Below are 46006 nucleotides of genomic sequence, written 5' to 3'. Positions count from 1 at the left end.
TTGAAGTTTTTTGCGAGAAACTCGTTTAGCTTCAAACACTTGACTCGCTGCGATCTCTCGTAGCGGGAGGCGAATAATACAGCGTTTAAAACCGCTGTCAACCTTCATCTCAACCGCTATCGATCATTTGATCGAAGCCCTTCCAGTTACCTCTTAACAACCTAACTCGTTGAATTTCAAGGAGTTTGTCGTTCCGATGTCGCTGGAAGTGGGGCGCATTATAAGGGGATTCGAAAGGCCGTCAACCTTTAATTTCAAGAAATTGAAATATAGGAAGAGAAGACCGTGTCAGGGCCACCAGGTGCTTGCCGCAACGCATTCAGCGCCTGTGGCGGACACCTCTCAAAAGCAACCAATCTCAACCCGGCCCCCTTGCACCCCACCCAAGCAATTGCGCACTATATTGCACAACCCCGCATGCCTCCCAAGGATAGCCGCGCAGAAATGAACACCCAGCCCCGCAGCCTGGCCGCCACTCTCTTCCCGATCGGCCTGCTGCTGATCGCCATGGCCTCGATCCAGTCCGGCGCCTCATTGGCCAAAAGCATGTTCCCCCTCATCGGCGCTCAAGGTACCACCACCCTGCGTCTGATCTTCGCCAGCATCATCATGCTGCTGATCCTGCGACCATGGCGGGTGCGCATGACCGCCAACACCCTGCGCAACGTCGTCATCTACGGCATGTCGCTAGGCGGCATGAATTTCCTCTTCTATATGTCCCTGCAGACTACACCGCTGGGCATCGCCGTCGCCCTGGAGTTCACCGGCCCGCTGGCCGTGGCGCTGTTCGCCTCGCGCCGGGCGCTGGACTTCGCGTGGATTGCCCTGGCAGTTACCGGCCTGTTGTTGCTGCTACCCGTCGGGCACGGTGGCCAGCCGCTCGATCTGCTGGGTGCAGCCTATGCGCTGGGCGCGGGCGTGTGCTGGGCACTGTACATTCTGTTTGGCCAACGTGCCGGCGCCGAGCACGGCATCCAGAGCGCCGCCCTCGGCGTGGTGGTCGCAGCCTTGTTTGTCGCGCCTATCGGCATCGTGCATGCCGGCAGTGCACTGCTCACCCCTGCCCTGATCCCGATGGCACTGGGTGTGGCCGTGCTTTCAACCGCCCTGCCCTATAGCCTGGAAATGGTCGCTTTGACCCGCATGCCAGCCCGTACCTTCGGCACGCTGATGAGTATCGAACCGGCGATTGGCGCACTGTCGGGCCTGCTGTTCCTCGGCGAAGTACTGAGCACCACGCAGTGGCTGGCAATTCTTGCCATCATCGCAGCCTCGGTCGGCGCCACACTGTCCATGCGCCGAGAGGCGAATCCTGCACTGGCAGCAGACTGATCTGAGAAGTATTTTCATTGAGACAAGATTAGCCATTGTCCCCATTCGCCTTGCTGATTAAGCTGTCACAAAATCATAATCTTTTCGCTATCTACTTGTGCGGACACGGATGCCGAGGACGATTCAGGAAGAACCGATGCGATTACGTCAGGGTCAGACCGCTGGTCGGCCCTGCATTTAAGGACAGGAATGAAACGTATTTTGCTCATCCTGGCCATCTTGGCCATTGCCGGTTGCGCCGCAACGACCAAGACTGAGGTCAAGAAGGGGAAAAAGGGCCTGCATATCAATTGCTCAGGCCTCTCCTCCTCATGGGACAAGTGTTACAGCAAGGCGGCCAGCTCCTGTAGCTCACGCGGTTACAAGGTGATCGCCCGCTCCGGAGACAGCGACGAAGAACCCGGGGATTACCTGTTCGGTATCAACCCCGCCGGCTACACCAGCCGCAGCATGATCGTCATCTGTAAATAAAGAAGGGCAGCCCACGGGCTGCCCTTCTTTCATCTACCGACTGCCAGCTCAATCACACCGGCACAGTACGCGCCTCCAGCCAAGCCAGTGCAGCCCCTTGCAGCAGCGGAGAAAGACGCTCGCGCACCGTTGCGTGATAACGATTGAACCATTCCCGCTCATCCCTGGTCAGCAGCTCCACAAGCAAGCAACGGGTATCGATAGGGCACAGCGTCAGGGTCTCGAAGCACAGGAACTCACCGAATGCACTCTTGCCCGCGTCGCGGTTCGCCACCAGGTTCTCGATACGCACACCCCAGGCGCCAGGCCGGTAGGTACCTGGCTCGATCGAGCTGATCATGCCCACCTGCATTGCCGTCTGCGGCGTGGTTGCCGCCTGGTAGGCAATCACCTGGGGGCCTTCGTGCACGTTCATGAAGTAGCCAACGCCATGCCCGGTACCATGACCGTAGTCGACCTGGTCTGCCCAGATCGGCGCCCGTGCAATGGCATCGAGCAACGGTGACAGGATGCCGCGCGGGAAGCTGGCACGCGACAAGGCAATCATGCCCTTGAGCACGCGGGTGCAGTCCTGCTTCTGCTCCAGGGTCGGATTACCCACCGGGACCATCCGCGTGATGTCGGTAGTACCGCCCAGATACTGCCCTCCGGAATCGATCAACAGCAGGCCATCACCTTCGATGACCGCATGGGACTCTTCGGTAGCGCGGTAATGCGGCATCGCGCCATTGCCGTTGAACGCCGCAATGGTCGAAAAGCTCAGCGAGACGAAGCCCGGCCGACGGGCACGCGCAGCGCTCAACTGCTCATCGACCGTCAATTCGGTGATGGTCTGCTGGCCCTGATGCGCCTCAAACCAGGCGAAGAATTCGCACAAGGCGGCGCCATCCTGCTCCATGGCCTGGCGTATGTGCACCAGCTCCTCTTCACCTTTGCGTGATTTGCTCAGTGTGGTCGGATTCAGCCCTTCGACCAACCGAACCTGGGCATCCAGGTGCTTCAGCAAGCCACAGGTCACGCGAGCCGGGTCGACCAGCACCCGGCTATGCGGAGCCAGTTCAGCCAATGCCTGCTGAACTTCCGTGTAATCGCGCACTTCGATGCCGTCGACCGCAAGTACATGGCGCAAGTGCTCATCGAGTTTGCCGGCACCGACAAACAGGATCGCCTGGTCCTTGCCGATCAGTGCAAAGGCTACGAAAACCGGATTGTAGGACACATCACTGCCGCGCAGGTTGAACAGCCAGGCGATGTCGTCCAAGGTTGCGATGAAGTGCCAATCGGCCCCCTTTTCCTGCAGCGTCGCCCGCAGCTGGCCAAGCTTCTCGGCCCGGCTGACCGTGGCGTGGGGTGGCAGGTGCTGATAGATCGGGTTACCTGGCAGCGCCGGGCGGCCCTCCCATACCTCGGCGAGCAAATCCCGATCAGTTACCAGGCGCGCCTCGCGGGCCCGGAGCCGCTCCTCGAGCTGGCGCGCCGAAGCCAGCGCCATGACCGCGCCATCCACGGCCACAGCGCCGTGCAGCCGAACATTGTCACCCAGCCATTCCAGCGCTCCCGGCTTGCCTGGCAACAGCTTCATCAAGACGATACCGCTGCCGGCCAGTTCCTTCTCGGCTTGCTCCCAGTAACGGCTATCAACCCATACACCGGCAAAGTCCGCGGTAACCACCAGCGTGCCTACCGAACCATCAAAGCCCGACAGCCACCGACGCCCCTGCCAATAGCCCGGCAAGTACTCGGAAAGATGCGGATCGGCTGACGGCACCAGCAGGGCATCGATGCCCTCCCGGGCCATGACTGCGCGCACGCGCGCCAGGCGCTCCGGCACACTTTGCTCAATCGTGGTCTGAACGTTCATGCGCACTCCTGCGGACACATCGTGGTTATTCCAGGTTGAGAATAATGGAACAGCTGCCACGGTGCCGCAATCGTGGCGGCCGACTCACGGCACGCTATGCCCATCCCGCCCCCAGCAAAGAAGACGCTTCCTACAACCGGGCCGCGACCATCAGTCACTTCCAGCTGAACTTACCGCTGACAGGGGCTTCACAACCTGTACATTCATTGCGCAGAGGCAGACGCCCATGCCCAGTGTCCGCGATCAGAAGACTGCCGTGGTATTGCTCGACACCCGCGAGCACACCCCGGAACACGAACATGCCGTGCACCTGAAGCTTGCCGACCGACTGGCCCGGCTGCTGGGTTGCCATGCCGTACTGCCCGACGTGCCAGCAAAAGAAGACCCACACTACTATTACTTGCCTACCGAGACCCTGGTCGGCGCCGAGCGTTATGCCGCCATGGGCATTCGCAGCGAGCAAGACCTGTTCGGAGGCCTGGTCAGCCACCCTTACATGGCCACCAAAGCCATTTCCCACCCGCTGCCGGCCGAGGCCGAATTTCCACCGGGCTGGACCGATGCCTTCGCCCGCCAGGCGAGCGACGCCCTGCTCTGCGGCTACACCGTTTTCAGCAAAGCCGATGCCCGGCGTGCCGCCCAATTACTGCTGCTCGATGGCCCATTGCGCATCAAGCCGGTGCTGGCTTGCGCGGGCCGTGGCCAGCACGTCATCAACCAGGCAGATCAACTGGAACCGCTGCTGGCCAACATTGATGAACGGGACCTGGCCCTGTGGGGCCTGGTGCTGGAAGAAGACCTGAGCAATGTCGAGACCTTCAGCGTTGGCCAGGTCCGCGTCGGGGGCCTGACCTGCAGCTATCACGGCACCCAGCAACTGACGCGGGACCACCAAGGCACCGAAGTCTACGGCGGCTCCGAGCTGGTCGTGGTGCGGGGCGACTACCAGGCCCTGCTGCAGCTGCCTCTGGAAGGTCATCTGCGCCTGGCGATCAACCAGGCCATGGCCTATGAACACGCCGCCGAGCAGCACTTCCCAGGCTTCATCGCATCGCGCCGTAACTACGACATCGCCCGCGGCACCACCGCCGATGGCCATTTGCGCAGCGGCGTACTCGAACAATCCTGGCGCTTGGGGGGAGCCAGCAGCGCAGAGCTGCTGGCATTGCAGGCATTCGCCGACGACCCGGCACTGCAGCAGGTATGCGCCTCCACCCATGAAGTATTTGGCACCCCTGACCTGCCCACTGACGCCACCCTCTTCTATCAAGGAAACGACAGTGAACTCGGACAACTCAGCAAATACGCGCGGATTCGCCAGCATGAGCATTCAGAGTGAAACCGTGGAACTGCAGGTCGAAGATGACAGCATCGTCGGCACCCTGGTCAGCCCCGGCAGCAAGATGCCCGGCATTCTCTTCGTCCACGGCTGGGGCGGCAGCCAACAGCGCGACCTGGCGCGCGCCCGGCTCATCACCGGCCTGGGCTGTGTGTGCATGACGTTCGACCTGCGCGGCCACGAGAAAACCGAAAGCCAGCGCCTGACCGTAACCCGCGAGCAGAACCTCAAGGACCTGCTGGCCGCCTACGACCGGCTGGTCAGCCACCCGGCGGTGGACAGCAGCGCCATCGCCATCATCGGCAGCAGCTACGGTGGCTACCTGGCCACCTTGCTGACCTTGCAGCGGCCGGTGAAATGGCTGGCCCTGCGCGTGCCAGCGATGTACTGGGATGACGAGTGGAACATGCCCAAGCAAGCCCTTGATCGCCAGCGCCTGAACGATTACCGCTTGCGCCTGCTCGGCCCTTCCGACAACCGCGCATTGGCTGCCTGCGCCGAGTTTGCGGGCGATGTGTTGCTGGTCGAATCGGAGCAGGATGACTACGTGCCCCACGCCACACTGATGAGCTACCGCTCGGCATTCGTCAGCGCTCATTCGCTGACCCATCGCATTGTCGACGGTGCCGATCACGCGCTATCCAGCGAGCAAAGCCAGAAGGCCTACAGTTCGATCCTGGCCGCCTGGGTCAGCGAGATGGTGGTCGGCGCACGCCTGGACCGCTACCCGCACTACGCCCCTTGGTATGCCTGAGGGTCGCCGACCTGGCAATGCAGCCCACCATCAGCCCCGCGCACCAGGCTGCGCAGCGTCTGGTACGCGGCGAAGTTGACACCACGCGCCTGATGGCGGCTGAGCAGGTCGAAGAATGGCTCTTCGGCAAAACACTCCGCCGCCTCCACCCAGGCCAGGCGTGATTGCCATTGCAGGTACTGCAAGACCCGGCTGCCATCGTCACTGGCCTGAATGCTGACACTTTGCAAACCCTGGCAACGCGTAGCCAACTCCTCACTGCGCGTGACCAATGCCGCAGCCAGCGCTGCCTGGCGCGAAGCGGGCACTTCATATTCGATCATCTGGGTGAACCACAGGGAACGCGGGGCCGCCGTCATGGCATGTCTCCTTGCTGCAACCACTTGCTTGGGAATGGACAGCAGGGTAAAACCTCCAGTTAACTCAAGGTCAAGCGTTTTTCCCATGCCCAACAAAGTACCTGCTGCCACGGAAAAGCTGCTCAGCGTCGGCCAATTGGCTGCTCGCAGCGGCGTGGCGGTGACTGCGCTGCACTTCTATGAAACCAAGGGCCTGATCCAGAGCACCCGCAATGCGGGGAACCAGCGGCGCTACCCAAGGGCAATGCTGCGCCGGGTCGCAGTGATCAAGATGGCCCAGCGCCTGGGCATTGCGCTGGCCGAGATCGCCTCGGCCCTGGCCGCACTGCCCAACGACCACACTCCGACCGCCGAAGACTGGCGGCACCTCTCAGCGCGCTGGCGCGAGGACCTGAACCACAGGATCGACGAAATGGTCAGGCTGCGCGACCAGCTCGATGGCTGCATCGGCTGCGGTTGCATGTCACTCAAGGAATGCCCGCTGCGCAATCGCCAGGACCATCTGGCTGGTGAGGGGCCGGGGCCGCATCTACCCTGAGCCGGGCAAGGCCAGGCGCTGCCGGTACTCGCTAGGTGTCAGCCCAGTGATGCGTTGAAACACCTTGCGAAACGCCCCCGGGTCCTGATACCCCACGCCCCAGGCAATCTGCTCGACCGTGCGCCGGGTGAACTCCAGCATCCGGCAGGCGCGCCCCACCCTCACCTGCTGGCAGTACTCGGTGGGCTTCAGGCCGGTGGCTGCGCGGAAGCGCCTGAGGAAGGTGCGTGCCTCCAGCCCGGCACAGATTGCCATGCCGGCGAGGTCGACATCTTGCGCACCCGCTGCCTGCAACCAGTGCTGAACCCTCAGCACCGCCTCGTCGCCATGATCAAGGCGCGGACTGAACAGCGCCCCCGGCACAGGCCTGCTGACCGGCTCGACGGACATGTAGCGGGCAGTCTCCCAGGCCACCGATGTACCAAGATAGCGCTCCAGCAGGCGCAACCCCAGTTCGGTCCAGGCCATCAGGCCAGCGGAAGTCACGATGTCACCATCATCCAGCAGCGGCTGGTTGGCCTGCACATGGACCTTGGGGTAACGCTCGGCAAGGGTTTGCGCGTAGTTCCAGTGAGTACTGGCCGCCCGGCCATCGAGCAGGCCACTGGCGGCGATGAAGAACACGCCGATGCACACCGATGCCAGCACCGTGCCCTGGCCATGCCACTGGCACAAGGGCTGGCGGTAGCGTTCGAGCAGACCTGCCGACGGGGTCGACTCCAGGCTCGGTGGAATGATCAGCACACGTAGCGGTTGGCACCCTGCGCCAAGGCTATCCTCAATGAGCTGCAATTGCCCTGCCTCGTCAACCTGCCAGTGGCTGACGCGGATCTGCGGCAACCCGGCGGCGCCCAGCTCGGTGGCCACGCGATTGGCCACGCTGAACAGGTCGCTCAGACCATGCAACGCCGCACGTTGCGCGCCCGGGTAGTGCAGCAGGCCGATCGCCAGGCTGCCGGGGCTGTCAGTTTTTGCCGTCATTGTGTCGATCGCGCCAATCCTCAAGTCGATGCCCACAGCCTATAACTATCGTCATCCAACGACTACTGCCACAGGAGGCAGCATGAGCAAGCAGGCCCTGATCATCATCGACATCCAGAACGACTACTTCCCGGGCGGCAAATGGACCCTTGACGGTGCCGACAAGGCAGCTGACAACGCCGCACGCCTGCTCGCTGCGGCACGCGACAAGGGCGACCTGGTGGTTCATGTGAAGCATGAGTTCGAGAGTGCCGATGCCCCCTTCTTCGCGCCGGGCTCCCCGGGCGCGGCCATCCATGAGAAGGTCGCGCCTGCGGCGGGCGAGCCGGTAGTGCTCAAGCATAAGGTCAACGCGTTTCTCGGTACTGACTTGAAGCAGACGCTGGACCAGCATCAGGTCAAGGCCGTGACCATCGTCGGCAGCATGAGCCACATGTGCATCGACGCCGCTTCGCGCGCCGCTGCCGACTTCGGCTTCGACGTCACCGTGGCACACGATGCCTGCGCCACCTTGCCGCTGGAGTTCGATGGCAAGCAGGTACCGGCCGCCCATGTGCACGACTCGGCCATGGCTGCATTGGCGTTCGCCTATGCCAAGGTGGTAAAGACCGACGAACTGCTCAAGGGCTGACCCTGAAAACTGTCAGATCACCACATTACGCACGAAGCGCACGGGCACTGCCCCATCATTGCGGTAGGCATAGCGGCAGTTGCTGGGGAACACATGGAACTGCCCGACCTGCAGGCAGTGCTCGGCGCCTTCGATAATCAGCGTCAACTGGCCTTCGGCCACGTAGATCTGCTCGCTCCAGCCCTCGGCATCGGCTTCGCTGGTGTAGCACTCGCCAGGCGCGAGGGTCCACTCCCAGATTTCCACTTCGCGCCGGGCACTGCTGCTGGCCAGCAGCACAGCCTTGCTCTGCGGGTGCTCGCCGGTCCAGGCAAGCTCGTCGATGCGGCTGGGGTCGCGCTGATCCGGGGCCTGGATCAGGGTGCTGAACGCGACCCCGAGCGCTTCGGCAATCAGGTCGAGGGTGGTCAGGCTGACATTCTTCTCGCCTGCCTCGATCGCCACCAGCATCCTCCGGCTGACCCCGGAGCGTTCGGCCAGTGCGCTCTGGCTCAACCCGGCCGCGTTGCGCAAGCTGCGGACATTGAGGCTGACATGCTGCAGCACCGATGCACGGTGCGCGGAATCTTTGTGCACTATATTGCTCACTTGTACGGATTGCGCAGTATACTGCCCACTTTGCGGCAATTGTGCGCCGCCCCCTCCGAGTGCGCAAGACCATGAACCAACCGACCAGCAGCCCACAGACCGCGGTAACTTTTCGCCTGAGCAAGGCGGAAATGGTGCTGGTGTTCATCACCATGCTGTGGGGCGGTACCTTCCTGCTGGTACACAACGTCATGACCGTAAGCGGCCCGATGTTCTTCGTCGGCCTGCGCTTCGCCGCGGCGGCGCTGTTCGTCGGCATGGCTTCGGCGCGTGCATTGCCCGGCCTGACCTTCACCGAACTGAAAGCCGGCGTGCTGATCGGCGTGTCGATCATGCTGGGCTACGGCCTGCAGACCATGGGCCTGCAAACCATCAGCAGCAGCCAGTCGGCATTCATCACGGCGCTGTATGTCCCGTTCGTACCATTGCTGCAGTGGCTGGTGCTGGGCCGTCGCCCAGGGCTGATGCCGAGCATCGGCATTTGCCTGGCGTTCGTCGGCCTGATGCTGCTGGCCGGCCCCGAAGGCGGCGTATTGCATTTCAGCGAAGGTGAAGTGGTCACCCTGGTGAGTGCCGTGGCCATCGCCGCCGAGATCATCCTGATCAGCCGCTTCGCCGGCCAGGTCGATGTGCGCCGGGTCACCGTGGTGCAGTTGGCGACCGCTTCGCTGCTGGCGTTCCTGATGATCGTGCCGACCCAGGAGCGTCTCCCGGATTTTTCCTGGTTGCTGTTGCTCAGCGCGCTGGGGCTGGGCGCCATGAGCGCGGTGATCCAGGTGGCGATGAACTGGGCGCAGAAGTCGGTTTCCCCCACCCGCGCCACGCTGATCTACGCGGGCGAGCCGGTATGGGCCGGCGTCGTCGGGCGCATTGCCGGCGAGCGCCTGCCAGGCATCGCACTGATCGGCGCGTTGCTGATCGTCATCGCCGTGGTGGTCAGCGAGCTGAAGATCCGGCGCAACCGTGAAACCAGCGAAATGCTCGAAGCGCCAGCCCCCCGCAAAACCGAAGCCGGCCTGTAAAGTGCCCGGCAGCGTCTATGCTCTGTAAAAAACTGTTATAAAAAAACAGCTTGTCACAGCGCTTTTGTAGGATTCTGCGACAGCTTGCGTGTTGGTGATCAACGGCCCGGCACGTATGATCCTTGCAAACCTTTCCAGAATAGAACGCTATGTCATTGATAGTGCTACTGCTTCTGCCGTTCGTGGGCAGTTGCCTGGCAGCTGCGCTGCCGCACAACGCACGTAATGCCGAGTCCATCCTTGCCGGGCTCGTGGCCCTGGTCGGCACCGTTCAGGTAGCACTGCTGTACCCACAGATTGCCAATGGCGGCGTGATCCGCGAAGAACTGCTGTGGCTGCCCAGCCTGGGCCTGAACCTGGTCCTGCGTATGGACGGTTTCGCCTGGCTGTTCTCATTGCTGGTTCTGGGCATCGGCACCCTGGTGTCACTGTATGCGCGCTATTACATGTCGCCGCAGGACCCGGTACCGCGCTTCTTCGCCTTCTTCCTGGCGTTCATGGGCGCCATGCTCGGGCTGGTGATCTCCGGCAACCTGATCCAGCTGGTGTTCTTCTGGGAACTGACCAGCCTGTTCTCGTTCTTGCTGATCGGTTACTGGCATCACCGCGCCGACGCCCGCCGCGGCGCCTACATGGCCTTGATGGTCACGGGGGCCGGGGGCTTATGCCTGCTGGTCGGGGCCCTGCTGCTCGGCCATGTGGTCGGCAGCTACGACCTGGACAAGGTCCTGGCTGCCGGCGAAACCATCCGCCAGCACGCCCTGTACCCGGTGCTGCTGCCCCTTATCCTGATCGGCGCATTGAGCAAGAGTGCGCAATTCCCCTTCCAGTTCTGGCTGCCCCATGCCATGGCGGCACCCACTCCGGTTTCCGCCTACCTGCACTCGGCGACCATGGTCAAGGCCGGCGTGTTCCTGCTGGCGCGCCTCTGGCCGGTGCTATCGGGCAGTGAAGAGTGGTTCTGGATCGTTGGCGGCGCGGGTGCCATCACCCTGTTGCTGGGCGCCTTCGCCGCGATGTTCCAGAACGACCTCAAGGGCCTGCTGGCCTATTCGACCATCAGCCATCTGGGCCTGATCACCCTGCTGCTGGGCCTCAACAGCCCGCTGGCCGCAGTCGCCGCCGTCTTCCACATTCTCAACCACGCCACCTTCAAGGCCTCGCTGTTCATGGCCGCCGGCATCATCGACCATGAAAGCGGTACCCGTGACATCCGCCGCCTGAGCGGCCTGATTCGCCTGGTGCCCTACACCGCGACCCTGGCCATGGTGGCCAGCGCCTCGATGGCCGGCGTGCCGTTGATGAACGGTTTCCTGTCCAAGGAAATGTTCTTTGCCGAAACCGTGTTCATCAGCTCCACCGCCTGGGTCGAAGCGACCCTTCCGGTGATTGCCACCCTCGCCGGGACCTTCAGCGTCGCCTATGCCCTGCGCTTCACCGTCGACGTGTTCTTCGGGCCTAAGGCAGAGGACCTGCCGCACACGCCCCACGAACCACCCCGCTGGATGCGCGCACCAGTGGAACTGCTGGTACTCGCCTGCCTGGTGGTGGGTATCTTCCCGGCCCAGTCGGTCGGCCCACTGCTGGCCGCCGCTGCACTGCCGGTGGTGGGTGGCACGCTGCCAGAATACAGCCTGGCCATCTGGCACGGCTGGAATGCCCCACTGATCATGAGCCTGGTGGCCATGAGCGGCGGTATCGTGCTTTACCTGCTGCTGCGCAACCAGCTGCGCCGTGGGCGCTTCCCGAATCCGCCGCTGATCGAGCGCTTCAACGGCAAGCGCCTGTTCGAACACGGTCAGGTCTGGCTGATGCTGCTGGCGCGGCGCATCGAGCGCATGCTGACCAGCCGCCGCCTGCAGTCGCAACTGTTCATGCTGGTGCTGGCAGCCTTCATCGCCGGCCTCACGCCGATGCTGTACAGCGGCCTTAGCTGGGGTGACCGGCCGAAGATTCCGGGTTCCGGGGTGTTCGTCGCGCTGTGGCTGATCGCTATCGCCTGCGCCATCGGTGCGGCCTACCAGGCCAAGTACCATCGCCTGGCCGCGCTGATCATGGTCGGCGTCTGCGGCCTGATGACCTGCATTACCTTTGTCTGGTTCTCCGCCCCTGACCTGGCCCTGACCCAACTGGTGGTCGAGGTGGTCACCACGGTGCTGATCCTGCTCGGCCTGCGCTGGCTGCCGCGGCGTATCGAAGGCGTGTCGCCGCTGCCCGGCAGCCTCGACCGGGCCCGCGCCCGGCGCCTGCGCGACCTGCTGCTGGCGGTGCTGGTCGGTGGTGGCATGGCCGTGCTGTCCTACTCCATGCTGACCCGGCCGACACCCAACGACATCTCGTCGTTCTACCTCAGCCGCGCCCTGCCGCAAGGCGGCGGCAGCAACGTGGTCAACGTGATGCTGGTGGACTTCCGCGGCTTCGATACCCTTGGCGAGATTACTGTGCTGGTGGCCGTGGCGCTGACCGTGTTCGCCCTGCTGCGGCGCTTCCGCCCGCCCAAAGAGAGCATGCAGTTACCGGCCCAGCAGCGTCAGCTGGCGCCAGACGTGGTCACCGACCTGATCAACCCGCGGCATGCCACCGACACCGCCCTGGGCTTCATGATGGTGCCGGCAGTGCTGGTGCGCCTGCTGCTGCCGATCGCCCTGCTGGTGTCGATGTACCTGTTCATGCGCGGCCATAACCAGCCGGGCGGCGGTTTTGTCGCCGGCCTGGTGATGTCGGTGGCGTTCATCCTTCAGTACATGGTTGCCGGCACCCAGTGGGTCGAGGCGCAGATGAGCCTGCGGCCGCTGCGCTGGATGGGCACCGGGCTGCTCTGCGCGACCTTGACCGGGGTTGGCGCCATGCTGTTCGGCTATCCATTCCTCACCACCCATACCGCTCACCTGCACCTGCCACTGCTCGGCGATGTGCACGTGGCCAGCGCGCTGTTCTTCGACATCGGCGTGTTCACCGTGGTGGTCGGCTCGACCCTGCTGATCCTCACCGCCCTGGCGCACCAGTCGGTGCGCGCCTACCGCCCGGGCAGCCCATCGAAATCCAGCCAAGCAGGAGCCGCCTGATGGAAGAAGTCATTGCAGTCGCCATCGGTGTACTGGCCGCCTCGGGGGTGTGGTTGATCCTGCGCCCACGGACCTACCAGGTGATCATGGGCCTGTGCCTGCTGTCGTATGGGGTCAACCTGTTCATCTTCAGCATGGGTAGCCTGTTCATCGGCAAGGAGCCGATCATCAAGGATGGCGTGACCCAGGACCTGCTGCACTACACCGACCCCCTGCCACAGGCGCTGGTACTCACGGCCATTGTCATCAGCTTTGCCATGACCGCACTGTTCCTGGTGGTGCTGCTGGCATCGCGCGGCCTGACCGGCACCGACCATGTGGATGGCCGGGAGCGTGATGAATGAGTGGCATGAGTCAACTGATCGTCGCCCCCATCCTGCTGCCGCTGCTGACTGCCGCAGTGATGCTGCTGCTTGGCGAGAAGCATCGCCGGATCAAGGCACGCCTGAACCTGCTGTCGACCTTCACCGGGCTGGCCATCGCAGTCAGCCTGCTGCTGTGGGTGCGTACCCAGGGGCAGGCGGAATCGATCGGCGTCTACCTGCCGGGCAACTGGCCCGCGCCCTTTGGTATCGTGCTGGTGGTGGATCATCTGTCAGCACTGCTGCTGACCCTGACGGGTGTCATCGGCATCAGCGCCCTGCTGTTCGCCCGCGCCCGTTGGGATGGCGCCGGCGCCAGCTTCCATGCGTTGTTCCAGATCCAGCTGATGGGCCTGTATGGCGCCTTCCTCACCGCAGACCTGTTCAACCTGTTCGTGTTCTTCGAGGTATTGCTGGCCGCCTCCTACGGCTTGCTGCTGCATGGCTCGGGCCGGGCGCGGGTGCGGGCCGGGCTGCATTACATTGCCATCAACCTGTTCGCCTCATCGTTGTTCCTGGTGGGTGCGGCGATGCTGTATGGCGTGACCGGCACCCTCAACATGGCCGACCTGGCCCTGAAGGTCCCGCTGGTGCCTGAAGCTGATCGTGGCCTGCTGCATGCCGGCGCGGCAATCCTGGCCATGGCCTTTCTGGCCAAGGCCGGCATCTGGCCGCTGAATTTCTGGCTGGTGCCCGCCTATGCCTCGGCCAGTGCGCCAGTCGCCGCGCTGTTCGCCATCATGACCAAGGTCGGTCTGTACGCCGTGCTGCGCCTGTGGACCCTGCTGTTCTCCGGGCAGGCAGGGGCATCGGCGTATTTCGGCGGGCAATGGCTGATCTACGGTGGCCTGGTGACCCTTGCCGTGGCAGCGGTGTCGATACTGGCCGCGCAACGCCTGGAGCGCATGGCCGCACTGAGCATCCTGGTTTCCGCCGGCACCCTGCTCGGCGCGGTCGGTTTCGCCCAACCCGCGCTCACTGGCGCAGCGCTGTTCTACCTGGTCAACTCGACCCTGGCGCTGTGCGCGCTGTTCCTGCTCGCCGAACTGGTCGAGCGCTCGCGTTCGGCCAACGAAGCACCGCTGGATGAAGAAGAAGACGCCATGCCTTCACCGCTCGAGTCGCTGCACCCACCCAAGGGCATCAACCTCGACGACGAGCAGAAGGTGGTCATCGGCCAGATCATTCCCTGGACCATGGCGTTTCTCGGCCTGAGCTTCATCGCCTGCGCCCTGCTGATCATCGGCATGCCACCGCTATCCGGGTTCGTCAGCAAACTCAACCTCATCAGCGCGCTGTTCAACCCACAGGGCCTGGGCATGCCAACCGAGCAACCACTGTCGGTGGCAGCTTGGGTGCTGGTGGCCCTGCTGATTCTGTCGGGCATGGCTTCGCTGATCGCCTTCGGCCGGGTCGGCATCCAGCGCTTCTGGAAACCCGAAGAGCGCCCGTCACCCGTGCTGCGCCGCTATGAGTGCCTGCCGATCGTGATCCTGCTCGGCCTGTGCATCATCCTCAGTTTCAGGGCAGAACCGCTGCTGCGCTACACCCAGGATACCGCCGCCAGCCTGCAGGCACCGGACACCTACATCGAAGCCGTGATGGCCGCCCGCCCCATCCCCGGCCCGACCACACTCGACGTACAGGTGCAGCCATGAGCCGACTGTTCCCCGCTCCTCTGCTGTCTGCTGCATTGTTCGTGCTGTGGTTGCTGTTGAACCTGTCGCTCAGCCCCGGCAACCTGTTGCTGGGTGCAGCACTTGGCGTGCTGGCCCCGCTGCTGATGGCACCGTTGCGCCCGCAACACGCGCATGTGCGCAAACCCTGGGTGGTGGCAAGGCTGATTGGCCGGGTCGGCATCGATGTCATCCATTCCAACCTGCTGGTCGCCATTGGCGTGCTGCGCGCCGGGCAACGCCCACCGCGCTCTGCCTTCGTGCATATCCCGCTGGACCTGCGCGACGCCCACGGCCTCGCGGCACTGTCGATGATCACCACGGTGGTGCCCGGCACCGTGTGGTCGGAGCTGGCCCTGGACCGCAGCGTACTGCTGCTGCATGTGTTCGACCTGGACGACGAAACGGCCTTCATCGAGCACTTCAAGCTCACCTACGAACGCCCGTTGATGGAGATCTTCGAATGACAGGCCTGCTCGCCAACGCAGTCCTCGCCAGCCTGTTCATCTTCGCCCTGGCCATGGGCCTGGCGTTGATCCGGCTGTTCCGCGGCCCTTCCGCCCAGGACCGGGTGCTGGCGCTGGACTACCTGTACATCCTGGGCATGCTGACGATGCTGGTGCTGGGGATCCGCTATGCCAGTGACACCTACTTCGAGGGTGCACTGCTGATTGCCCTGTTCGGCTTTGTCGGCTCGTTCGCCCTGGCCAAGTTCCTGTTGCGTGGTGAGGTGATCGAATGACCGAAACCCTTGAACTGCCGTTCTGGCTGGAGCTGGTCACTGCCGCCCTGCTGCTGATCGGCAGCCTCTTTGCGCTGATCGGCGCCATTGGCCTGCTGCGCCTGAAAGACTACTTTCAGCGCATGCACCCGCCAGCACTGGCGTCGACCATCGGCGCCTGGTGCGTGGCGCTGGCATCGATCATCTACTTTTCCTGGCTCAAGGGTAGCCCGGTGCTGCACGCCTGGCTGATTCCTATCCTGCTGTCGATCACCGTACCGGTCACTACCCTGCTGCTGGCCAGGGCAGCGCTGTTCCGCAAGCGCATGGCGAGAGAAGCCGTACCGGAAGAAGTGAGCAGCGGCCGCGATCACGGCCATTGAAACAGCTGAGCTCAGCCCTGGGCCAGGCGCTGCAACTCGCGCCGCACCATCGCGGCATAAGGTGGAGGGCTCAGCTGATACAACTGGGCTGCCACCCAGGTCAACCAGCCCGAGCCCATCGCCTCACGTTGCGCCAGCAGGCGCTGGGCCTCGGCCATGGCTTGCGCCTGGTGTTGCCGATGAAAATCGGCACGCGTCCCAGGCGCTTCGTCACTTTCGCTCATTCACTGGCCTTGAAGGTGGTCAGCTCGCCCTTGCGCCACTTGGCGACCTTGCCGGTCACCGCCTTGAGCAACTTGCCCAGGCCTTCCTGAACCTGTTGTTGCGCGGCAAACACCAGCATCACACCCTGGCCTTCGCGGAACACGATGCCCTCGCCTTCCGGCACCGAAACAAAGGCGTAGTCGCCCACACCGTAAACGTTCAGTTTGATTTCGCGAAAGCGCATTTCCAGTTTGCCGCCTTCGCGGCTAGGCAAAACGGCGGCGCGGAAGTGATCGCCGACCTTCAATTCCAGGCGCTGCTTGTCATCGACCACCAAGGCGCTCTCGGTGTCGATTTCGGCCATGTACAGGCCTTCGGGGTTCTGTTCGGTGACATAGATGAAACGGCCCTGAAATAGCTTGGCCAACTTGCCGCGCAAATCGCCCAGGGCAAACAAGGCGTGGGTATCCAGTGTACTGACTGCCAATGAAGTAATCCTCAAACCGGTGACATCCGCCCTCACTCGGAGTCGGTGAGGCGCGGCCATTTCAATTCAATAGGCGAAAAGAATAATAAAGTGATGCACGAATCGTCTGTGCCTGCTGGCGATGCAGCTCGCAGGAAACTTTACTCTGGCTTGCCAGACGTAGCCTCAAAACAGGCTTTCGGCATATTCCCTATCAGGGAAGCGTAATGTCTGACAACAAACCCGCCAGAAAAGATGCGATAGATAACGGCTGGCCCCTCGGCAGAACGGGCTCAGGCATCCATCAGCGCATTACCGGGGAATAAATATGCACGAAAACACTGAAATCCGTCGAGAGGTAAAGAACATTTCTTACCTAACATGCGTCAGTAACAGGCCACGTTACGTCGTCATACCCGCAGGGGTCGAGTTTTTCCATATTACCGAAAGCGCCACTGGCAGAGTCAAAGGCTTTCGTCGACTGCACCGCGATGCCTGCGCACTGGCCCGTAGCCTGGAAGCGTGAACACGCTCAGGCAGCGTGGCCATCCTGCATGAGCTGCAACCAGGCAGCCTGGCATTCCACGGCCTCGCGACGGGTGGCGAACGCTGTGCCACGGCGCTCGCCATTGACCAGGACTACCCAACAGACGCGCTTGCCCAGTGCCTGCAAGCCTGCTGGCACACCTGAACCGATCATCACGGCGACATCGACTCGGCTGTTCATCTCGACCTCCGGCACTTAGATAGCACCCTAACGATAAGGCCATGATACGCCCAGCGACTGCCGTGTAACAGCGCATACCGGTACAGCAGTGTTGCATCCTGAGCAACAAACAGTGCAAGCCCTTCACGCACGAAACGCAAAAAGCCCCAGGGATTGCTCCGTGGGGCTTTGCACACTGCGCGGGTCAGACCTGGCGCTGGTGCCGATCGAGCTGCTCGTGGCGCTCCTGGGCTTCGATGCAGTACTTGGTGGTCGGGCTGATCAGCAGACGCTTCAGGCCGATCGGCTCACCACTGTCATCGCACCAGCCGAAGCTCTCGTCGGAGATACGGTCCAGGGCCATTTCCAGTTGCGGCAGCAAGCGCTGGTCGCGGTCGATGGCATTCACCAGCCAGCTGCGCTCTTCCTCGACCGAAGCCACGTCGGCAGGGTCGGACGGAGTGTCCAGGCCTTCGATGGTGGCGCGGCTCAGCTCGATGCGTTCATGGGTTTCGACTTTCATCGCCTGTAGCAGGCCAGCAAAGAAAGCCAGCTGGTCAGCGTTCATGTAGTCATCGGCCGACATGGCCAGCAACTGTTCCTTGGTCATCGATTTCTCTATGAAAAAATGTGCATTTGGGCGATTCAGGTGCCGCCGACGCCTTGACATCGGCAGCGGAATTCTTCAAGCGCCAACCGGCACTCTTTTACAGGGGGCGGCAGTCTAAGGCGCCACGTCGCGTGGAGCAACTGCAATTGGGTGCGAATTTGCTTCTATTGTGCAGAATCCGCTGGTCGGTGGGTGCCACAACATTTGCAGCGCCTGTTAGATCAAGCGCCGCCTGCGATGCGCCGCGGGGGCGGCGCTCGATCTAACAGGACGACGAACCTCTCAAGGCATGCACAAAGACTCAACGATCCTTGAACTGCGCCTCGCGCTTGGCGATGAAGGCCGCCATGCCCTCTTTCTGGTCTTCGGTGGCAAACGCGGCATGGAAAACCCGACGCTCGAAGCGCACGCCTTCACTGAGCGTGACCTCAAAGGCACGGTTGACGCTTTCCTTGACCATCATGCTGACCGGGATCGACTTGCTGGCGATGGTCGCCGCCACCTTCAGCGCCTCCTCCACCAGTTCGGCCTGCGGCACGATGCGCGCCACCAGGCCAGCGCGTTCAGCTTCCTCCGCGCCCATCAGGCGCCCGGTCAGGCACAGCTCCATAGCCTTGGCCTTGCCCACCGCGCGGGTCAGGCGTTGGGTGCCGCCCATGCCCGGCAGCACGCCGAGATTGATCTCCGGCTGGCCGAACTTGGCGTTGTCGGCTGCCAGGATGAAGTCGCACATCATCGCCAGCTCACAGCCGCCACCCAAGGCAAAGCCGGACACTGCAGCAATGATCGGCTTGCGACGGTTGGCGATGCGGTCCGAATCGCTGAACAGGTCCTCGACGTAGATCTGCGGATATTGCAGCTCGGCCATTTCCTTGATGTCGGCGCCAGCGGCAAAAGCCTTGGCGGAACCTGTCAGCACCACGCAGCCGATGTTCGGGTCACGCTCGAGCTGGTCCAGGGCCTGGTTGATCTCGCTGACGATCTGCGCGTTCAGTGCGTTCAACGCCTGCGGGCGGTTAAGGGTGATCAGGCCAACCTTGCCGTGGATATCCAACAGGATGGTTTCGAATGCCATGCAGTCTGCTCCTTCAAAGATTACGCGCAATGACCATGCGCTGAATGTCGCTGGTGCCTTCGTAGATCTGGCAAACCCGAACGTCGCGGTAGATCCGCTCCAGCGGGAAGTCGCTCAGATAGCCATATCCGCCCAGGGTCTGCAAGGCATCCGAACAGACCTTTTCGGCCATTTCCGAGGCAAAAAGCTTGGCCATCGACGCTTCCACCAGCGCCGGCCGCCCGGCATCTCGCAGTGCGGCGGCATGCAGCACCATCTGCCGAGCCACGGCAATCTTGGTCGCCATGTCGGCCAGGCGGAAGGCCACGGCCTGGTGTTCGATCAGCGGCTTGCCGAAGCTCTGGCGCTCGTTGGCGTAGTCGCGTGCCACTTCGAAGGCCGCACGGGCCATGCCCACCGCCTGCGAAGCGATACCGATACGACCACCTTCGAGGTTGGCCAGGGCGATCTTGTAGCCCTCGCCTTCCGCGCCCAGGCGGTTGGCCACCGGCACACGCACATTGTCGAAGACGATCTGGCAGGTGTCGGAGGCATGCTGGCCAAGCTTGTCTTCGACCCTCGCCACCTGGTAACCCGGTGAATCGGTAGGGACGATGAAGGCGCTGATGCCACGCTTGCCGGCATCCGGGTCGGTCACGGCGAAGACGATCACCACACCGGCATTCTGCCCCGAAGTGATGAACTGCTTGCTGCCCGTGAGCACATAGTGCTCCCCCTCAAGCCGTGCGCGGGCCTTCAGGCTGCTGGCGTCGGAACCGGCCTGCGGCTCGGTGAGGGCGAACGCCCCGAGCATCGAGCCCATGGCCAGTGGCGTGAGGAACTGCTCCTTCTGCTGCTCGTTGCCGAAGCGCAGGATCGGCACACAGCCCACCGAGTTGTGCACGCTCATGATGGTCGAACAAGCGCCATCACCCGCAGCGATCTCTTCCAGCGCCATGGCATAAGCCACGTAACCGGTGTCACTGCCGCCCCACTGCTCCGGCACCAGCATGCCGAACAGGCCGAGTTCGGCCATTTCCGCGATGGCCTCTTTCGGGAAGCGGTGTTCCTTGTCCCATTGCTCGGCGAATGGCTTCAGGCGCTCCTGGGCAAAGGCACGTACCGCATCAGCGATCTGTTGTTGCTCGTCAGTTACCAGCATGGTTCACCTCAGTACAGGCATTCGACGGCCATGGCCGTGGCCTCGCCGCCGCCGATGCAGATGGCTGCCACGCCGCGACGCAGGTTGTTCTGGCGCAGGGCCGACAGCAGAGTCACCAGGATGCGCGCGCCCGAGGCTCCGATCGGGTGGCCCAGGGCGCAGGCGCCGCCGTGGATGTTGACCTTGTCATGCGGCAGGTCGAGGTGCTTCATGGCCGCCAGCGTCACTACGGCAAACGCTTCGTTGATCTCGAACAAGTCGACTTCGCCCAGGCTCCAGCCGGTACGCTTCATCAGCTTGTCGATGGCACCGATCGGCGCGGTCGGGAACAGTGCCGGGGTGTCGGCGAAGGCGGCGTGGCCGTGGATCACCGCCAGCGGCTTGAGGCCACGCTTGTCAGCTTCGGAGCGACGCATCAGCACCAGTGCTGCAGCACCGTCGGAGATGGAGCTGGAGTTGGCGGCCGTCACCGTGCCACCTTCGCGGAAGGCCGGCTTGAGCTGCGGGATCTTGTCCAGGCGCGCCTTGGGCGGTTGTTCGTCATCCTTGATGACACGTTTCTCCTTGCCCTCGGTGACCTCCACCGGCACGATCTCGGCGGCAAAGCGGCCGCCCTTGATAGCATCCTGGGCGCGGGTCAGCGAGGCGATGGCGAATTGGTCCTGGGCTTCACGGCTGAAGGCATTGGCCTGAGCGCAATCTTCGGCGAAGGTCCCCATCAGACGCCCCTTGTCGTAGGCGTCTTCCAGGCCATCCATGAACATGTGGTCGATGATCTTGCCGTGGCCCATGCGGTAACCGCCACGGGCCTTGTCCAGCAGGTAGGGCGCGTTGGTCATGCTTTCCATGCCACCGGCCACGACTACGTCGGCGCTACCGGCCAGCAGCAGGTCATGGGCCATGATCGCCGCCTGCATGCCCGAGCCGCACATCTTGTTCAGGGTAGTGCAGGTGGTGTGCTTGTCCAGCCCGGCACCTAGCGCCGCCTGGCGCGCCGGTGCCTGGCCCAGGCCGGCGGGCAGCACGCAGCCGAACAGCACTTGCTCGACGCTGGTGGCATCGATGCCTGCACGCGCCACTGCACCACGGATGGCGGCGCTGCCCAGCTGCGGCGCGCTCAGGCTCTTGAGGTCACCCTGCAGGCCGCCCATGGGCGTGCGCACGGCGCTGACGATAACAATTGGGTCATTGGCGAGGGTCATGATCGGTCTCCTTACTTGGCAGCCATGCGCAGTGCGCCGTCGAGGCGGATCACCTCGCCGTTGAGCATGCTGTTCTCGATGATGTGGCGGGCCAGCGCAGCGTATTCCTGCGGACGGCCCAGGCGCGGCGGAAACGGTACGCCAGCCGACAGCGAGGCACGCACTTCATCGGTCATGCCGGCCATCATCGGCGTTTCGAAGATGCCCGGGGCGATGGTCATCACACGGATACCGAACCGCGCCAATTCGCGCGCGGCTGGCAAGGTCAGGCTGGCAATGGCGCCCTTGGAGGCCGCGTAGGCGGCCTGGCCGATCTGGCCGTCGTAGGCGGCGATGGAGGCGGTATTGATGATCACTCCACGCTCACCGCCCTCATCGGCCTGCCCTTCGGCCATGGCTGCGGCGGCCAGGCGCAGCAAATTGAAGCTGCCGATCAGGTTGACGTTGATCACCTTGGCGAAACTGGCCAGGCCGTGCGGGCCTTGCTTGCCCAACACCTTCTCGGCACCGACGATGCCGGCGCAGTTGACCAACCCATGCAGGCTGCCAAAGGCGCTGACAGCCGCTTCGACTGCCGCCTGGGCTGCCAGCTCGTCGCTGATGTCGGCCACCGCGAAGTGGGCGTTATCGCCCAGTTCACGCGCCCTGGCCTCGACGGCCTGGGCATTGAGGTCGACCAGCATGACCTTGGCACCGGCCTCTACCAGCATCTGTGCGGTGGCAGCGCCAAGCCCGGAGGCCGCGCCGCTGACGATGAAGTGTTTGTTGGCTATCTGCATGATCCGGTTCCTTTTCAGGCGCTGGCAGGGGTGGCCTGTTGCGCGTGTTGTTTGGCGACTTCCTGATTGCGCAGGATGAAGCGTTGCAGCTTGCCGCTCGGGGTTTTGGGCAGTTCGCTGACGAATTCGATTTCTCGGGGGTAGGCATGCGCGTAAAGGCGCTGGCGCACGTGCTGACGCAGGGTTTCCTCCAGCTCGGCGCTGCCCTGGTAACCGTTGGCCAATACGACGAAGGCCTTGATCAGTTCGGTGCGTTCGGGGTCCGGTTTGCCGATCACCGCCGCTTCGATCACCGCAGGGTGCTCGATCAGCGCGCTTTCCACGTCGAATGGACCCACGCGGTAACCGGAGGTGGTGATCACATCATCGCTGCGGCCAACGAAACTGATACTGCCGTCCTGGTTCAGTTCGACAGTGTCGCCACTCAGGTAGTACTTGCCGACAAAGGCCTTGGTCGGTAAGCCGTGGTAGCCAGCAAACCAGCACAGTGGCGACTGCTCACGATCGACCGCGAGGATACCCGGCTGGCCCGCTGGCAACTCATTGCCCTGCTCGCCCAGCACCACGATGCGGTGGCCAGGGATGGCAAAGCCAGCCGAGCCCAGGTGCACGGGGTGCTGCAGGCCGTGGTGGTTGCACAGCACCATGCCCAGTTCGGTCTGGCCGTAATGATCATGGATGGTCACCCCCAGTTCGTCGGCGAACCAGCGGATCACTTCGGGGTTCAGGGGCTCGCCGGCACTGCTGACGACCCGCAGACGGCCTTTGATCGGTGCCGAGAAGTCTTTGCCAGCAGCGATCAGCAAACGGTACGCCGTGGGTGAACCCGCCAGGTTGGTGATGCCCAACTTGCCAATCACCCGCGCACAGCTGTCGACGCTGAACGGGCCATCGTAGAAGGTGGTGGCATGGCCCAGCGCCAGCGGCCCGGTAACTGCGTAGTACAGGCCATAGGCCCAGCCCGGGTCGGCCAGGTTCCAGAAGTTGTCCTCGGGGCGCAGGTCGATGGCATCGCGCATGTAGCCCTGGAAGGCGACGATGGCGCGCAACGGCACCTCCAGCGGCTTGGCCGGGCCTGTCGTACCCGAGGTGAACATCAGCAGGAACGGGTCGTCCCCGCTGCGCATCACCGGCTCACACCCGTCGGCCGCCGCGTCCAGGCACTGCTGGAAATCCAGTTCGCCCTCGCGTGCCTTGACCGTGATGATCGTCGGGCAACCGTTCACATCGTCAAGCTTGGCGCGGTTCTGCGCGTCGGTGATCACTACACGGGCGTGGGACTGTTCCAGGCGATGCTCGATGGCCCGGGGGCCAAAGGCGGTGAACAGCGGCTGGTACACCGCCCCCAGGCGCCAGGTGGCAAGAATCGTTATCAGCAATTCGGCAGTGCGTGGCATCAGGCCGGCCACCCGATCACCTGGCTGCACACCCTGCGCCTTGAGTACATTAGCGAAGCGGGCGGCCTGAGTCTTGAGCTGGTCGAAACTGTAGTGGGCAGTGTTGCCATCACGGTCTTCGCAGATCAGCGCCAGCTTGCCAGCACCGGCATGACGGTCACAGCATTCGACACAGGCATTGAGGGCAGTGAGCTCGCCATGCAGCGCCGCAGCGGCGGCCTGGGCATGGTCGAACGCACGAGCGGCCTCGGCGTATTCGCGCATCGTCGGACTCCTGGTTTCTTGTTTTTGGAGTTGAACCATCGGTCCGACGATGTTCGCGCCGCTAAAGCACGGCGGCAATGGCCTAAGCCGTCAATCTGGATGACTGGTTTGGCCGGTTTCCAGTACTTGCGTGGTCAGCAGTATCTTCAGCCGCGAAAGACGGGCAACCCGATCGGCTGCCAACGCGTCCCACCGCGCCTTGTATTGCTTATCAGTGAGGTTTTCGCGCGCCTCATCCAGCTCAGTCCCAAGCATGTCGAACTCATCGGTTACTGTCGCAAACTCGTCTGGATACTGCGACTGCAGCCAGGTGCTCCAGAATGTCTGCTCACTGAGGAAACGGGCCTTGGCCTCGACGGTTTCGGCCGCGCTCACATAGGCGCGCGCTTTCGCCAGCTGGGCCGAGGTTCCGCCGCTGATGGTCTCGAACCTCATCGAGGCGGGCTGGCCGGGAAGTTGCAGATCCGCTGCCAGATTGACGATGTAGTACAGCCTGGCTTCAATCTGATCCAGCTCAGGCGTCAACTTCAGGCGCTGCTCGATATCTTGATGAATGAAGGCCTCGAGCGTTTCCAGGCGAAACAGCCCTGTACCGAGCTTCAGCAGCTCGTCACGCTGGCCTGGCGCCGCACGTTCAGCGTTGGCGACCAGCACCCGCAGTTGCAGGTCGGCGAAACGCTCGGCAACGCTGTCTGCGCAGGTGACCGGATCGTCAGCAATCGAATGCAGCTCCAGCGCCAGTTGTGCATCGGCATCCATGGCATCGAGCACGCTCCATACCTGGCTGGTAAGCACCGCTCGATAGGTGCTGTTGCGGAAGTCGGCACTTTCGCGCAGCGCGCTCAGAATGTGCAAGATACTGTCTTGTTGCTCAGCATCAGCGTGGGCTGGAAACAGACGATCCCAACGAGCACTGCGCGCTGCTGCGTGCTCGCCTGTGACCCACAGCGCCTTGGCAGAGGGTTCCAGGTTTGCCACCACGTTCGGGCCATGCATCAGATGCGCCGGGCGCGCGTAAAGAAGCTCAAGACGCGTACGCTGAATGGCATTGCGCTCCAGCTGGATGGCCGCACGAAACTCATACGGCATCTGCAAGATCGCATCAGGAATGCCGGTCAGTACATTGGCGTTCAGGTTGACGATGCGAAGTTGCCCGCACTGCTCCAACCCTTCAGGCCACTCCAGCAGACCACAATGCATCAGCAGCAGCTGCCGCAGGGCCGGCACCTGAGCAAAACGCAGCGCCATTGTGCGCAGCGGGTTGAAGTTCAAATTCAGTGAGATGAGGTTGTGAAGTTGCCCCAGGCTACTGGTCGCCGCGTCATTCCACCTGATCCGGTTGTAGGACAGTTGCAGCCGCTGCAACTGAGCCAGCTGACGGATGCCTACAGGTAACACCTGCAGGTTGTTTCTCGACAGATTGAGCCGTTGCAGCCCGACAAAGCAGCTGAAGAACGATTCTGGCACTTCCTGCAGCGGCGTATTGACCATGACCAGGGAAGTGACGAAGTGGAAATCGATCCCTCGGGTCAGTTCAGGCAGTGCGGTTACCTGGCAACCACTCAAATCCAGGATGCGCCCGTCGAAGGCCTGATGCTCCAGATCAATATCCAGTTGCCTGCGCCAGGCCGCGCGCAGCCGCTGCGACAGCTGCTGGCGCGCAGCCAGCTCAGGCTCTGGCGCAGCAGAAACCCATTGGTTCAGACGGCTCTCGAGCATTTGCAGGTTCTGCTCTTCGAAAACCAGCTGGTCGAACGGATCCTCGGCATCCAGCACTCTCTCCATGTGTTCCTGGATCCGCTCAGGAGAGTCGCCCTGGTAAAGCGCCGTCAGTCGACGCCGCAGTTCCAGATAAGCCCCTCGCTGGTTCGAAATGCCGCCACCGAGCGGGTAGCCGACACGACCATCGGGCAGCCGTTGGCCCGGGTTGAACCAGCCTTTGCTTTCAACCTGCCCCAGCAGGGCCATCAGCCGCTGACGTTCGCCTGGCAGTTTGCTCAACACCAATTGGCGCAAGGCATCGGCCGGATTCTCCTGGCCAAGGTCAAGGCGTTCGCGCTGCGCGGGCTCCAGCAGGCAATAGACGGCCTGGAAGAAGTCATCCGGTTCTGTGGGTTGTGCCTCCAGCGCCAGGCCACGATGATCATAGAGGCCGAATTGCCCGTCGCGATGCACCAGGATGTGCTGGGTCGCTTCGGGCGATTGCGGGTTGAGCACCGCCAGCAATCGCCCCGATGAAGAGTTTTCCCTAAGTTCCAATCGCGTCTTCAACGGCCAATGGTCAACCCGCGCGAACAGGTGCAATGCCAGCTCACCTGCCCCGTCGACGTAGCCATTGCGCAACATCAGGCCTTGCTGGGCCCGGTTGAGCCTGGCCAGTTGCAACAATGAACGGGCTCTTTGCGCCACGCTCAACGGCAACCGCCGCCGCAGCTCGATCACCTCCCGCTCAGAGGCACTCAGCGTGGCCACCAGTTCACTGACATAGTCAGGCGGCAAACCGGCAAAATCACGCACGATCACCTGCGCAGCCTGATCGGTGGAGGGCTCGACCTCGGTCAGATGCCTGAACAGCGCCGAACGCAGGCGGCTGGCGTGTTCCTCGAGCGCAACCTGCAAACGCTCGCCTTCCATCCCGGAGAACTCCGGGCGCTGCTTGCACCAATCAAGCAACACCGGGTCCTCGAAACGCATGGCATCGGGATGTTTGCCGAAAAAGCGTTCGACACGTTCGTCGGCCTCGAAACGTCGCAAGGTATCGCGCAAGTTGGCTGGCAGGGCGCGGTTTTCCATGGCAATGCCACGCAACTCATCGGCATCACTGCAGGCGGCTTGCAGCACGCGCTGCGCTTGCAGGGGATCGAGCGGATGCGCCTGAGGCCAAAGCCGATCGAGCAGCTTGGCTTCATCGTCCCAGGCCTGCGGCAGCTCACCACGCACTCGCCAGAAGCGCTCACCGTTACTTTCGACCACGGGGCCATAAGCGTTGGCTCGCAACGGATGCTGGAGGCGCCAGGGCCCCTGCTCCTCAACCTGACGAACCTCGTAATAGTGCTCATCCACACGCAGCAGGCGCCGCGTTCCGTCGTGGTAGAGGCCGTCATCCTCCAGCCTGGCCCCCTGCCCCGAGGTCCGGTAAGCCGTCAGGTCTTCGTTCCACAAACGCTGGGTATTCGGCCCGACGCCTACAGGCTCGAGGCCATCGACAAAAGTACTGCGTGCGAACGCTCCGACAGCAGCGCCAACCCCTGCCGCCACTGCCGTAGTGACGGCGACTGCCGCTACCGTCTCAGCAACGTTCAGCACGTGCTGCAGCGCGTCATGATCATGCCCCTTTGCCCAGTCCTCGACGCCTTCGAACACCTCTTTGCAGACATGCGTCACCAGGTGTGCGAGCAACAACGCCCCGACCACCGGTATGAAGAACCCGGCCAGGCTGGCCAGTCCCCACCCCAGCGAAGCCCAGGCCTCAAGGCGTTCGCGGCTGGCCTTGGCATCGGCATCGGCGGTCGGCACCAGAAGCAGCCGGGCATCTGCCTTGACACGCTCGATCTGCTGGTCGACCCAACGTTTGAAAACGGGGTCATGATGGGTATCGCCCTCCACTTCCAGGTCTGGCACAGCGTCCTTGAGCCGCGATTGCAAGGTACTGAAGAAGGCCGCACGGTCCTCCAGGGCGATCAACTGAATGAACGCCGCGAGCCGGTCGCTGTGCTTGAGTGCACCGGCCATTTCCTTGACCCAGTCCAACTTGGAAGCGAACCAGCGCAACGGCTCTGGCTGACCGGGCAAGTAGACGACAATGCCGTCATCCTGGTCTTCGCCGCCGCGGAGCTGGACAAACAAGGCTTCATGCACACGTACGCCCAGCATCGACATCAGGCCAGGATAGGCTGTGAGTACTGGCGTATCGCCTGGCAGGGCAGGCACGGCAGCGGCCGGAGTGGTGTCGCCATTCGCCACTGCAGAGCCACTGGCACTCGCCATCAAGGCATCCCTGACGTCAGCCTTGATGGTGCCTTTCAGGAACGCCATGTGCACGGCCAACGTGAAGCCTGCCAGCTTGTCTTCCATGAGCAGGGCTGCGTTTCGCTCAAAGACGCTGTCCAGCTGGGTCTGGTAGCGGGCGCCCACGTCCAGCTGGCGGCACGTTGCGATAAAGGCCTCAAGGTCACCCGACAACACCTTGTCGCTGCCCGCAGCAACCAGGCCACTGCCATCCAGCGGCGTGGCATTTTTGGCAAAGTTCTGCATCAGGCGCGCCAGCGCAGGCTGCAGTTTGTACTCGGGCTCCAGACGAGGCACCGAATAGCCTTCCAGGTTGTATACCTTGTCCTGCCACAGCAACTGGCTCAAGGGATGATCGTCTGGCAGCAGATCTGCCAGAGCTTCAGAAAACGCGGTGTCTGCAAACGCATGGGGCGTCACGGCGGCCGCCGTTGCAGCACTCACCTGTTCCTGGGTGGTCTTGTGCTGGAGGTACAGCTTTCGCAACGTGCGGATATCGGCCACAGAAGCCGCCTTGATCCATTGCGGCGTGCGCTGATGGATGAAGGTATCGGTTATCTTTTGGCTGAGTGCAGCAGCATTGACAGGCTTGTCGGCAGCGACTTTGCGGGCGTCTGTAACGTTGGGGAATTTACGGTTGAGCACGGGCGTCTCCAATGCAATGGAAGCGCACACTCTTTCATTGCTTGCCTGCCCGATTCAGAGGGAACTGGCCTACCCGTGTGCTTCGCGTGCATGCGCCAGCGCGCGATAGTGCCCAGGGTTGCAACCGAACCATTTGCGAAACGCCTTGTAGAAAGAGCTGCTGTCGGCAAAGCCCAGGCGCGCCGCAATTTCGCCCATGCCAGGCTCCGCCTGGCTCAGCCACGCGATAGCCAGCTCCCGCCGCACGCTGTCCTTGAGCCCTTGGTAGGTCTGCCCCTCTTCTGCCAGGCGTCGACGCAGGGTGGACGGCGACAGGCACAGTTGCCGTGCCAAGGCATCGCCATCAGGCCAGTGATTGGGGTCCTGATGCAGTAAGTCATGGCGGATGCGCCACCCCAGGCTGGCAGCATCACGGTACTTGACCAGGATGTTGCCAGGGGCCTCGGCCAGAAAGCGCTGCAGCTCCTCCGGCGTGCGCCGCAGTGGCAGGTCGAGGCTCTCAGCACTGATGATCATGCGTGTGCGCGGGCGCTCGAACTGCAGGTTTTGCGAAAACATCACCCGGTAGTCGTCGCAAAACGGGGGCTCGGCGCAGCGCAACTCGATGGCCAGGATCGGGATGCGCCGCCCTGCCAGCCAGCAGGCCAGGCCATGCACGATCATCCAGAAGGTGAAATAGGTGAAGGCGCGCCGCGGCAGGTCGCGAGGCTCGTTGATGACGATTTCGGCCAGTTCGTACTGGCGCACCAGGCTCGGTTGCAGGTCTTCAAGCATCAGCGAGAGGAACTCCAGGGCGGTGTCCAGCCCTGTACCCAGGGTCGGCTGGCCCATGCTTGCCCGGCACATGAAGGCCAGGCTGCCGCTGCGCAGGCCGCGCGGGTCCATGGCGAAGAATTCGTCGTTGCAGCGGCGCGCCAACAGGCGCCACAGCCGCGCATAGGCCTCGGCGCTGACCCGCGCGGCAGGCGCCTGCAATTGCCCGGCGTCGATCCCGGCACGGGCCAGCAGTGCAGCATCCGGCTCGCCCGCCGGGCAGGTCTGCAACAGGGCTTCGCGCACCAGTTGCATGGAGATGGTGTCTTTTTCGCTCATCGGCATTCCATTCGCGGCTGCAGGTATCTTAGGTCGGCTCAGAGGCTGGCCGCCAGGTTCAGGAAAGCCTGGATCAGGCGTAATTCGCGGCGCCGCTCCAGGCAACCGATCCTGTGCTGGTTAAGCAAGCCTTGGCCGGCCAGGGGCCGCGCCACCACCCGCGGATCGTTGGCCACTTCGGTCGACGACACCACACCAATACCCAGTTCGCAGGCCACCGCCTCGGTCACAGCCTCGCGGCTGTCCAGTTCCAGCAGCACCCGCGGTTGTATGCCAGCAGCGCTGCAGGCCTTGTCGAAGGTGCGACGCGTCGTCGAACTGGGCTCACGCAGCACCATGATCTGTTGGTGCAGCTCAGCCAAAGGCAGGTCGTATTCCGCCTGTGCCCAGGCATGGCCCGCTGGCAACAACGCACACAGACGCGACTCGCAGAGGTTCTGCAGATACAGGCCCTTGCGCGGTTCGACTTCAGTCAGCACGGCGACGTCGGCATGTTCGCCGAGCAGCGCAGCCAGGGTTTCCTGGGCGTTGCCCAGGCGCAAATTGACAGTGATGCCCGGGTAACGCTCACGCAGCAGCGCCAGCATCGGCATGACCCGATGGGGGCCATCGGCCGCCACTTCCAGACGCCCGGTCAACAACTGGCGATTGGCCTCAAGCATGGCCTGGGCTTCCTCGGCCAGGCCGAACATGGCCCGCGTGATGGCCGCCAGGCGCGTGCCCTCCTCGGTCAGCTCCACCCGCCGCGCAGTGCGTCGCAGCAACGTGATCTGGTAGTGCTCCTCCAGTGCCTTGACGTGCCCGGTCACCGCTGGCTGGCTGATGAACAGGCGCGCAGCGGCGCGGGTGAAGCTGCCTTCACGGGCAACGGCATCGAAGGCTCGCAGCTGAAACAGGTTCATAGGTATCGGCCTGACTTATAGCTCGGATAACAACAAACAATTTGATTGATGACAGGGCGAATTGCAACCTAGGCCCCGTAGTTTCAGCCCACCGCTTGCGAGGAATAACGGAATGAGCAACGCCCCGATCCTGCTGACCCCCGGCCCACTGACCACATCAATCCGCACCCGCCAAGCCATGCTCGTGGACTGGGGCTCCTGGGACCGCGACTTCAACCAACTGACCGCCAGCGTCTGTGAACAACTGCTGGCGATCATCGATGGCAGCGCCAGCCACCACTGCGTGCCCCTGCAAGGCAGCGGCACGTTCGCCGTGGAAGCGGCCATCGGCACCCTGGTGCCACGTGAAGGCAAGGTCCTGGTACTGATCAACGGCGCGTATGGCCAACGCCTGGCGAAGATCTGCAAAGTGCTAGGCCGCGCCTACAGCACCTTCGAGACCGCCGAAGACCAGCCAACCACCGCCGCCGACGTCGACCGCCTGCTCGCCGCCGACCCGGCCATCACTCACGTGGCGCTGATCCACTGCGAAACCAGCACCGGCATCCTCAACCCGCTGGCGGACATCGCCCAGGTGATCAAAGGCCACGGCAAGCGCCTGATCATCGACGCCATGAGCTCGTTCGGCGCGCTGCCGATCAATGCCCGCGAAATCCCCTTCGAGGCGCTGATCGCCGCCTCCGGCAAGTGCCTGGAAGGTGTGCCCGGCATGGGCTTTGTGTTCGCCGAAAAATCCGCCCTGGCCGCTGCTGAAGGCAATGCTCACTCGCTGGCCATGGACCTGCACGACCAGCACGCCTACATGGCCAAGACCGGCCAATGGCGCTTCACTCCGCCGACCCACGTGGTCGCCGCCTTGCACGAAGCGTTGCAGCAGTACAACGAGGAAGGTGGCCTGCCCGCCCGCCACCAACGTTACGCCGACAACTGCAAGACGCTGCTCGATGGCATGGCCGCCATCGGCCTGCGCAGCTTCCTGCCGGCCGAGATCCAGGCACCGATCATCGTCACCTTCCACGCGCCGAACGATGCCCGCTACCAGTTCAAGGACTTCTACGAGCGGGTCAAGGCCAAAGGTTTCATCCTCTACCCGGGCAAGCTGACCCAGGTTGAAACGTTCCGCGTCGGCTGCATCGGCGTGGTCGGTGCCGATGGCATGCAGGCCGCCGTCAATGCCGTGGCCGACGTGCTGCGGGAAATGGAAGTGCTGGACATCTAACCCTTTGCCCACCCGATTTCAGGAATCAGCGCACATGAACTACAGCAATCCTACCCAGCTGCAAGCCGCCATCCTCGACTGGGCCGGCACCGTGGTCGACTTCGGCTCCTTCGCCCCGACCCAGATCTTCGTCGAAGCCTTCGCCGAGTTCGACGTGCAAGTGTCCATCGAGGAAGCCCGCGGCCCGATGGGCATGGGCAAGTGGGACCACATCCGCACCCTGTGCGATGTGCCGGAGATCGCCGAGCGCTACCGCAAGGTGTTCGGCCGCACCCCGACCGACGATGACGTCACCGCTATCTACAACCGCTTCATGCCGCTGCAGATCGAGAAGATCGCCGTGCACTCGGCATTGATCCCCGGCGCCCTGGACACCCTCACCGGCCTGCGCCAGGACGGCCTGAAGATCGGTTCTTGCTCGGGCTACCCGAAGGTGGTGATGGATAAGGTGGTAGAACTGGCAGCGCAGAACGGCTATGTCGCCGACCATGTGGTGGCCACCGACGAAACCCCCAATGGCCGCCCATGGCCGGCCCAGGCCCTGGCCAACGTGATTGCCTTGGGCATTGATGATGTGGCGGCGTGCGTGAAGGTCGACGACACCGTGCCGGGCATTCTCGAAGGGCGCCGTGCCGGCATGTGGACCGTGGCCCTGGTGTGCTCGGGCAATGCCCTGGGGCTGACCTGGGAGGGTTACCAGGCACTGAGCGCTGAGGAACTGGAGAGCGAGCGCAAGCGCATTCATCAGTTGTTTGCCGGCTCGCGACCGCACTACCTGATCGACACCATCAACCAACTGCCGGAGGTAGTGGCCGACATCAACCGCCGCCTGGCCAAGGGTGAGATGCCTCAGTCCTTCTGACAGACCCGGGACGCGGTCCTTTGCAGGACCGCGTCAGCACCAGTAGCAAGCATTCAGACAGCCCGGTTCAACTTCACCCAGGAAGCGAACTTGTCGATAAAGCCCTGCAGGAACGGCCGGGTCTTGTCACTCAGCTTGCCGCCCTCATCGAACAGGCTCGCCGCCCCACCGATATACGCCTCGGGCATCTGCATGCACGGCATGTCGAGGAACACCAGCGACTGGCGCACGGCGTGATTGGCACCAAACCCACCTATGGCCCCTGGCGACACGCTCGCCACCGCCGTCGGTTTGCCGCTCCAGGCACTCTGCCCATAGGGCCGCGAGCCGACGTCGATGGCATTCTTCAAACAGCCCGGTACCGAACGGTTGTACTCCGGGGTAACGAACAACACCGCATCGCTGCGGCGGATCTCATCGCGAAAACGCTTCCACGCCTCGGGCACCCCCTCAGCCTCGACATCCTCGTTGTACAGCGGCAGGTCGCCAATCTCGACAATCTTCAGGGCAAGGCTGGACGGCGCCAGCTCCGAAAGTGCGCGGGCCACCTTGCGGTTGTAGGAATCCTTGCGCAAGCTGCCGACGACAACCGCTACCGAATACACCTGGCTCATGGCGTTATCCATCCTTTGCTGGGAAAAGGGACGTCAGTAGTTATAGATGACCGTTCCTCGGTGGCCTGGATTTTTTTCCACTGTGTGAAAACTTCCAGCCACCTTTAACGGTCTATCCCTACAGACATTTCCTACGTAATTCAGAGGTTTTCACCCAAATGGCAGCAGTAATGGTCGGCCAATTCCACGCCCGTGACGCCGAAGGCCGTATCTACCCCGTGCACGAGTTCCAGGAATCCACCCTCCAGGCGGACGGCAGCGCACTGGGTGCACCGATCACCACCTACCGCCTGGCCATCGGCGACCGCGTCAACCACCTGGGTGAAAACCGCTTCGAACTGGCGCAGACCGGCGTCGAGATCATTCGCATTCCTTGATGCAATCGACCGTGTACTGGCCGCCTTCATTCTGCAGGCCATGCACATCGGCGACGAAGCCCGGGAAGCCACTGTTGAACGCCCGGGCAAACGCCAGGTAGTCGAGGATCGAGCGGGTCGCTTCGGTGAACCGCTCGCCCGGCATGATCAGCGGAATCCCAGGCGGGTATGGCACCAGCATCACCGCCGCAACCCGGCCCAGCAGGGCCTCGATGGGCACGGCTTCCACCTCCCCGCGCACCATCTGGTCATAGGCCCGTGCCGGGCTCACGGCCACCTCCGGCAACCGCGTGAACAACCGCTTGAGCTGCTTGGCCGTGGCATTGGCGCGGTAGCAGTCGTGCAACTGGTCGCACAGATCACGCAGGCCCAGCCCTTGGTAACGTGCGGCATCGACCGCGACGACGCTCGGCAGGCAGCTACTGAGCGCCGTGTTGCCGTCGTAATGGCGCTTGAATTCCAGCAACTCGGTGAGCAGCGTGCTCCACTTGCCCTTGGTGATGCCCATCGAGAACAGCACCAGGAAGCTGTACAGGCCGGTCTTCTCCACTACCAGCCCGCGCTCCCAGAGAAACTTGCTGACCACCGCCGCTGGAATGCCGTGTTCACCCAACACGCCACCCGCGCTCAAGCCAGGCATGACCAACGTCACCTTCAGCGGGTCGAGCAGGACGTAGTCGTCCGCCACTTCGCCAAAGCCATGCCACTCGGCGCCCGGTTGCAGCAACCAGTCCTGTGCCGCCAGGCGCTGGATACCCTCCGCCGCTGGCGGCTGCCAGATGCTGAACCACCAGTCCTCGGCGGCGATGTGCTCGCGCAGGTTGGCCAAGGCGCGGCGGAAACTCAGGGCTTCGTCGAACATTTCCTGCAGCAGCGAGCGCCCGGCCGGCCCCTCCATCATGGTCGAAGCCACGTCCAGCGAGGCGAGGATGCTGTATTGCGGCGAGGTGGAGATATGCATCATGAACGCTTCGTTGAAGCGGTCGCGGTCCAGCTGGCGCTGGGCACCATCCTGCACGTGGATCATCGACGCCTGGCTGAAGGCGGCCAGCAGCTTGTGGGTGGAGTGGGTGCTGAACACCAGCGGGCTGCCCTCGCTGCACGCGGTGCCCATGGCATAGCGGCCCTCGAAGAACTCATGGAAGGCCGCGTAGGCGAACCAGGCCTCGTCAAAATGCAGCACCTCGACGCTGGTGCCCAGCGCCTGTTTGATCAGCCCGGCGTGGTAACACAGCCCGTCGTAGGTGGAGTTGGTCACCACCGCCAGCTTGATCCGCGGCTCACGCCCCTTGGCCAGCGGGTTGGCCAGCACCTTGGCCTTGATCGACTCAGGGCTGAACTCGCTGAGCGGAATCGGGCCGATGATGCCCAGCTCGTTGCGTTCGGGGCACAGGTAGATGGGGATGGCGCCGGTCATGATGATGGCGTGGACCACCGACTTGTGGCAGTTGCGGTCGACCAGCACCAGGTCATCGCGGCCGACCATGGCGTGCCAGACGATCTTGTTGGCGGTGGAGGTGCCATTGATGACGAAGAAGGTATGGTCGGCACCGAAGTTGCGCGCGGCACGGGCCTCGGCAGCAGCCAAGGGGCCGGTGTGATCGAGCAGCGAGCCCAGTTCCGGCACTGAGACCGACAAGTCCGAGCGCAGGGTATTTTCGCCGAAGAACTGGTGGAATGCCTGGCCGACCGGGCTCTTGCGGTAGGCCACACCGCCGCCGTGGCCGGGCGTATGCCAGGAATAGTTGGACTGTGCGGTGTGCTGTACCAGGGCCTTGAAGAACGGTGGCAGCAGGCCATCAAGGTAGTTGTGCGCGGCGCGCGCCACCTGACGGGCGAGAAACGGCACAGTGTCTTCGAACAGGTAGAGAATGCCGCGCAGCTGGTTGAGCTCGCTCATGGCCTCGGCCGGGGCGTTTTCCAGGGTGACCTGTTCGCCCAGGGCGAAGATCGGCAGGTTAGGCGCACGCAGGCGGGCCAGGCGTATCAGCTCGGCCATGTTCTGCAGCAAGTGGGTGTTGTCGCCGACGCCTTCGGCGGCGATCAGCATGCAGGCCAGGCCATGGTGGGTGGTGGCGACCAGGCGCGCTTCGGTGTGATCGGCCGCCTTGATGATGGCGAAGCCGTCCTGGCTCAGCTCCTCGGCGATGCCGCGGATGCGCTCGCCGGCAACGCTGTCGGCCTTGATGGCGCGATGGACGATGAGGATCGGGAACTTGAGGTCCTTGTACATCCGGCAACTCCCTGCGCAGGACTTGTTGTCCTATTGAGGGTAGTTGAGCCTTATGTTGTCAGCGCCCGAGAAGGGGCCGCTGCAGGCTTGCCGTTCAGCTGGCCGGTGCCTCGGTCAGGGTTTGCCACAGCGAAGGCCCACCCGCCGACTTGGCCACCGCCGCCAACCGCTCGGCATGCGCCGCGAGCTCTTCGGCACTGGCCATGATTACCCGCCCCGGCGCCCGCCCGACGATGCGACGGATCTCGCTGCCACCGGTGCCCTGCCCATCGCCGTCAGCGTCGGCCCCGTGCCCAGCCAGCGACAGGCTGGTCTGGCCACCGGTCATCGCCAGGTAGACGTCGGCCAGCAACTCGGAGTCGAGCAATGCGCCGTGCAATTCACGGCCGGAGTTGTCGATGTCGTAGCGTTTGCACAGCGCATCGAGGCTGTTGCGTTGCCCCGGGTGGCGGGCACGGGCCAGCAGCAGGGTATCGAGGATGGTGCAGTGGTTGGAAATATCGGCGCGGTCGCTCTGCCCCAGCAAGGCGAACTCGTTGTTGATGAACCCGACGTCGAACGCTGCGTTGTGGATGACCAGGGTGGCGCCCTGGATGAATTCGAAGAACTCTTCGGCCACATCGGCGAAGCGCGGCTTGCCGACCAGGAACGCATCGGTGATGCCGTGGACGTTGATCGCGCCCTCGTCACTTTCGCGGTCGGGCTGCAGGTAGACATGGAAGTGCCGCCCGGTCAGGCGCCGGCCGATGACCTCGACACAGCCGATCTCGATGATCCGGTGGCCTTCGCTGACCGGCATACCGGTGGTTTCGGTATCGAGAATGACCAGGCGTTTATCTTGCTGCTGCTCCACGCGGGGCGCTCCAACTTGCATCAGTTACAAAGGCGGCGATTGTACCGCAGCTCAACGCTTGGCGCGCACTTCCTCGACGCCGCGGTTGGCCAGCTGGTCGGCGCGTTCGTTGCCGGGGTGGCCGATGTGGCCGCGCACCCACTTCCAGGTGACCTTGTGGCGGTTGACCTGCTCGTCAAGCTGTTGCCACAGGTCGGCGTTCTTCACCGGCTCCTTGGCCGCTGTCTTCCAGCCGCGCTTCTTCCAGTTGACCATCCACTCGTTGATGCCCTTCATCACGTACTGCGAGTCGGTGGTCAGCACCACTTCGCATTCACGCTTGAGTGCCATCAGCCCCTGGATCGCGGCCATCAGCTCCATGCGGTTGTTGGTGGTTTCGCGCTCGCCGCCCCACAGTTCCTTCTCGACGCCCTTGAAGACCAGCAGGACGCCCCAGCCGCCCGGGCCAGGGTTGCCCTTGCAGGCGCCATCGGTATACATCTCGACGCTATCGCTCATGTACCACTCATGTTCAGTGCTTTTCGGTGTCCGGATGGGCGGCGTTGCGGTTGACCTTGGCCAGCGGCAGCGGCAGCAGCTTGCCCATCGGCTCGCGGCGCACCTGGCGCAACGGCCGCAGGCCGACCACCATCTTGCGCGCCACCAGCAGGTAGACCCCGCCGCCGGCACTCTGCCAGCCACCCGCCATCCGTTCCCAGCCAGCCAGGCGTTGTTGCCAGGCCGGCGAAGTGAGCGGCGGACGATAGCATCCGAAGCGGCGTTTCTCCAGCGCGAAGCCCAGCAGGTTGAGCCAGTCGCCGACCCGTGACGGCGAGATACAGCGCGCCTTGCGCAGGGCGCCATGGCTGAAGAAATGACGCAGGCCCCAGCCGCTCCAGGGGTTGATGCCGACGATCAGCAGGTGCCCGCCGGGGCGCACCGCACTGGCCGCCTCGCGCAGCAGGCCGTGGGGCGAAAGGCTGAAGTCCAGGCCATGCTGCAGCACCACCACGTCGGCGGCGTGCTCGCTCAATGGCCAGGCCTGCTCCTCGCAGACGATCTCCACCCCCGGCAGCGGTGCGCCAAGGCGAACGTTGCGCTGCACCTGTGGCGCACTGGGCGGCGCTTCGGCACAGGGGCCATAGTGCACGAGGTAGCCACCGAAGAAGCGCCCGAGCTCTTCTTCCAGCAGTTTTTCCTCTTCCTTCAGCATCAGCTGGCCGAGTGGGCCGTTGAACCACTCACGGGCCAGGCTGATCAGCTCGACCCACTCCGGGTCGGCCTGAGCAAAGGCTTGGTCGGTCATTGCGCTCTCCCTCGAAGGTTCTCGCACCGCGCCATCGCGGCTAAGATGCCCTCATGTGCCACGCCTGGCGATACGGATCCGCATCATGATACAGATCGACGCTCTTCCCGCTTTCTCCGACAACTACATCTGGTTGTTACAGGATACTGCCAAACGCCGCTGCGCGGTGGTCGACCCCGGCGATGCCGGCCCGGTGGAGGCCTGGCTGGCGGCCAACCCTGGCTGGGCGCTGGACACCATCCTGGTGACCCACCACCACCATGACCATGTCGGTGGTGTCGAACGCCTCAGGCAGAAGACCGGCGCCCGCGTCTGCGGCCCGGCCCGCGAGCACATCCCGGGCCGCGACCTGGCGCTGGACGAGGGCGACCAAGTCAGCGTGCTGGGGGTGAACTTCCAGGTACTGGCCGTGCCGGGCCACACCCTGGGGCATATCGCCTACTTCAGCGACCAGCCGGCAACACCGCTGCTGTTCTGTGGCGACACCTTGTTCGCCGCCGGTTGCGGGCGCATGTTCGAAGGCACACCGGAGCAGATGCAGCCGGCCCTCGCCCGCCTGGCAGCGCTGCCGGAGCAAACTGAAGTCTACTGCACCCACGAATACACCCTGAGCAACCTGCGCTTCGCCAAGGCCGTGGAGCCCAGCAACCCGCACGTTCTGCAACGGTTCGAAGACGTTACCCGTTTGCGCGCCGAAAATCGCATCACCTTGCCATCCACCATCGGCCTCGAACGCCTGACCAACCCTTTCCTGCGTACCTCTGAAACATTAGTTAAACAAAAAGCAGACGAATGGAAGGGACATTCAAACGACTCGCAGGTCACTGTTTTTGCTGCTTTGAGGTCTTGGAAGGACACCTTCTGATAACCTCAAGATATATCGCAGAGGGTTCACAACGGTTGACCCAGGCGGGAGCGGTTTCTAGAATCGCCGAAATTTTTCGCTCGGAAACCTGTCTCAGCCGATGTCTTCCCGTAGCCGCAGAACCGCTCATTCCGTCGCCCTGACGCGCCTGGCCCAAATCGGTGCGCTGGCGCTGGCCGCCACCCTGGTGGGCTGCCAGAGCACCCGTCAGCTCGACGAAGCCGACAGCGTTCGCGCGCACAACTACCAGGCCCGGATCAAGCACAAGCCCTCGCCGTTGGCGGTCAAGCCTGCCGAACCGCCGCAGGATGTGTGGGAGCGCATGCGTCAGGGCTTTGCCCTGCAGGACAACATCGACGTCAACCCGCGCATCGAGCAGCAGCGCCTGTGGTTCGCCAGCAACCCGACGTTCCTCGAGAGCGCCGGCGAGCGCGGCAGCCTCTACCTGCACTACATCGTCGAGCGCCTCGAAGAACGCGACATGCCACTGGAGCTCGCGCTGCTGCCGGCAATCGAGAGTGCCTACAACCCAATGGCCTATTCGCGCGCCAGCGCGGCGGGCATGTGGCAGTTCATGCCAGCCACCGGCCGCCATTACAACCTGCGTCAGACCAACTTCTACGATGGCCGTCGCGACATCACCGCGTCGACCAACGCTGCGCTGGACTACCTGACCCGCCTGCATGACATGTTCAACGGCGACTGGCTGCTGGCCCTGGCGGCCTACAACGCGGGCGAAGGCACCGTCAGCCGCGCCATCGAGCGCAACGAGAAACTCGGCCTGCCCACCGATTACTGGAACCTGCCACTGCCGCAGGAAACCCGTGACTACGTGCCCAAGCTGCTGGCACTGTCGCAGGTGGTCTCCACGCCTGAGGCCTATGGTGTGAACCTTACACCGATCGCCAACGAGCCCTACTTCGAAGCGGTGGCCATCAACGACCGCCTCGACCTGTCGCGGGTCGCCGCCTTCGCCAACATCGACGAAGACGAACTGATCCAGCTCAACCCGGCCTTCAAGAAACGCATGACCGTGGATGGCCCCAAGCAGCTGCTGGTTCCGACCGCCAAGGCGCACCTGCTCAGCGACAGCCTGTCCAACCTCAAGCCCGAGCAGCTGGTCAGCCTGCAGCCGAACAAGGCCGTGTTCGCCGCCGCCGTGGCCGAAGCCAAGGCGCCTGCCGCGCGCAGCTACCGGGTCAAGCGTGGCGACAGCCTGGGCAGCATCGCCAAGGCCAACCGCGTTGCGGTCAAGGACCTCCAGCGCTGGAACAAACTGTCGGGCAACCGCGTCAAGGCCGGCCAGGTCCTGGCCCTGCGCGGCGGCAGCGCGCCAAGCGCCGCAGCCAACCGCGTGGCGGACTCCGGGCAGCGCTCCACCCAGTACAAGGTGCGCAAAGGTGATTCGCTGTATCTTGTAGCCAAACGTTTCAACGTCGAGATGCAGCACCTCAAGCGCTGGAACCCGCGCAGCGGTCATGCACTCAAGCCAGGCCAGACGCTGACCGTCTACCTCTCGCATTGATGAGATGCCGGGGCCGCATGGCGGCCTCGACAACCACCTGCAAAACCTCTCTTTTTCCATACCGGCCAAGCTGTTACTGTACCCCGACCAAAGCCCAACGCCTCTGGATCGGATGCCGACTTGATACGTCCCCTCCTGCTGTCACTCAGCCTGGCCTTGAGCTTCCCCGCCGTCGCGATGGTGAGCGAAAGCCACGGATACGCGCAGTTCGGCACGCTCAAGTACCCAGCCACATTCACCCACTTCGACTGGGTCAACCCGCAAGCGCCCAAGGGCGGCACCTTGCGGGCCATGGCATTCGGCACCTTCGATACGCTCAACCCCTATACCTTCAAGGGCACCAGCCCGGTCACCACGCCGAACTTCCTGCAATACGGCGTCAGCGAGCTGAACGAAACGCTGATGGTCGGCACCGGCCAGTACGACCCGTCCGGTGACGAGCCCACCTCCAGCTATGGCCTGATCGCCCGCTCGGTGGAGTACAGCGAAGACCGCAGCTGGGTAGTGTTCAACCTGCGCCCGGAAGCACGCTGGCATGACGGCGCGCCGATTACCGCCGCCGACGTGGCGTTCTCATACCGCACCCTGCTCAAACAAGGCCACCCGATCTACCGCACCAACCTGCAGGAAGTGCAGCGGGTAGACATCCTCGGCCCGCTGCGCATCCGCTTCGTCTTCAAGCGCGCCGGCAACCCGCTGCTGATCCTGCGCCTGGGCGAAATGCCGGTATTGCCCAAGCACTACTGGCAAAAGCGTGACTTCGAGGCCACCACCTTCGAACCACCGCTGGGCAGCGGGCCGTATCGCATCACCCAGGTGGAACCCGGCAGGCGCCTGGTGTTCGAGCGGGTGAAGAACTACTGGGGCAAGGACCTGGCAGTGAACCGCGGCAAGTACAACTTCAACCGCGTCGAATATGAGTTTTACCGCGATGCCACCGTGGCCTTCGAAGCCTTCAAGGCCGGTGAGTTCGACATCTATATCGAGCACCAGGCAAAAAACTGGGCCAATGGCTACAACTTCCCGGCCGTGCGCCGTGGCGAGGTGATCAAGGCGCAGGTCCCGCACCGCATCCCGACCCAGACCCAGGGCCTGTTCATGAACAGCCGCCGGGCCGCCTTCAGCGACCCCAGGGTGCGCCAGGCGCTGGGCCTGATGCTCGACTTCGAGTGGACCAACCGCGCCCTGTTCAGCAGCGCCTACCGCCGCGCGACCAGCTACTACCCCAACAGCGAGTTCGCCGCCAGCGGCGTACCCACCGGCAAGGAATGGCTGCTGCTGGCGCCGTTCCGCGACCAGCTGCCCGACAAGCTGTTCACCCAGCCCTACCAGGTCAGCCACACCGACGGGCGCGGCATTGGCCGCCAGACCCTGCGCCAGGCCCTGGGCCTGCTCAACCAGGCCGGCTGGAAGCTCGACGGCCAGCGCCTGGTCAATGCCAAGGGCCAGCCGCTGCGCATGGAACTGCTGCTGGTGAACCCGAGCCTCGAACGCATCCTGCAGCCCTATGTCGAAAACCTGGCCAGCATCGGCATCGATGCGCGCTTGCGCACCGTGGACCGTGCCCAGTACAAACAACGCCTGGACCAGTTCGACTTCGACATGATCCTGATGACCCTGAACCAGACCTTGAGCCCGGGCCTCGAACAGTGGCTGTACTTCCACTCCAGCCAGGCCGCGACCAAGGGCAGCAAGAACTATGCTGGGGTCAAGGACCCGGTGGTCGACCACCTGCTCGACACCCTGCTGGCCGCGCGCACCCGCGACGACCAGGTCGCCGCCGCCCGCGCCCTGGACCGCGTGCTCTCATGGCAGTACTACATGATCCCCAACTGGTACCTCGACAATCACCGCCTGGCCTACCGCAACCGGTTCGCCTTCGTCACCACGCCGCCCTATACCCTCGGGCTGAATACCTGGTGGATAAAGCCTTCGGAGAAAGCCCAATGAAGCCGACGCATCGCCTGGCCTGCAGCCTGCTGTTCGCCTGCCTGAGCCTGCCCGCGCTGGCCGCGCCGCAACACGCGCTGACCCTGTACGACGAGCCGCCGAAATACCCGGCCGACTTCAAGCACTTCGACTACGTCAACCCCGACGCGCCCAAGGGCGGCACCTTCCGCCAGTCCAGCTTCGGCGGCTTCGACAGCCTCAATCCGTTCATCAACAAGGGCGTGTCGGCCGAGAACGTCAGCATCATCTACGACACCCTGATGCGTCAGAGCCAGGATGAGCCGTTCACCGAGTACGGCCTGGTCGCCGGCAAGATCGAGAAAGCCCCGGACAACAGCTGGGTGCGCTTCTACCTGCGCCCCGAAGCGCGCTTCCACGATGGCCACCCGATGCGCGCCGAGGACGTGGTGTTCACCTTCAACGCCCTGATCAAGGACGGCGCCCCCCTCTACCGCCAGTACTACGGCGACGTCGCCGAGGTGGTCGCCGAAGACCCGCTGCGGGTGCTGTTCAAGTTCAAGCACCAGAACAACCGCGAGCTGCCGTTGATCCTCGGCCAGCTGCCGGTGCTGCCCAAGCACTGGTACGAGAACCGCGAGTTCAACCGCGGCAACCTGGAAATCCCGCTGGGCAGCGGCCCGTACAAGGTGGCCGAGGTCAAGGCCGGGCGCACCATCCGCTACGAGCGGGTCAAGGACTACTGGGCCAAGGACCTGCCGATCAACCGCGGCTTCTACAACTTCGACGCCATGACCTTCGATTCCTACCGCGACACCGCCGTCGCCCTGGAAGCGCTGAAGGCCGGTGCATTCGACTACGCGCTGGAGGTCAGCGCGAAGAACTGGGCCACCGCCTACAACGTGCCGGCCGTGCGCGAAGGCCGCCTGATCAAGGAAGAGCTGCCCAACGGCAACCCCACCGGGATGCAGGGCTTCGTCTTCAACATCCGTCACCCGCTGTTCCAGGACGTGCGCGTGCGCCAGGCGCTGAGCCAGTTGCTGGACTACGAATGGACCAACAAGCAGTTGTTCAACGGTGCCTACACCCGCACCGGCAGCTTCTTCGAGAACTCGGAAATGGCCGCCCGTGGCCTGCCTAGCGCCAATGAGCTGAAAATCCTCGAACCGCTGCGCGGCAAGATTCCCGAGCAGGCCTTCACCGAGGCCTTCCACAACCCGGTCAGCGATGGCAGCGGCATGATCCGCGAGCAGCAACGCAAGGCCTACAAGCTGCTGCAGGAAGCCGGCTGGAAGATCGTCGACGACAAGATGGTCGACGCCCAGGGCAAGCCGGTGGTGATCGAGTTCCTGCTCGCACAGACCGAGTTCGAGCGCATCCTGTTGCCGTTCAAGCGTAACCTCGCCGACCTGGGCATCGACCTGAACATCCGCCGCGTCGATGTCTCGCAGTACATCACCCGCCTGCGCTCGCGCGACTACGACATGATCGTCGGCGGCTTCGCGCAGTCCAACTCGCCCGGCAACGAGCAACGCGAATACTGGAGCAGCAGCGCCGCCGACAACCCTGGCAGCCGCAATTTCATCGGCCTGCGCGACCCGGCCATCGACCAACTGGTGGAACAGTTGATCAATGCCGACTCGCGCCAGAGCCTGATCGACCACTGCCGGGCGCTGGACCGCGTGCTGCTGTGGGGCTACTACGTGATCCCCAACTGGCACATCAAGACCTGGCGCGTGGCCTACTGGAACCACATCGGCCACCCCAAGGTGTCGCCCAAGTACGATGTCGGCATCGACACCTGGTGGATCAAGCCCAACGTGACCCCAGCGGTCACCGAAACCCCTGCAGACGAGGCCAACTGACATGCTGGCCTATATCCTGCGTCGCCTGCTGCTGATCATCCCGACGTTGTTCGGCATCCTGATCATCAACTTCATCATCGTCCAGGCCGCCCCTGGCGGCCCGGTGGAGCAGATGATCGCCAAGCTCGAAGGCTTCGAGGGCGCCACCAGCCGCATCGCCGGCGGCGGCGCCGAGGTCTCGGTGGCCGGCTCCAACTACCGCGGCGCCCAGGGCCTGGACCCGGCGCTGATCGCCGAGATCGAGCACATGTACGGCTTCGACAAGTCGGCGCCCGAACGCTTGTGGATCATGATCAAGAACTACGCCACCCTGGACTTTGGCGACAGCTTCTTCCGCGACGCCAAGGTCATCGACCTGATCGCCGAGAAGATGCCGGTGTCGATCTCGCTGGGGCTGTGGAGCACGCTGATCATGTACCTGGTGTCGATCCCGCTGGGCATCGCCAAGGCGGTGCGCCACGGCAGCCACTTCGATGTCTGGACCAGCTCGGCGATCATTGTCGGCTATGCCATCCCGGCGTTCCTGTTCGCCATCCTGCTGATCGTGCTGTTCGCCGGAGGCAGCTATTTCGACTGGTTCCCGCTGCGCGGCCTCACCTCCAACAATTTCGACGAGTTGTCCGCCACCGGCAAGGTGCTCGACTACTTCTGGCACCTGGTGCTGCCAATCACCGCGCTGGTGATCGGCAACTTCGCCACCATGACCCTGCTGACCAAGAACAGCTTCCTCGACGAGATCAACAAGCAGTACGTGGTCACCGCCAAGGCCAAGGGCCTGAGCCGGCCACGTGTGCTGTATGGGCATGTGTTCCGCAACGCCATGCTGCTGGTGATCGCCGGTTTCCCGTCGGCGTTCATCGGCATCTTCTTCACCGGCTCCCTGCTGATCGAGGTGATTTTCAGCCTCGATGGCCTGGGCCTGATGAGTTTCGAAGCGGCGATCAACCGCGACTACCCGGTGGTCTTCGGCACCCTGTTCATCTTCACCCTGCTCGGGCTGGTGGTGAAACTGATCGGCGACCTGACCTACACCCTGGTCGATCCACGCATCGACTTCGCCAGCCGGGAGCACTGACATGGCCCTGTCCCCCCTCAACCGCCGGCGTTTCGAGCGCTTCAAGGCCAACCGCCGAGGCTGGTGGTCGCTGTGGCTGTTCCTGATCCTGTTCGGCCTGAGCCTGGGCGCCGAGCTGATCGCCAACGACAAACCGATTGCCGTGCGCTACGAAGGCTCATGGTACTTCCCGGCGTTCAAGCGCTACCCGGAAACCACCTTCGGCGGCGAATTCCCCTTGGAAGCCAACTACAAGAGCCCGTACATCCGCGACCTGCTGCAGAAGAAAGACAGCTTCGTGCTCTGGGCGCCGATCCCGTTCAGCTACCAGAGCATCAATTACGACCTGCGCGTACCGGCCCCGGCGCCGCCCTCGGCGGACAACTGGCTAGGCACCGACGACCAGGGCCGCGATGTGCTGGCACGGGTGATCTATGGCTTCCGTGTATCAGTGCTGTTCGCCATTACCCTGACGGTGCTGAGTTCCATCGTCGGCGTCATTGCCGGCGCCTTGCAGGGTTTCTACGGCGGCTGGGTCGACCTGGCCGGGCAGCGCTTCCTGGAAATCTGGTCCGGCCTGCCGGTCTTGTACCTGCTGATCATCCTCGCCAGCTTCGTGCAGCCCAACTTCTGGTGGCTGCTGGGCATCATGCTGCTGTTCTCGTGGATGAGCCTGGTGGACGTGGTGCGCGCCGAATTCCTGCGCGGGCGCAACCTGGAATACGTGCGCGCGGCCCGCGCCCTGGGGATGCGCAACGGCGCGATCATGTAC

The 46006-nt window shown here is 63.4% G+C and carries 43 protein-coding genes (1 of these 43 cut by a window edge); 22 read left to right on the top strand and 21 right to left on the bottom strand.

What is annotated here, in order from left to right; genetic code table 11:
• The first annotated feature begins 444 nt into the window (after positions 1-444).
• Both rhtA and ABE528_RS19375 read left to right on the top strand, forming a co-directional pair.
• Positions 445-1332: a threonine/homoserine exporter RhtA gene (gene rhtA / locus ABE528_RS19380; protein WP_152958691.1), complete on the top strand. Its 888-nt coding sequence runs from the start codon at positions 445-447 to the stop codon at positions 1330-1332.
• A 189-nt stretch (positions 1333-1521) separates the two neighbouring features.
• On the top strand, positions 1522-1803 hold the full coding sequence (locus ABE528_RS19375; RefSeq protein WP_346653808.1) for a hypothetical protein: 282 nt from the start codon (positions 1522-1524) through the stop codon (positions 1801-1803).
• A 52-nt stretch (positions 1804-1855) separates the two neighbouring features.
• Here ABE528_RS19375 and ABE528_RS19370 read toward each other — a convergent pair whose 3' ends face one another.
• Positions 1856-3664, bottom strand: a complete 1809-nt coding sequence (locus ABE528_RS19370) for an aminopeptidase P family protein (protein WP_346653807.1) — start codon at positions 3662-3664, stop codon at positions 1856-1858.
• 226 nt (positions 3665-3890) lie between these two features.
• On the opposite strand from ABE528_RS19370, the gene ABE528_RS19365 reads away from it, so the two are divergent.
• A complete protein-coding gene (locus ABE528_RS19365) occupies positions 3891-5003 on the top strand; it encodes a DUF3182 family protein (protein WP_346653806.1) in 1113 nt (370 codons plus the stop codon).
• Entirely contained in the window at positions 4987-5757 is a 771-nt protein-coding gene (locus ABE528_RS19360; RefSeq protein WP_346653805.1) for an alpha/beta hydrolase, read from the top strand. Before ABE528_RS19365 ends, ABE528_RS19360 begins: the two co-directional genes overlap by 17 nt.
• Here ABE528_RS19360 and ABE528_RS19355 read toward each other — a convergent pair.
• On the bottom strand, positions 5736-6116 hold the full coding sequence (locus ABE528_RS19355) for an antibiotic biosynthesis monooxygenase (protein WP_346653804.1): 381 nt from the start codon (positions 6114-6116) through the stop codon (positions 5736-5738). The genes ABE528_RS19360 and ABE528_RS19355 overlap by 22 nt on opposite strands.
• A gap of 85 nt (positions 6117-6201) precedes the next feature.
• On the opposite strand from ABE528_RS19355, the gene soxR reads away from it, so the two are divergent.
• Positions 6202-6654, top strand: coding sequence for a redox-sensitive transcriptional activator SoxR (gene soxR / locus ABE528_RS19350; RefSeq protein WP_346653803.1), 453 nt, complete (start codon positions 6202-6204; stop codon positions 6652-6654).
• Here soxR and ABE528_RS19345 read toward each other — a convergent pair.
• Positions 6646-7635 (bottom strand): helix-turn-helix domain-containing protein, encoded by a 990-nt coding sequence (locus ABE528_RS19345; RefSeq protein ID WP_346653802.1) that lies wholly within the window; start codon positions 7633-7635, stop codon positions 6646-6648. The two genes, soxR and ABE528_RS19345, sit on opposite strands and share 9 nt — an antisense overlap.
• Before the next feature lie 82 nt (positions 7636-7717).
• On the opposite strand from ABE528_RS19345, the gene ABE528_RS19340 reads away from it, so the two are divergent.
• Positions 7718-8266: a cysteine hydrolase family protein gene (locus tag ABE528_RS19340; protein WP_346653801.1), complete on the top strand. Its 549-nt coding sequence runs from the start codon at positions 7718-7720 to the stop codon at positions 8264-8266.
• Positions 8267-8278: 12 nt separating this feature from the next.
• On the opposite strand, the gene ABE528_RS19335 is transcribed toward ABE528_RS19340, so the two are convergent.
• Positions 8279-8842 (bottom strand): XRE family transcriptional regulator, encoded by a 564-nt coding sequence (locus tag ABE528_RS19335; protein WP_346653800.1) that lies wholly within the window; start codon positions 8840-8842, stop codon positions 8279-8281.
• 83 nt (positions 8843-8925) lie between these two features.
• Between ABE528_RS19335 and ABE528_RS19330 the strand changes: the two genes are divergently transcribed.
• From ABE528_RS19330 to ABE528_RS19300, 7 genes are all read left to right on the top strand, one after another.
• On the top strand, positions 8926-9876 hold the full coding sequence (locus tag ABE528_RS19330) for a DMT family transporter (RefSeq protein WP_152958671.1): 951 nt from the start codon (positions 8926-8928) through the stop codon (positions 9874-9876).
• Between the two features lie 149 nt (positions 9877-10025).
• Entirely contained in the window at positions 10026-12941 is a 2916-nt protein-coding gene (locus ABE528_RS19325) for a monovalent cation/H+ antiporter subunit A (RefSeq protein WP_346653799.1), read from the top strand.
• The gene (locus ABE528_RS19320; protein WP_003250128.1) at positions 12941-13285 is read left to right on the top strand and encodes a Na+/H+ antiporter subunit C; all 345 of its coding nucleotides are present in this window, start codon (positions 12941-12943) and stop codon (positions 13283-13285) included. Before ABE528_RS19325 ends, ABE528_RS19320 begins: the two co-directional genes overlap by 1 nt.
• The gene (locus ABE528_RS19315; RefSeq protein ID WP_152958667.1) at positions 13282-14961 is read left to right on the top strand and encodes a monovalent cation/H+ antiporter subunit D; all 1680 of its coding nucleotides are present in this window, start codon (positions 13282-13284) and stop codon (positions 14959-14961) included. Before ABE528_RS19320 ends, ABE528_RS19315 begins: the two co-directional genes overlap by 4 nt.
• The gene (locus tag ABE528_RS19310; RefSeq protein ID WP_152958665.1) at positions 14958-15446 is read left to right on the top strand and encodes a Na+/H+ antiporter subunit E; all 489 of its coding nucleotides are present in this window, start codon (positions 14958-14960) and stop codon (positions 15444-15446) included. Before ABE528_RS19315 ends, ABE528_RS19310 begins: the two co-directional genes overlap by 4 nt.
• Complete coding sequence (locus tag ABE528_RS19305; protein WP_103446664.1) at positions 15443-15721, top strand: K+/H+ antiporter subunit F; 279 nt, start codon at positions 15443-15445, stop codon at positions 15719-15721. Before ABE528_RS19310 ends, ABE528_RS19305 begins: the two co-directional genes overlap by 4 nt.
• The gene (locus tag ABE528_RS19300) at positions 15718-16083 is read left to right on the top strand and encodes a Na+/H+ antiporter subunit G (protein WP_152958663.1); all 366 of its coding nucleotides are present in this window, start codon (positions 15718-15720) and stop codon (positions 16081-16083) included. Before ABE528_RS19305 ends, ABE528_RS19300 begins: the two co-directional genes overlap by 4 nt.
• A gap of 11 nt (positions 16084-16094) precedes the next feature.
• Here the strand turns inward: ABE528_RS19300 and ABE528_RS19295 are convergent, their stop codons facing one another.
• The 12 genes from ABE528_RS19295 to ABE528_RS19240 form a co-directional block, all read right to left on the bottom strand.
• Complete coding sequence (locus ABE528_RS19295; protein WP_152958662.1) at positions 16095-16307, bottom strand: hypothetical protein; 213 nt, start codon at positions 16305-16307, stop codon at positions 16095-16097.
• Positions 16304-16774, bottom strand: a complete 471-nt coding sequence (locus ABE528_RS19290) for a hypothetical protein (RefSeq protein WP_085673022.1) — start codon at positions 16772-16774, stop codon at positions 16304-16306. Before ABE528_RS19290 ends, ABE528_RS19295 begins: the two co-directional genes overlap by 4 nt.
• 511 nt (positions 16775-17285) lie before the next feature.
• Positions 17286-17480: a hypothetical protein gene (locus ABE528_RS19285; RefSeq protein WP_152958660.1), complete on the bottom strand. Its 195-nt coding sequence runs from the start codon at positions 17478-17480 to the stop codon at positions 17286-17288.
• A gap of 184 nt (positions 17481-17664) precedes the next feature.
• Complete coding sequence (locus tag ABE528_RS19280) at positions 17665-18069, bottom strand: TraR/DksA C4-type zinc finger protein (protein ID WP_027919101.1); 405 nt, start codon at positions 18067-18069, stop codon at positions 17665-17667.
• 301 nt (positions 18070-18370) lie between these two features.
• The gene (locus ABE528_RS19275) at positions 18371-19144 is read right to left on the bottom strand and encodes an enoyl-CoA hydratase (RefSeq protein ID WP_152958658.1); all 774 of its coding nucleotides are present in this window, start codon (positions 19142-19144) and stop codon (positions 18371-18373) included.
• Between the two features lie 13 nt (positions 19145-19157).
• A complete protein-coding gene (locus ABE528_RS19270; protein WP_152958656.1) occupies positions 19158-20285 on the bottom strand; it encodes an acyl-CoA dehydrogenase in 1128 nt (375 codons plus the stop codon).
• A gap of 8 nt (positions 20286-20293) precedes the next feature.
• Positions 20294-21487 carry an acetyl-CoA C-acyltransferase gene (locus ABE528_RS19265; RefSeq protein ID WP_346653798.1) on the bottom strand — a complete coding sequence of 398 codons (1194 nt, stop codon included), beginning with the start codon at positions 21485-21487 and terminating at the stop codon, positions 20294-20296.
• 11 nt (positions 21488-21498) lie between these two features.
• Entirely contained in the window at positions 21499-22266 is a 768-nt protein-coding gene (locus ABE528_RS19260) for an SDR family NAD(P)-dependent oxidoreductase (protein ID WP_346653797.1), read from the bottom strand.
• Positions 22267-22280: 14 nt separating this feature from the next.
• A complete protein-coding gene (locus ABE528_RS19255) occupies positions 22281-23927 on the bottom strand; it encodes an acyl-CoA synthetase (protein WP_346653796.1) in 1647 nt (548 codons plus the stop codon).
• A 90-nt stretch (positions 23928-24017) separates the two neighbouring features.
• Positions 24018-28592, bottom strand: a complete 4575-nt coding sequence (locus ABE528_RS19250) for an NEL-type E3 ubiquitin ligase domain-containing protein (RefSeq protein ID WP_346653795.1) — start codon at positions 28590-28592, stop codon at positions 24018-24020.
• A gap of 57 nt (positions 28593-28649) precedes the next feature.
• Positions 28650-29672, bottom strand: a complete 1023-nt coding sequence (locus tag ABE528_RS19245) for an AraC family transcriptional regulator (protein ID WP_152958638.1) — start codon at positions 29670-29672, stop codon at positions 28650-28652.
• A 38-nt stretch (positions 29673-29710) separates the two neighbouring features.
• The gene (locus ABE528_RS19240) at positions 29711-30574 is read right to left on the bottom strand and encodes a LysR substrate-binding domain-containing protein (protein WP_346653794.1); all 864 of its coding nucleotides are present in this window, start codon (positions 30572-30574) and stop codon (positions 29711-29713) included.
• Between the two features lie 112 nt (positions 30575-30686).
• Here ABE528_RS19240 and ABE528_RS19235 point away from each other — a divergent pair, with 112 nt between their 5' ends.
• Both ABE528_RS19235 and phnX read left to right on the top strand, forming a co-directional pair.
• Entirely contained in the window at positions 30687-31793 is a 1107-nt protein-coding gene (locus ABE528_RS19235; protein WP_346653793.1) for a 2-aminoethylphosphonate--pyruvate transaminase, read from the top strand.
• A 34-nt stretch (positions 31794-31827) separates the two neighbouring features.
• Positions 31828-32655 (top strand): phosphonoacetaldehyde hydrolase, encoded by an 828-nt coding sequence (gene phnX, locus ABE528_RS19230; protein WP_152958632.1) that lies wholly within the window; start codon positions 31828-31830, stop codon positions 32653-32655.
• A gap of 53 nt (positions 32656-32708) precedes the next feature.
• Here the strand turns inward: phnX and ABE528_RS19225 are convergent, their stop codons facing one another.
• Positions 32709-33269: an NADPH-dependent FMN reductase gene (locus ABE528_RS19225; RefSeq protein ID WP_152958631.1), complete on the bottom strand. Its 561-nt coding sequence runs from the start codon at positions 33267-33269 to the stop codon at positions 32709-32711.
• 158 nt (positions 33270-33427) lie between these two features.
• On the opposite strand from ABE528_RS19225, the gene ABE528_RS19220 reads away from it, so the two are divergent.
• Complete coding sequence (locus tag ABE528_RS19220) at positions 33428-33646, top strand: hypothetical protein (protein WP_027919089.1); 219 nt, start codon at positions 33428-33430, stop codon at positions 33644-33646.
• Here the strand turns inward: ABE528_RS19220 and ABE528_RS19215 are convergent.
• The 4 genes from ABE528_RS19215 to ABE528_RS19200 all read right to left on the bottom strand — a co-directional run bounded on the left by ABE528_RS19215 (position 33630) and on the right by ABE528_RS19200 (position 38017).
• The gene (locus ABE528_RS19215) at positions 33630-35879 is read right to left on the bottom strand and encodes an Orn/Lys/Arg decarboxylase N-terminal domain-containing protein (RefSeq protein ID WP_346653792.1); all 2250 of its coding nucleotides are present in this window, start codon (positions 35877-35879) and stop codon (positions 33630-33632) included. The two genes, ABE528_RS19220 and ABE528_RS19215, sit on opposite strands and share 17 nt — an antisense overlap.
• A gap of 94 nt (positions 35880-35973) precedes the next feature.
• Positions 35974-36732, bottom strand: coding sequence for a DNA polymerase III subunit epsilon (dnaQ, locus tag ABE528_RS19210; protein WP_346653791.1), 759 nt, complete (start codon positions 36730-36732; stop codon positions 35974-35976).
• Between the two features lie 51 nt (positions 36733-36783).
• A complete protein-coding gene (gene rnhA, locus ABE528_RS19205; protein ID WP_152958625.1) occupies positions 36784-37230 on the bottom strand; it encodes a ribonuclease HI in 447 nt (148 codons plus the stop codon).
• 13 nt (positions 37231-37243) lie between these two features.
• Positions 37244-38017, bottom strand: coding sequence for a methyltransferase domain-containing protein (locus ABE528_RS19200; protein ID WP_346653790.1), 774 nt, complete (start codon positions 38015-38017; stop codon positions 37244-37246).
• Positions 38018-38102: 85 nt separating this feature from the next.
• Between ABE528_RS19200 and gloB the strand changes: the two genes are divergently transcribed.
• The 6 genes from gloB to ABE528_RS19170 form a co-directional block, all read left to right on the top strand.
• Positions 38103-38882 carry a hydroxyacylglutathione hydrolase gene (gene gloB / locus ABE528_RS19195; RefSeq protein ID WP_346653789.1) on the top strand — a complete coding sequence of 260 codons (780 nt, stop codon included), beginning with the start codon at positions 38103-38105 and terminating at the stop codon, positions 38880-38882.
• Between the two features lie 100 nt (positions 38883-38982).
• Positions 38983-40407 (top strand): lytic transglycosylase domain-containing protein, encoded by a 1425-nt coding sequence (locus tag ABE528_RS19190; RefSeq protein WP_152958620.1) that lies wholly within the window; start codon positions 38983-38985, stop codon positions 40405-40407.
• A gap of 177 nt (positions 40408-40584) precedes the next feature.
• Positions 40585-42357 (top strand): extracellular solute-binding protein, encoded by a 1773-nt coding sequence (locus tag ABE528_RS19185; protein WP_152958692.1) that lies wholly within the window; start codon positions 40585-40587, stop codon positions 42355-42357.
• Positions 42354-44180, top strand: a complete 1827-nt coding sequence (locus ABE528_RS19180) for an extracellular solute-binding protein (RefSeq protein ID WP_152958618.1) — start codon at positions 42354-42356, stop codon at positions 44178-44180. Before ABE528_RS19185 ends, ABE528_RS19180 begins: the two co-directional genes overlap by 4 nt.
• 1 nt (position 44181) lies before the next feature.
• Positions 44182-45255, top strand: a complete 1074-nt coding sequence (locus ABE528_RS19175) for a microcin C ABC transporter permease YejB (RefSeq protein ID WP_346653788.1) — start codon at positions 44182-44184, stop codon at positions 45253-45255.
• Between the two features lies 1 nt (position 45256).
• Positions 45257-46006: the 5' portion of an ABC transporter permease gene (locus tag ABE528_RS19170; protein WP_152958616.1), read on the top strand. It continues 270 nt past the right edge of the window; the window shows 750 of its 1020 coding nt (coding positions 1-750); the start codon lies at positions 45257-45259; the stop codon falls past the right edge of the window.

Origin of the sequence: Pseudomonas sp. TWI628 (assembly GCF_039673865.1) — a bacterium.
GTDB lineage: Bacteria > Pseudomonadota > Gammaproteobacteria > Pseudomonadales > Pseudomonadaceae > Aquipseudomonas.
Note: the sequence above shows the minus strand (reverse complement) of the source record. Positions and strands in the feature narration are given on the sequence as shown.

Excerpts from the sequence above, each read along its gene's own strand:
- ABE528_RS19315 (WP_152958667.1), top strand. The coding sequence starts at position 13,282 with ATGAGTGGCATGAGTCAACTGATCGTCGCCCCCATCCTGCTGCCGCTG.
- soxR (WP_346653803.1), top strand. The coding sequence starts at position 6,202 with ATGCCCAACAAAGTACCTGCTGCCACGGAAAAGCTGCTCAGCGTCGGC.
- phnX (WP_152958632.1), top strand. The coding sequence starts at position 31,828 with ATGAACTACAGCAATCCTACCCAGCTGCAAGCCGCCATCCTCGACTGG.
- ABE528_RS19320 (WP_003250128.1), top strand. The coding sequence starts at position 12,941 with ATGGAAGAAGTCATTGCAGTCGCCATCGGTGTACTGGCCGCCTCGGGG.
- ABE528_RS19220 (WP_027919089.1), top strand. The coding sequence starts at position 33,428 with ATGGCAGCAGTAATGGTCGGCCAATTCCACGCCCGTGACGCCGAAGGC.
- rnhA (WP_152958625.1), bottom strand. The coding sequence starts at position 37,230 with ATGAGCGATAGCGTCGAGATGTATACCGATGGCGCCTGCAAGGGCAAC.
- ABE528_RS19300 (WP_152958663.1), top strand. The coding sequence starts at position 15,718 with ATGACCGAAACCCTTGAACTGCCGTTCTGGCTGGAGCTGGTCACTGCC.
- ABE528_RS19295 (WP_152958662.1), bottom strand. The coding sequence starts at position 16,307 with ATGAGCGAAAGTGACGAAGCGCCTGGGACGCGTGCCGATTTTCATCGG.
- ABE528_RS19240 (WP_346653794.1), bottom strand. The coding sequence starts at position 30,574 with ATGAACCTGTTTCAGCTGCGAGCCTTCGATGCCGTTGCCCGTGAAGGC.
- ABE528_RS19355 (WP_346653804.1), bottom strand. The coding sequence starts at position 6,116 with ATGACGGCGGCCCCGCGTTCCCTGTGGTTCACCCAGATGATCGAATAT.
- ABE528_RS19225 (WP_152958631.1), bottom strand. The coding sequence starts at position 33,269 with ATGAGCCAGGTGTATTCGGTAGCGGTTGTCGTCGGCAGCTTGCGCAAG.
- ABE528_RS19375 (WP_346653808.1), top strand. The coding sequence starts at position 1,522 with ATGAAACGTATTTTGCTCATCCTGGCCATCTTGGCCATTGCCGGTTGC.
- ABE528_RS19175 (WP_346653788.1), top strand. The coding sequence starts at position 44,182 with ATGCTGGCCTATATCCTGCGTCGCCTGCTGCTGATCATCCCGACGTTG.
- ABE528_RS19185 (WP_152958692.1), top strand. The coding sequence starts at position 40,585 with ATGGTGAGCGAAAGCCACGGATACGCGCAGTTCGGCACGCTCAAGTAC.
- ABE528_RS19180 (WP_152958618.1), top strand. The coding sequence starts at position 42,354 with ATGAAGCCGACGCATCGCCTGGCCTGCAGCCTGCTGTTCGCCTGCCTG.
- ABE528_RS19370 (WP_346653807.1), bottom strand. The coding sequence starts at position 3,664 with ATGAACGTTCAGACCACGATTGAGCAAAGTGTGCCGGAGCGCCTGGCG.
- ABE528_RS19325 (WP_346653799.1), top strand. The coding sequence starts at position 10,026 with ATGTCATTGATAGTGCTACTGCTTCTGCCGTTCGTGGGCAGTTGCCTG.
- ABE528_RS19305 (WP_103446664.1), top strand. The coding sequence starts at position 15,443 with ATGACAGGCCTGCTCGCCAACGCAGTCCTCGCCAGCCTGTTCATCTTC.
- ABE528_RS19345 (WP_346653802.1), bottom strand. The coding sequence starts at position 7,635 with ATGACGGCAAAAACTGACAGCCCCGGCAGCCTGGCGATCGGCCTGCTG.
- ABE528_RS19285 (WP_152958660.1), bottom strand. The coding sequence starts at position 17,480 with ATGAACAGCCGAGTCGATGTCGCCGTGATGATCGGTTCAGGTGTGCCA.
- ABE528_RS19245 (WP_152958638.1), bottom strand. The coding sequence starts at position 29,672 with ATGAGCGAAAAAGACACCATCTCCATGCAACTGGTGCGCGAAGCCCTG.
- ABE528_RS19270 (WP_152958656.1), bottom strand. The coding sequence starts at position 20,285 with ATGCTGGTAACTGACGAGCAACAACAGATCGCTGATGCGGTACGTGCC.
- ABE528_RS19275 (WP_152958658.1), bottom strand. The coding sequence starts at position 19,144 with ATGGCATTCGAAACCATCCTGTTGGATATCCACGGCAAGGTTGGCCTG.
- ABE528_RS19260 (WP_346653797.1), bottom strand. The coding sequence starts at position 22,266 with ATGCAGATAGCCAACAAACACTTCATCGTCAGCGGCGCGGCCTCCGGG.
- ABE528_RS19235 (WP_346653793.1), top strand. The coding sequence starts at position 30,687 with ATGAGCAACGCCCCGATCCTGCTGACCCCCGGCCCACTGACCACATCA.
- ABE528_RS19365 (WP_346653806.1), top strand. The coding sequence starts at position 3,891 with ATGCCCAGTGTCCGCGATCAGAAGACTGCCGTGGTATTGCTCGACACC.
- ABE528_RS19280 (WP_027919101.1), bottom strand. The coding sequence starts at position 18,069 with ATGACCAAGGAACAGTTGCTGGCCATGTCGGCCGATGACTACATGAAC.
- ABE528_RS19360 (WP_346653805.1), top strand. The coding sequence starts at position 4,987 with ATGAGCATTCAGAGTGAAACCGTGGAACTGCAGGTCGAAGATGACAGC.
- ABE528_RS19330 (WP_152958671.1), top strand. The coding sequence starts at position 8,926 with ATGAACCAACCGACCAGCAGCCCACAGACCGCGGTAACTTTTCGCCTG.
- ABE528_RS19310 (WP_152958665.1), top strand. The coding sequence starts at position 14,958 with ATGAGCCGACTGTTCCCCGCTCCTCTGCTGTCTGCTGCATTGTTCGTG.
- ABE528_RS19200 (WP_346653790.1), bottom strand. The coding sequence starts at position 38,017 with ATGACCGACCAAGCCTTTGCTCAGGCCGACCCGGAGTGGGTCGAGCTG.
- ABE528_RS19215 (WP_346653792.1), bottom strand. The coding sequence starts at position 35,879 with ATGTACAAGGACCTCAAGTTCCCGATCCTCATCGTCCATCGCGCCATC.
- ABE528_RS19340 (WP_346653801.1), top strand. The coding sequence starts at position 7,718 with ATGAGCAAGCAGGCCCTGATCATCATCGACATCCAGAACGACTACTTC.
- gloB (WP_346653789.1), top strand. The coding sequence starts at position 38,103 with ATGATACAGATCGACGCTCTTCCCGCTTTCTCCGACAACTACATCTGG.
- ABE528_RS19255 (WP_346653796.1), bottom strand. The coding sequence starts at position 23,927 with ATGCGCGAATACGCCGAGGCCGCTCGTGCGTTCGACCATGCCCAGGCC.
- rhtA (WP_152958691.1), top strand. The coding sequence starts at position 445 with ATGAACACCCAGCCCCGCAGCCTGGCCGCCACTCTCTTCCCGATCGGC.
- ABE528_RS19190 (WP_152958620.1), top strand. The coding sequence starts at position 38,983 with ATGTCTTCCCGTAGCCGCAGAACCGCTCATTCCGTCGCCCTGACGCGC.
- ABE528_RS19265 (WP_346653798.1), bottom strand. The coding sequence starts at position 21,487 with ATGACCCTCGCCAATGACCCAATTGTTATCGTCAGCGCCGTGCGCACG.